Here is a 57,671-nt window from a genome sequence, read left to right as displayed (position 1 = left end):
TCCGAAGGAGGGCGTTCGGATAACCGATATGTGCAGAATGCAAGTGTCTACCGGTACTACCTATCCATTCAGCCAAGACGAACAATTGAGATGTTAATGCACTTTTACCTGACGCTTGCAGCAAATCACGCTCATCGTATCGATGTTGCAGAGCATTGGCTCAAGAGCCACCCAAAAGCTGAATGACGCAGATGTTGTCAGCTAAATTACGATGTGCAGCCGCGTCGCGGTGGACAATCGTAATCCTGATGCAGCGAGGCAACTCGACAGGCATCTTCGGCTGCTCGGTCCTCTCACGGCAACGCGCTCGACTGGCCGCTTGGGAAGTCTTCGCCGGGAGGGTCGGCCGCCGGCTCACGACCTAGCCTGCCTGCTGCGACCGGGCGTCGCAGAGGGCGAAGAGCCGCCCGACGGTGCGGCGTTCCAACCGCAGCGACGGCGCGAAAGCGGTCAATCGAGCAACCTGTGATGCGGTTGGCTGATGCTTGCCGTGAACGCGCAGGCATGCCGGCGTGCCCGAGGCCCCGGTCGGCATCAGCCGCAATCTCGGCTTCTACAACAGCCGACGGCCACATTTGTCGCTTGACGGGAAAACACCCGATCAAGTTACTTCAACCAACCGATGCCTGAAGCGGCAGCGGCATAACAAGCGCGGAACACCACTTGGAAAACACCCTTACCCTGTTTAGATAACCGAGCCACCTCTTACGTCAGGGCAGACTGATTGACTGCTACACTTGAGACGCTAATATATCCATAACTCCAAAGGGCTTAGGTTCCTGCGCGTTCGATAGGTGGGGTATGAACGAGAGGTCACGCGTCGACAAAACAAGCGCAGAAGACAAGTCAATCGGATTCGACTACCAGTATTACTATTTTCTGAATGAGCTCCTGAACCTGAAGAGCGGCCAAACTGCGGGCTACGAAGTTCTGGATGATGTTTACATCGAGCGTGCGGACGGAAAAAAATTGCTCGTCCAATTGAAGCATACCGTCCAGAAAAATGCGCAAGGAAATCCTATAAACCTTACCACGCTCGACCCTGATCTCTGGAAATCGATTTCTAACTGGTGCAAACTGATTGTCGATCCGGCAGACGGACGGACTGCCGTGGCTGATCAACTGGCATTTCTAAAGACTACCTCATTTTTTCTCGCATCCAACAAGTCCGAAAACGCCCGGAACTCTTTCTTGTCTTCGATTGATGAGTTCTGGAATGGCTCCAAACAGCACGCGGATTTCATAGCGGATATCCAGGCGCTTAAGGTCGAGACCAAAGATGAGACCATCCAAGGATATATTGACGGGCTCCTGAGCCTTGACCCTTGTGTATCGGAGGCGTTCCTTCGAAATTTATCGTTCGGACTGGGCCTCGATGAGATCATCACTAGGTGCAAAGACTCGATTTTGGAAAAGCAAATCCACCCTACCAGGGTCGATGACGTGTTTCAGGCCGTGGACTCCAAAATCCGGGCGAACTCATTTGCGAAAGTGAAAGCGGGAGAAAAAATCAGCTTTAGCTTTGAGCAATTCAATCGAGAATGCCGGCGAGATTTCGACAAGGCGAGAAGTGCGGGATTTTTGATTAGAGATCTTACTCCAGCCCTTCCTGGAAATCTTTCAGACCAGACTTTCATCAAGCAGCTCGTGGACATCGAAGATATTACGACAGATGACGTCGAAACTCTAACAAAATTCACCACCATGCGATTGAATTTCCGGGATAATATCGAGAAGTGGATTCAAGACGGTGATATTACTCAGTCTGATGTCGATGCCCTTGAGCAAGAGGCCGACACTTACTGGGACAACTCTTTTCTCGCCGGTTACCCTGGCCGCAGACCACCACCGGATGGGCCGGCGGCAGTGGCTGCGGCGCGGGGTATCGTTCAAGAGCTACGCAAAGTTAAACTGCCCCTCGCCTCGCAGGATCTGCCCATCAGAATGAGCAACGGCGGCTTCTATGAACTGTCCGATCGGCCCGTCATGGGTTGGCTGCACAACTGGAAAGATCTGTATAATTGAAACTGAGCAGCTTCTATAACAACCTAGGCATTGATGCTTTCGCGATCTCAGCCGTTTTGGAAAAGGCAGAATTTCTAACTTTCCCGCGCTTGATGTTGATCCTGCCGATTGTGGCGCATCGCGATATGGTGAGACAGCTCGCAAATGCCCGTTTCCGGATCGTCAGTTTTGAGCAGTACTTCATCGAGAAAACTCAATATTTTTATAATTTTGCCGAACGCTATCGTGCCTGTCTGGCACCCACCGTCAATGCACTTCAGCTGTTGAACGAAATTGGCTCCCTTGAATTTCGTTCAGACGGCGCTGCCATTGTCGCGCCGATGCCGATCACCGCGGCCATGGGCAGCCGGGCCAATCGGATTCATTGCGCCTCGTCCAATATCGCCGCGATCATCTCCGGCAGCGTCGACGTTTTCTACCTCAATACGAGGATCGAACTGTGAAATTCCATGTCGAAAGCCTTCATCTCTGGCTGGCCAGTGGTAAAATCCGGACACTGTCGTTCCTTCCTAACAAGGTGAACGTGATCACGGGCGCCAGCCACACGGGTAAGACCGCAATCCTTGATATCTTCGATTACTGCTTCTTCGCCAGCCGACACCGCATTTCGGAAAGCATCATCAACGAAAACACCCTTTGGTATGGCCTGAAAATACACGTGAACGACAAGGTCTATACACTGGCAAGAAGGGCACCAAGCGGCCAAGAAGTCTCGAGTGACTATTATTTCTCGTCCATCGGCGAGATCCCCGACGACGCCCCAGAGGCAAACATTCGGGAACCGGCTCTGAAGGTGCAGCTCGGCGCCGATTTCGGTATCGATCAGGATGTCAGGATCCCATTCGGCGGGCGGTATCTGCAGGCAGGTTCGCGTATATCGCTTCGCTACTTCCTGCTGTTCAACACGATCTCACAGGACATTATCACTCACAGCGAGCAGTTTTTCGACAAGCAGGATCAGCCCCGCTCCCGTGAGGCGTTGCCGCGCATATTCGACATTGCAGTGGGGATCGACACTGTCGAAAACATCCTCAAACGCGATAAGCGCGCGCAGCTCGAGAAGCGCTTGGCGCGCCTGCAGAAGCAATCGGCAAAAACAGACGAAAATCGCGAGGCGTTCTACGGCGAGCTTGCCGAGACGACCGCCCGGGCAATGTCCTACGGACTCATATCCGACAGTTCGGACGCCGAGCAAGCGGTGGCGACTTTGCAGCGGATGGTTTTTGAAAGAGAGACAGGTTCGGAAATATTTGTCTTGGGGAGACACGAGGAGATATCTGCCGAAATCTATCGGGTTTCTCGAAAGATTAACGGACTTCGCAAATTCTTGGGCGAATACAGCACACATAAAAGTATTCTATCCGAAACCGCCGACAGCCTAAAGCCGGTCGCCTATCTCCGGGACAACTACACTGATACTGTTCGTACTTCCGTCTTTTTCGAAATCCTCGAGCGACTGGGAGAGGGTTTGATGGCGATCAACAAAGAAATATCCAAGAAAACCCCTCTGGACAGCAATATCGGGGAATTAATCAAAGAACTGGAAGCTCGACGCAGGCAGTTGCAAAGCGAACTTCAAGCGCTGCCTTCGAGCAGCTCGGTTTTCGAAAGTGAAAAAGAACGATATATTTTCATTGGCGAGGTGAAGGCCAAGCTTGAATCGCTCACAGGATCGGATCAAGATAATTCACGCAACTTTGAAGCCGATATTGCAAATCTCGAGAGGCAAATAGGCGAAATCACGGTCCTGTCAGCGGAGGAGCGCCAGAAGCATTTCACAAGCGTTCTCGACGAGACAATCTAAGAATATATCGCCTTATTCAGCGTGGCTCTTGGAAATTACGGCGAGTATCGCGCTTCTTTCGACTACAAGGAAAAGAAGCTTCATTTACGAAAGCCAAAGACGACGTTCATAGAAAACGTTGGCAGCAGCTCAAATCACATGTTCCTCCACCTGTTTCTTTTCCTGGGATTGCATGAGGTCATTATGGCGAACGGAGGTCGGCATGTGGCACCATTTCTCATCATCGATCAATTTTCCAGGCCATACTGGGGAGATGACGAGAACGGCGGCGCGAAGAGTGAGCAACCCGATGAGGAGGATCGGGACGTTAACGAAAGCGACGTCGCTAAGGTCCATTCTGCCCTCAAACTGCTCGACCATTTCATTTCCCAAACGAACAGCGCGGGCAAGGTATTTCAAATCATCCTGTTCGAGCACATCAAACCGAAATACTGGGAAAATCTTGAAAATTTCCATCTCGTCGAGATATTCCGGGACGGCAATGCCCTAATTCAAGGCGCGCAAGCACGCTAGCAATGTCTTCTCATACAGCATCATGGCGTATCGTGGTCAGGCGGTTCTCCAACTCGTCCGGTTACCGCTTCCTCACGTGATGGCGACGATATCGCGCCGGGTGCCGCGAGCGTCCGCTCTGTTCCGTATCGCTACCACCTTGGCAGGGTGTTCGCTGCGGAGCAAGACGTATGGCACCTTCCGGGAATGCGGCAACGCAGCATATGTCGAGGTCGACCGGCGGTGACGGGTCGGCGCCCGGCCAGGGTGTCAATTTCTGCGCAGTCGCGAGAAGCCGGCACTGGTGCGCACCGCCTGAGTGCTCACGAACAACGGAAAGGAGCGCAATCAGAGGTTGTTCTGCTTGCAACCCCGCACCGCGAAAGGCGATCACGACTTCGACCGCTTCTGCCCGACCTCTGCATTGAGCATCGCCGGGCGCCGCCGTTGCGCCCGCAGACCAACGGCACGGCCGAGCGTTTCAACGGCCACATCGAGTACATGGTGCAGAGCCACCACTTCACAAGCGGCGAAGATCTGGAACAGGTCCTCCTGCGTAACGTCGATCTCGACAACCTGGCAGCGGCCGCAATCAGCCCAGAAGGACCGAAATCCCATCGACGCCCTCAAGGAGATTTCACGGCCGCCGCTATTGCATGAGAGGCATCTGGTCGTGCAGTCTTGAATCCGCAGCCATCTTGATCCAGCTCTTCTTCCGGTTCCGTGTTGAGCACCGCACAGCTCCTGCGCCCCCTTCCGGTTCACCGGGAAACATTCCACTCCTTCGTATCGCGCCTCGCCGCGACGAACGGCGTCAGTGCCGCTGACTTCTGCGTCGACATGGGATTCTCGCTGAAGCGTGCGATCGACCTCGATCAGCATGCCTTGGAGCGCATCGGCGAGCTTGGCGGCCTTCCTCTTGATGTCCTGGCGGACATGCTCAGTTGGACCGGTGAGCGCGTCGGCAACGTGCGCATGAGGTTCCGGAACGAGATTTTCGTTTCGCGAGCCCTCCGAAACCCGGTGGTGCGGGGCTGCCCCGTATGCCTGAGGGAGGATGCCGCGGCGCACGACGGGGCGCCGATCGAGGCAATGGCGATGAGAGGGGACTGGCAGTTACGCGAAGTCAGCGTCTGTCTCCTACACCGCCATCCACTCGTCCCAACGTGGGATGCAGCCTTGGTCACCGAGCGGTTCGACATCGGATCCCGGCTCGCCGAAATCGAGGAGCGTATTCTGTCGTGCGAGGCCGAGCAGGCTCGCGTGGAACTGTCGCCTTACGATGTGTGGCTTGATGGCCGTCTGGAGGACGCGCGGGACGGGACCTGGCTTGCCGGTCACTCTCTCTATGCAGCGACGGCCTTCATTCGGCTGCTCGGGACAGAGATGCTGCGCCTCGGCATTCACGAGATGCCCGAAAGTTGTGATCCACTCCGAATGGCACAGGCCGCTGGCTTCGACGTCGTTCGGCGTGGCGAGCCGGCGATCCGCGAGACTCTCGCCGATCTGGCGGCCCTCGCCGGTGGGGCAAGTGATACGCCACGCAAGGCGTTCGGCAATCTTTTCGCCAAACTGGATCGTGACTACTCGGCGGAGGCCGCGTTCGAGCCCTTCCGTGCGATCGTCCGAGGTGTGATCCTCGACACTTGGCCTCTGGCGGCCGGCGAGATGCTGTTCGGGGAACCCTTGCCGGAACGCCGCCTGCACTCCTTGCGGACGGCCGCATCCGAAACCGGCGTCACTGCGGCTCTGCTGGGACAGTTCCTGACGGAGACCGGGGCCCTCCAGCCAAAGGATGACCGCCCCGACAACCGGAAGACCTTCGACGCCCGTCGGTATGCGGACATCTTGGGCGAGATCCCGACCTTGGTCGGACCGCTCGAGATGCAAAAGGCCATGGGAGCAACCCGGAACGAGCTGAAATCGCTGGAGGAAGATGGGATACTGATGCCCCGGACGAGGATCCCGGCGATCAAGTCTCCGTGGCGGACCGCTGATGGAACGGACTTGGTCGACGAGTTGAACGCCAAAGCGGTGGCAGTCAGCGCCGAGGACGATGCGTGGGAGAGCCTTCAGTGGTCGCAGCGTCGGACCGGAGTGCGTGTTGGCGCACTTATCGCCGCGATCCGGGAAGCAAGGCTTGAGGTCGGGCGCCGGGCTGGAACCGATGGCTACAGCGGGCTTGTGGTGCGCAAGACCGCGGTCGACTCGCTGGCGGAGCCTCCGTCACGGATGGCGGATGAGGGGCTTCTTCCCGCGGCGGCCTTCGGCCGAAGCGTGGGGATTCGGGACGGCGGCAAATTTCTCGCATTCTTAGCGGCCGGTCACACGCCCGCACGCGTCGTGCGAAATCCGAAGACAGGAGTCCTGCGGCCCTACATGACCGATGCCGACATCGCCGCATTCCACCTACGCTTCACAACCACGACCACGCTGGAGGTCGAGCTTGGAGAGCACAGGAACACGATCCTGGCACGCCTGACCTCCAACGGGATCGCGCCATACCGGCCAGACGGGCAGGACTACGGCCCGATCTACCTCCGCGATGACATCAAGCGCGCGCTGCCCCGCCTGAGGCAGAACCCTTCATCGGCACTTCCACCTTGATGCATGTGAGGCCGAGTCGGAGGTGACGGCCGCTTGAGGGCCCGCGCCTCAAGGCTGGGACAATGAACGGCACGCTTGACCTCCTAGATCCGGCCACACTGGTGCCTGATCGCTGCCGGGCCGTTCAAAATACCGATTTTTGTCGAAAAGTCGGCGTTTGGATGTCGAACGTCATCTTCAATAAAATCATATATTTGGCGACCCCGCCGCGACTCGAACGCGGAACCTGCGGTTTAGAAGACCGCTGCACTATCCAGTTGTGCTACGGGGCCGCGAAAGCGGTTCAGAAAACGGCTCGGTCCGAACAGCTATACGCGTTTCCTGTTACGTTTCAATACCCTGTCGCCACTTGACAGGATGCTTGGACGGCGCCTCCGTTTTTCTGTTGTGCTACGGGGCCTTGTCGCCTGTGTAAAGGTTGGAAATCAGGTCTCAACTGAGACCTCGCCGCTTGTCCGACTGGCTACTTTTCTCTTTTCGGCCTTGAAACTTACGGTCTGGATGGACACCGAACCCTCACTTGTGCCGCCAGGCAGCGCCGTCTTCGCGTAGCTTGCGGCTGCCTTGCATGCGAGTCGGTCACGTCCGTCCTGGTGTTCAGTTCCGGCATCTGGTGGATGGGGTTGCCGCAATCACTCGGTGTCGGGAAGGCCCGAGGCCTCATCCTTGTGACCGCGGAAGCCCATCGCCACCACAAACTTTTCCGAACTGTCGGCGCGGCTGGCCGGGGGCTTCACATTGGCGACCTTGGTGAAATTGCGCTTCAGGATCGCCTGAAGCTCGTTCTCGGCACCACCCGCAAGCACCTTGGCCACGAAGGTGCCGCCGTCTTCCAGCACGTCGAAGGCGAAACTTGCCGCCGCCTCGCACAGCGCGATGATGCGCAGGTGGTCGGTCCCCTTGTGCCCCGAGGCCGCGGCGGCCATGTCGCTCATCACCACATCGGCGCGCCCGCCCAGCCAGCCTTTCACCTTTTCGTCGGCATCGTCCGACAGGAAGTCAAGCTGGTGGATCTCGGCGCCCGCAATCGGTTCCACCTCTTGCAGGTCCACGCCCAGAACGGTGCCTTGCGGCTTGTTCTTCTTTTCCCCCAGCGCATTCACCCGCTCGACCGCGACCTGACACCAGCCGCCGGGCGCACAGCCCAGATCGACCACACGGCAGCCGGGCTTCAGGAACCCGAACTTGTCGTCCAGTTCTATGATCTTGTAGGCCGCCCTGCCCCGGAAGCCTTCCTTCTTGGCGCGGACCACATAGGGATCGTTCAACTGCCGTTCGAGCCACAGCGTCGAGGACAGCTTGCGCCCCTTCGCGGTCTTGACACGAACGCGCAATTCGCGCTGCCCGCGCCCCGAGGTGTTCTTTGTGGTCATTTGTAGGGTCCGTCTTCCAGAACGCCGTCGGCGCTCATCTGTGCATATAAAAGCCCCTCGCGCAGGCCACGGTCGGCGACCGACAGCCGGTCGGTCGGCCAGATCCGCATCAGCGCCTGAAGGATCGCAGCCCCCGACATGATCAGGGAATGACGCTCTCGCCCGATGCGGGGATCGGTGCGCCGGCCTTCGGGGCCAAGCGCCAGATAATCCCGGATCACCGTGTCGATCTGGTCCGAGGTCATGTGCAGCCCATCGACCTTGGTCCGGTCATAGCGGCGCAGGCCCAGGAACGAGGCCGCCACCGTGGTGATCGTGCCCGAGGTGCCGATGATCTGAAACCCCTCGCGCGGGTTTTCGGCGTTGTAGGGCGAGAAACTGGCGAGGTTTTCCTCGAAGTACCAGCTCATCAGCGCGAAACGGGCGGCATCGTCGTCCACATCCACGAACTGGTCCTTCAGCGTGGCGACGCCCAGCGGAACCGAGATCCAGTCCACCACCCGCGCTTCGGGACCGATGCCCTTGGGCGTGAACCCGGCATGAAGCCGCATGATCGCGCGGGGCCGCTCGTCCTGCGGCACCGCCGACAGGTCGATCCAGACCAGTTCGGTCGAGCCGCCGCCGATATCCACCACCAGCAACTGTTCGGTCCGCTTTGAGACCAGCGGCGCGCAAGAGATCACTGCCAGCCGGGCCTCTTCCTCGGGGGCGATGATTTCCAGCGCAAGGCCGGTCTCGCGCCGGATCTGGCGGATGAAATCGCGGGCGTTCTTGGCGCGGCGGCAGGCTTCGGTTGCGACCAGACGCATCCGGCGCACCTGATGCTTCTCGATCTTCTTGTGACAGATCCGCAGCGCCTGAATCGTGCGCCCCATCGAGGCACGCGAAAGCCGGCCTGATACTTCAAGCCCGACGCCAAGCTGGACGGTCTTGGAAAACGAATCCACGACCTGAAACTGACTGCCCCTGGGTTGGGCAATCAGCATGCGGCAACTGTTCGTGCCGAGGTCCAGCGCCGCGTAAAGCTGCCCCCGGTCATTCGATGGGGTGACGGATGGTTCTACCGGAAGGCGTACCGCAAGATCGCTGCGCTCCGGGATCGCGTCCGCACCCCTGGGACGCTCGGGCGTCATCTCGCCCTCCATTCATGGTTGCTGTCAGAGTATGCGCGCAGGCCCCCCTTCGCAAGGTCGGATCGTCGCAGCGACCTTCGGTTCCGGCTCATCATCTGCATGAGGATTTTTCAGCTTCGCATGCCTCCCGCCTGCCCGTCTTTCCGGCTATGCAGGACCGGCCAGGGCAGCCGCGGTGACCGGCGTCGCTCTGTGCGCGCACCATGTCGAAATCCGACGCCGATCGCGACTTTGCGACACGTATGAGGAGACGAGGAAGGGGAATCAGCGATGACCGAAGTGACGATCGTCTATTGGCGCGACATACCGGCCCAGGTGATCGTGGGCCGCGGCCGGAAGGGGGCAAAGGCCCCCCTGCCCGAGCGGTTCGAACAGGCCATTGACCGCTGCGCCATGAAGATCGGCGCCCGGGATTCCGATGCCTATCTTGCCGAATGGCGCAAGGTTGCACACGAGGCCGAAGGCGATGATGCCCAGGCCCTCGCCCGCGCGACCGCCCTGCGTCTGGATACCGAATACGATGCCGCGCGCCTGAAGGCGCTGATCGACAACGATGGCCGGGCCTGACCTGCCCCGCCGCCTGAAGGAGGCCGCCATGGCGCTTTTCAAACTCCGCCGCGAGGCGGCCGCCCCCACAGTCGCCGCGCCGGTCGAGGCGCTGCTGAAGGGCTATTCCATCGAGGTGATGCCGCGCACCGCCGAAAAGGTCGCGGATTTCCGCGACCTCTTGCCCCGCGGCACCCGGGTCTACATCGCCCATATCGACGGCACGCCCATCGACGAGATGGTGGCCACCGCCCGGCGGCTGAACGCCGAGGGCTTTCCGGTGATGCCGCATTTCCCCGCGCGCATCATCAAGGACCGCGCGACCCTCGCCGACTGGATCGCCCGCTATCGCGGCGAAGCCGATGTGAAGCAGGGCCTGATTCTGGCCGGCGGCCTGCGCGCGCCGCAGGGCGACTTCCAGTCCTCGATGCAGCTTCTGGAAACCGGGCTGTTCGACGGGTTCGACAGGCTGCATGTGGCAGGCCACCCGGAAGGATCGAAAGACATCGATCCCGACGGCTCGGACCGGATGGTGATGGAGGCGCTGCGCTGGAAGCAGGCGTTCTCGGAGCGGACCGACGCGAAAATGGCCATCGCCACCCAGTTCTGCTTCGAGCCCGACCCGGTGATCGCCTGGGCCGAGCGTCTGGCCGCCGAAGGCATCGCGCTGCCCATTCATATCGGCATCGCGGGGCCGGCCAAACTTCAGACCATGATCAAGTTCGCGGTGGCCTGCGGGGTGGGTCCGTCGATGCGCGTGCTGCAAAAGCGCGCGACCGATGTGACCAAACTGCTGCTGCCCTACGAGCCCACCGACTTTGTGAACGGCATCGCCGCACACAAGGCAAAGAACCACCTGTTCGGCATTGACTCTGTTCACTTCTTCCCGCTCGGCGGCATCAAGGCCAATGCCGAATGGGTGACAGCGAACGGCGGCCGTTCCGGTATCCCGGCAAATCTTGAGGCAAAGGTTGAAGCATGACCCGTACTGTCATTGAATCCAAAACGAAAACCGTCGTCATCGGCTTCGACGAACCCTTCTGTGTGATCGGGGAACGCATCAACCCCACCGGCCGCAAGAAACTGGCTGCGGAACTGGAACAGGGCGATTTCTCGACCGTCGAAAGGGATGCGCTGGAACAGGTCGCCTGCGGGGCGATGGTGCTGGATGTGAACTCGGGCGCGGTTTTTACCAACAAGATGGCCGAAGACCCGCGCTATGCCGACAACAACTTCGTCGAACCGCCGCTGATGAAGGATCTGATCGCCCGGATTCAGGCGATCACCGACACGCCGCTGTGCATCGACAGCTCGGTTCCCGGCGCGCTGGAGGCGGGGCTTCAGACCTGCGAGGGCCGGCCGCTGCTGAACTCGGTGACGGGCGAGGAAGAGCGGATGGAACTGGTTCTGCCGCTGGTCAAGAAATACAACGTGCCGGTGGTGGCGATCTCGAACGACGACACCGGGATCAGCCCCGACCCCGACGTGCGCTTTGCCGTGGCGAAGACGATCGTCGAGCGTGCGGCCGATTTCGGCATCCCGGCCCATGATATCGTGGTCGATCCGCTGGTGATGCCGGTCGGCGCCATGGCAAGCGCGGGCCAGCAGGTGTTCGCGCTGGTGCGGCGGCTGCGGGATGAACTGGGCGTGAACACCACCTGCGGCGCGTCGAACGTGTCCTTCGGCCTGCCGAACCGGCATGGTGTGAACGCGGCCTTCCTGCCGATGGCGATCGGCGCCGGCATGACCTCGGCGATCATGAACCCGGTGCGCTCGGTCGAGATGGAGGCGATCCGCGCCGCCAACATGCTGATGAACCACGACCCGAACGGCGCCGAATGGATCCGCTTCTCGCGCATCCTTGACGCGGTCAAGGAAGGCGCCAGCTTCCCCGAAGCCTGCGCCGCACAGGCCGCCGCGGGTGGCCGCGGCCGCCGCCGCGCCCGCGGCTGATCCTTGCGGGGGCCGCGGGTTGCGGCCCCCTTTCACCGTCGCTGCCGGGCGCCAAGGCGCCCTTTTTTGCTATGCAGGAGTCCGCCATGTCCGATCCGCTGGTGATCTTCACGCCCTCGGGCAAGCGCGGCCGCTTTGCCGTGGGCACTCCGGTGCTGACGGCGGCGCGGCAACTGGGGGTGGATCTGGATTCGGTCTGCGGCGGGCGGGGGATCTGCTCGAAATGCCAGATCCAGCCCGGCTATGGCGACTTTGCCAAGCATGGCGTGACGGTGGCGGCCGACGCGCTGTCCGAATGGAACGCGGTCGAGGAACGCTACAAGTCGAAGCGCGGCATGATTGACGGGCGTCGTCTGGGCTGTCAGGCGAAGATCATGGGCAATGTCGTGATCGACGTGCCGCCCGAAAGTCAGGTCCACAAGCAGGTGATCCGCAAATCCGCGACCGAGCGCGAGATCGCGATGGACCCCGCCACCCGCACCGTTCTGGTCGAGGTGGCCGAGCCTGACATGCACGAGCCCTCGGGCGATTTCGAACGGCTTCAAGCCGCGCTGCGCGACCAGTGGGGGATCGAGGGCGTGACGGCCGATCTGGCGATCCTGCGCCGGCTTCAGCCCGCGCTGCGCAAGGGCGGCTGGAAGGTGACCGTGGCGCTGCACAAGGGCAACCACGATGACCGGACCCGCATCCTTGACCTTTGGTCGGGGTTCTTCGACGGCGGGCTTTACGGGCTGGCCATCGACCTTGGCTCGACCACCATCGCCGCGCATCTGTGCGACCTGCGCGATGGCCGGGTGCTGGCGTCCAGCGGCGTGATGAACCCGCAGATCCGCTTTGGCGAGGATCTGATGAGCCGGGTCAGCTATGCGATGATGAACCCCGGCGGCGATATCGAGATGACGGCCGCGGTGCGGCAGGCCATCGACACGCTGGCAACCCGGATCGCGGCCGAAACGGGGGTGGAACCGGGCGCGATTTACGAACTGGCGATCGTCTGCAATCCGGTGATGCACCATCTGCTGCTGGGAATCGATCCGGTGGAACTGGGTCAGGCGCCCTTTGCGCTGGCGACGGGGGGCAGTCTTTCGCTGGACGCGCGCGATCTGGATCTGGGCGCGGTCAACCGGGCAGCGCGGGTCTATGTGCTGCCCTGCATCGCCGGCCATGTCGGCGCAGACTGTGCGGCGGTGGCGCTGTCGGAAGAACCGCAGAAGTCGACCGACATGGTCCTGATCGTCGATGTCGGCACCAACGCCGAGATCCTTCTGGGTAATCAGGATCGCGTTCTGGCCTGTTCCTCGCCCACCGGCCCCGCGTTCGAGGGCGCGCAGATCTCATCCGGCCAACGCGCAGCCCCCGGCGCGATCGAGCGGGTCGAGATCGATCCCGCCACGAAAGAGCCGCGCTTCCGGGTGATCGGCTGTGACCTGTGGTCGGACGATCCGGGCTTTGCCGCGGCGGCGGGCCCGATCACCGGCATCTGCGGATCGGGCATCATCGAGGCGGTGGCCGAGATGCGCATGGCGGGGCTTCTGGACCCGCGCGGCCTGATCGGCTCGGCCGAGCAGACCGGCACCCCGCGCTGCGAGCCGGACGGGCGGACCCATTCCTATCTGCTGCACGACGCCAGCGCCGCGGGCGGGCCGCGGATACTGGTGACGCAGGGCGATATCCGGGCGATTCAGCTGGCGAAATCGGCGCTTTATGCCGGGGCGCGGCTGTTGATGGACGAAATCGGCATCGACAAGGTTGACCGGGTGGTGCTGGCCGGGGCGTTCGGCGCCCATATCAGCGCGAAACACGCAATGGTTCTGGGAATGATCCCCGACGTGCCGCTGGACCGGGTGATCTCGGCCGGCAACGCCGCGGGCACGGGCGCGCGGATCGCGCTGGCCTCGGTCGCGGCGCGCGACGGCGTCGAGGATCTGGTGCGCCAGATCCACAAGATCGAGACCGCCATCGAGCCGCGCTTTCAAGAGCATTTCGTGAATGCCAACGCGATCCCCCACGCGGTGGACCCGTTCCCCGAATTGTCCCGCGTGGTCACACTGCCCGTCGTCAACTTCAACACCGGCGGCAGCGCCGACCGCCGCCGCCGTCGCGGCTGATCCGGCGCGCCCGGACCCTGCACATATGGCCGCCTATCTCCGGGCCAAACGGATGTGGTGGCACGGCAGCATGGTCCGGGCGAATTTCACGACGCGGGCAATGGCCTTTCGCGGCAATCCGCGCGCGGCAGGTCTGGCACTTCCGCCGGGCGTGCTGCCGCCGCGAACATAAGGTCCGTTCGCGCAGTCCCCCGTCAGGCATTGACAATACCACCCCGGGCCGCTTCGCAAACAGTGGCGCGATGAACAGACGCCTGCGTTCACCAAAAGCGCCGCGACGGGCTGCGGATGGGCATCAGGACCACCTGCCCGCCTGTGACAGGCAACATGCACGACAGCCCGCCTCAAAGGGCGAAAGTCAGCAAGGATTTCCAGAGATCAGCCAGCAGCGGCGTTATGGAGCGGGTGAAGGGAGCCGATAGGCTGTTGCACCCTGTATCAGGCAGTTGCATTTTGCCTGTAAAACAAGGGATTTTTGGCGACCGCTTGTATTTTCCAGTTGCGTCTATACGCATCCAGTAGCATCAGTTTTGGCCAGCGGCGTGGCTGGCGGGAAAATGGATCTGCTGCCGTTCTTCGGCTCCCTCGCCGCCGGCGAGGCCGATGGGAGGCGGTTTGGCAAGCGGACGCGGGTTCTATTCCGGTTCCGATCCATACTGCGGATTGCTGATTGGAGGCTACAGGAATGCCGAAACGGGCGAAAGAGCTCGGGGCGCTCGACATCAAGAGGGCGGCGCACCCCGGCACGCATGAGCGCAACGTGTGGGTGCAGGCGGGAGGGGTGGCCGGGCTCCTGTTGCAGATCACACCGAACGGGTCGAAGTCATGGATCCTCCGCACGATGGTCGCAGGTAGCCGGCGGGCCATCGGCCTCGGGGCCTATCCTGAGGTCAGCCTGGCCGACGCGCGCGACCGGGCGCGGGAGGCGAAGCGGAAGATCGCCGAAGGGATTGACCCGATCGAGGAGCGGAAGGAGGCGCGGGCCGCTCTGGCGGCCGCGCGGCGCAAGACGTTGACCTTCGCCGACGCCGCTGACAGGTGGATCAAGGCGAAGCTGTCTGACCGGCCTGAGAAGTCGCAGAAGGCGGTGCGCTCGACCCTGACGGCCTATGCCTTCCCGGAGATCGGCGACCTGACAGTGCAGGAGGTGGCGCCGCACGACGTGGTGCGAGCCCTGAACACGATCTGGACGACGAAGCCCGACACGGCGCAGAAGATGCGCGGCTATCTCGAGGCGATCTTCGCGTGGGCCACGGTCTCGAAGCACCGGACGGGCGACAACCCGGCCCGGTGGGCAGGAAACCTGAAGGAGCTCATGCCATCGCCATCCGCGGTCGCGAAGGGCCGCGCCGGCAACTTCCCCGCCGTCCCATTGAATCGCCTGTCCGACTGGTGGGAGGAGCTCGGCCAGCGCGACGGCATGGGGGCCACGGCCCTGCGCTTCGCCGCCCTGACGGCGGCGCGCTCGGGCGAGGTCCGCGGCGCGACATGGCAGGAGATCGACTTGGGCGCGGGCCTGTGGGTGATCCAGGCCGACCGGATGAAGATGGGGCGCGAGCATCGGGTGCCGCTCTCGGGTGACGCAGTGGCGATCCTGAAGGCGGTGCCGCGGATGCTGGGCAGCGACCTCGTCTTCCCCAGCACACGGGGCGGGATGATCTCTGACATGAGCATCTCGGCCGTGATGCGGCGGATGCAGGAGGACGCGGAGGCAGAGGCCAAGGCGGCCGGCCTGCCGGTGGACAAGGCCGGGTGGCGCGACGCCCGGACCGGCCGCCCCGCGGTGCCCCACGGCCTGCGCAGCTCGTTCCGCGACTGGACGGCCGAGCTGGGCTATGACCGCGACATGTCCGAGATTGCCCTCGCCCACCTCGTGGGGTCCGAGGTCGAGCGGGCCTACCGCCGCACCGACATGATCGAGCGCAGGCGGGCGATGATGGATCACTGGGCGCGGTTCCTGCGCGGCGAGGCGACCGGCCGGGTGATCGAGCTGGTGCGCACCGCGTGATCGCGCATTGACGAAACGCGGGACATTTCCGATATTGGGAATGCCCGCGAACGCTCCCTGCGTGGGATTGATTACTGCTGATTGGTGAGGTGGCGACACGCCATGGGGTGCATCAATCAACCCTCCCGAGCGGGAGGGGCAGTGGGGGAACCCCATGCAGTATCAATCAGCGCCCACGGGCGCACTCTCTAGCGACGATCTGCTCAAGTGGCTCGACCAAGTCGCCGATGACCGGGATCTTGCGCCCGTCACGTCGCGCATTGCCACGAGGCTTGCCACGAAGCTCACCGGCGGCGAATCGCGTGTGGAGCTTGTCCTCGACCAGGTCGCCGATGACCTGAAGATCGGGAAGACGACCGCTCATCGCGCACTTGCAGCCCTTCGGGACCGCGGACATGTGGTTGCCGCGCCGTGCCGCGGCAACGTCCTCGCCTATCGGCCCGTCCTTCGGCAGGAGGCGTGAAATGGGCCGAATTGAAAACCCCGGCGCGCTGGCGGGCGCGGCCGGGGCGAATGGGAAGTCGAGCAAGCGCGATGATGCCGCAGGGTGCGGCCGCGTGCAAGGGGGCGCATTCTTCCCCGCAAGCGCCCTCGCCTCGCTGTCCGTCCCCGAACGGCAATGGCTGGTCCGCGATCTGGTGCCGAGCCGGAACGTGACCCTGCTCTATGGTGACGGCGGCACCGGGAAGTCGCTGCTGTCAACCGCTTCGGCGCACCCGTTGGGCAAATCGCTGGAAAGTTTCCAACTAAGCTGTTGGAAAATATCGTTTCTTTACGAATTGCCGCGATGTGCTACCGTCTCCGCACTCACCGAACCCATGCTGATTGGAGACAGACCATGCAGATCGAAACCATCCCCGCCCCTGCCGCCCTCGCCGCCGCCGTGCATGGCATCATCCTGCACGACATGCTCGACGCGCTCGGGCAGCACCCGGACCTGCCTATGGAATTGGACGCCGTGAGGGACGCGCTCCTGGGCGCAGGCTTCGGCCAGCGGTCGGTGGATGCGCTGGCAGAGCGGGCAATGCAGGAAGAGGCCGCGCTCCGGGCGCTCTGCGCCGTGGTCGAGCAAGGGGCCGGACGGGCCTGATCCACAACCGCGAGGACGGGTGGCCGGATGGCGGCCACCTGTCGCACCCCGTGTCAGGACGGCGCATCAAGCATCCTTTTCGTTGGCCAGCGCATTAGGCAGCGGCATTCCGGCGCCATTTTATTTTAGCGCAAAATCAATAGCTTACGGGATGGGGTGGAGCGGGTGAAGGGAATCGAACCCTCGTCTGGAGCTTGGGAAGCTCTCGCTCTACCATTGAGCTACACCCGCACCGCGCCTGAATAGCCGCGGCGGCAGGCAAACGCAAGGCCTTCATGTTGCAGGGCAAGTTCGGCGAGCATATGGCTGTTTCGGCGTAAATGACTGTTGAAAAACCAAAATTTTCGAAGCCGGTCGTCAAGGCCAGACCCTGATCTGACGCAGCCCCGATCCCGGGCACACCGCCGACACCGGATGCGCCTTCGGTCCCGTGTCGAATCTGCGACCACGGGACGGCCGGAATTCTGATCAAGCGGAACCCGCGGATCACTCGTGTCCGAGGCATGAGGGTCGGGCGCTTGCGGTGGGCGCGGCCCGCGATCATGTGACCGCACAGAAACACTGGCTACGCGCGGCGATATCCGAAAATAGCCGAGAATGCCTGAGATCCGCCAACAAACGGCCATTGAACAAATGGTGACGACAGGGCGTTGGCTCGTCTCCCAACGACCGGCCAGTGACAGGAAAATACCGTGGACGCCCGGATCGAGGGCAAAGAGGCCGCTGGAACCTTGTGGCGTTGCTGCGTCTTTACAACAACGTACACGATCAGCTGCTTGATCCCACGGTCTGATGGTGCGCTTCTTTCTCCGGAATGGAAGGATGCACTATGGGACAGGTTCGTCACGGCAGCGCCATGACCACGTTCGCCGTCAGAGCCGCAATTCGGTGATCTCAAACGTCGCCCGCGCACCCGAGCCGGGAACGCGGCAGTAAGGAGGATCGGAAAACGGATCGTTTTCCCGACGCCTCCAAGACGGTGGCGCAAGCGGACGACGGTCGAGATATGAAGACCGGGCCGACGGACCCACGTTCCACTGTGCTGACGCAGACCAAGGAGGCGACGGTCGTGGCCTTCCGGCGCCACACGCTCCTGGCACTGGACGACAGCCTTTATGCGCTTCAGTCGCAGGCCCCACGCCTGACGCGATCAGCGATTCATCTCTTCTTCATCGAAATCCCCTCGTTCATCCTGCCGAGAAATTTCCACGTCCGCGTCCCATCAACCATGGGACGGATTACCGGTGCGCCGACCAACACCGCAAGCCTGACGGCGGTGCCGTTTCCCACTGCCGGCTGGGGGCTGGTGCTGGGGCTGGCGGGACTTGCGGCGCTGCGCAGACGGGCCAGCGGGGGCCGACCCGTCTGACCGGCGACCGACCGGGCACAGGGTCAGGGCGCGGGATCGATTTCAAGCCTGACCGCGGCATACCATTCGGCGGCGGCGCGGATCTCTGCGTCGCTCAGTTCGGCGGCAATGGGCGACATGATCTCATGCACCCGCCGGCCGGTGCGGAATGCCTTCAGTTGGGTGTCGATATAGATCGCATTCTCGCCGGCAAGATTGGGCGCATCCTTCAGCACCGCCACCCCGTCGGCGCCGTGGCAGAGCGCGCAGGCCGCGGGTGCATCCTCGGGGCGCACCCCCGCAGGCAGCGCGACACGGAACGTCTGTGCCGCAAACCATGCGGAAAGATCGGCGATCTGCCGGTCGGACAACGGCGCGGCCACCACCGACATGATCTCGTGCACGCGCGTCCCGTCGCGGAAGGCGGTCAACTGGTGGCGGATATAGGACGGATGCTCGCCGCCGATATGGGGCGCGATCGGAATGCGCGCATAGCCGTTCAGCCCGTGGCAGGTCCGGCACAGCCCTGTCGCAGCCTTGCCGGCCGCGGGATCGCCCGCCTGATCGGCGTGAAGGCCGGCCGGGGCGACAAGCGCCCCGGCCAGACCCAGGATCAGGGCGGCCCGTCTCATTCCGGCTGATACCAGATGCGGTAGATCGCCCCCACCAGATCGTCCGACACCAGGATCGACCCGTCGCGCAGTTGCGCCACATCGACGGGACGGCCAAGATATTCGCCATTCTCGTCGATCCAGCCTTCAGCGAAGGGCTTGGCGGTGGCGGTGCCATCCTCGGCCACCGTGGTCACCATAACCCGCGCCCCCACCGGCGTGGTCCGGTTCCAGGAGCCATGCTGCGCCGAGAAGATCGCACCGCGATATTCCTGCGGGAACATGCTGCCGGTATAGAACATCATGCCCAGATCGGCGGCATGGGCATCCATCTCGACCACCGGCATCACCGCATCGGCGGGCGGTTCTTCGTCCTTGTATTCGTTGGTGCGGATGCTGCCACCGCCATACCATGGGAAGCCGAAGTTCTGGCCCGGCGCGGTCGCGCGGTTCACCTCGCCCGGGGGAATGTCGTCGCCCATCCCGTCCACCTGATTGTCGGTGAACCAGACCTCGCCGCTGTCGGGATGGATATCCATCCCGACCGAGTTGCGGATGCCGCGGGCAAAAACCTCGCGCCCGGTGCCGTCGGTCTTCATGCGGATGATGCCGCCGATGCCCCATTCGTCGTAAAGCTCGCGCTTTTCGGGCGCAGGCACGTTGAAGGGCTGGCCGAGCGTGATGTAGATCATCCCGTCCGGTCCAATGTCACAGACCCGCGCGGTGTGGTTGAAGCTTTCCTCGTCCACCGGGATCAGATCGCCCTGTTTCACAAGGTTGAAGGCCGCCACATCCGCGGATTCATAGAAGAACTCGGCCGCGGGAAACAGCAGGACGCGGTTCTGCTCGGCGATATACAGAAAGCCGTCCTTCGAGAAGCACGGCCCGTTCGGGATGGTGAAGCGCAGCGATGGCGCGAAATCCTTTACCTCGTCGGCCACCCGGTCCTTGTTGCGGTCGGTGACGGCCCAGACCTTGTCCTTGCGCGTGCCGACGAAGGTGACGATGCCCTGCGGCCCCACAGCCATGTGACGCGCATCGGGCACCACCGCATAAAGGCCGATACGGAAGCCGGGTGGCAGTTTGATCCGTTCAAGCGTGCGCTTGATGCCATCGGCGAACTCGCCGTGCTGCTCGATGAAGGTGAAGTCGGTCGTTCCGGTGGACTGGAAGTTGGAGAGTTTCTCGAGGTTGTCGGGAACGTCGGTATTCTGCGCTTGGGCCAGTCCCGCGGTCAGGGAAAGTGCCGCGAGGGACGTCGTCAGTCGCTTCATGTCTTCCTCCCATGGTGAACCGTCACGGCAGGGCGGACCGCGCCGGCCAACGGGCCTGCGGTGAAGATCCGGTCTGTCCTGCGAAAGGCGGGCGGCCTCCCAACCGCCCGCATGGTCAGATTAACTGACCGCTTTGGCCAAGTGTCAACCGCCTTGAGGTCGGAAAAGACGCATAAAAAGCCAACGGCCCGCCCCTTCAGGGCGGGCCGTTGGTCGGTATCACGATCCTGCGGCCGAGCAATGTGCCCCGGCCGGGGCAAGGCCAGAGCCAAGCGCCAGCAGCGGCGGCGCGCGGTAAGGGTTCGGCGGCTTGCTGATGGTCGCATCCAGCGCCAGAACGCCCGCGATCCCCAGCACGACCAGAAGGGCTATCGGACGCCGGGTCATGGCCTGGCCTCCAACCCAAGGGCGGGGCGCAGCCGGATGCCCAGCCACGACCCAGCAAAGGCCGCCAAGAACCAGACCCAGCCATGCAGGCTGCCGGTCGAGATGCCGCTGAAGAAGGCGCCGACGTTGCAGCCAAACGCCAGACGCGAGGAATACCCCAGCAGCAGGCCCGCGACCACCACCGCGACCCAGGCCTGCACCGGCAGACGGGGCAGACCCGCACCCAGACCGCCACGCCACAGGCTGACCAGCAGCGCGCCCGCGATGATGCCGAAGTTGGTCAAAGAGGTGACGTCGGTCAGCAGGCTTGCGGCCAGCCTTTCGGCATTGGCCGGCGCCGCCCAGAAAGCATTGGCCGACAGGTCGGCCCCCAGCGCCGCAGCGCCCTTGGCCGCCCACAGCCCAAGGCCATAGACCACGCCCCAGGGTTGCCCCGCCACCACCAGATTAAGCAGCGCCAGCCCCGCGATCACCCCCGCGGCCAGCCACAGCCGGCGCGGAAGCCGGCTGCCCCCGGGCACGCCAAGACGGATCGCCAGCCCCGCCACCACGGCAAGCCCGGCCAACGTGATGGCCAACCCCGACACGCCCTCGACCGCCACGACCGGCGCAAGGCCCAGCCCGTTCCACCAGCCCAGATGCAAAGAGCCTGCGAAACTGCCGATGGCAAAGAACGGCAGCGCCAATGCCCCGACCACATTGCCGCTGCCGGCATTGACCAGCGTGCCAGAGCCACACCCCAGCACCAGCTGCATCGCCACACCAAAGACGAAGGCCCCGCCGACCATCGCCCAGCCCACCGGCGCATGGGCGGGCGACAGCTCTTGCGGATGGCTGGCCAGCAGCGGCATGGCCACCGCCGCCACCAGCCCGATGGCCAGAAGCTGCGCCAGCAGCCCCGCGGGTTCCCGCCGCAGGATCATCGCGCGCCACGGGCCGGCAAAGCCGAAGCGCAAGCCTTCCAGTGCCACGCCAAAGCCCAGGCCAATGGCCAGCAGCAGCCCATAGCGGCCCCCCGCCAGCACCGCCACCGCCAGCACTGCCAGCACAGCCAGCGCCACCGGCAGCACCCGCCCCCCGAAGATCGAGCCCGCGGGCGCGCCCGCAAGCGTTGTGCCGCTCATGTCAGAACACGCCCTTGATCTGGTGCCAGAGGTTCGACAGCGCGCCGGGGACATTCTCCATCGGCAGATCGGCGTTCGACCAGCCCACCATCGATTCGGGGTAAAGCTTCACATTCTCGACCCCGGCCAGTTCGCTCAGCGCAAACCAGTTGGTCGCGGCCCAGTGGCCGGTGTTGCAGAACGAGACCAGCTGCTCGCCGCCGGTATAGCCCGCTTGCGCGGCCAGACTTTGGGCGCGGCCCGCGTCGATCAGCGCCGGATTGTCGCCAAACCAGCGGTCATGGGTGAAATACTGTGACTGCGGCAGCGTGCCCGGGCGGGCCGCGGCGGGGGCGGCCTTCTTGCCTTCCCAGAACTCTTGCGGGCGGGCGTCGATCAGTTTGGCCGAGGCGCGGCCCTCGACCACATCCAGCACATCCTCACGCGTGGCAAGCCAGTCGTCCGCGAAGGTCACGGTGATGTCGCTGGGTGCCGGCGTAACGGGGGTGGTGTCCAACGGCAGGGCGGCCTGTTCCCACGCGCGCATGCCGCCGTTGATGATGGCCAACTGGCTGACACCGCTGGATTTCAGCGTCCAGTAGACGCGGGCTGCGGCGCCGAAGTCGGTGGCGTCGGTGCCGGCGTGAACGACGACCGTCGGGCGGTCCTGGGTGACACCCAGACCGCGCAGAACCTCGGTCAGGCGGTCGGCGGGCACCAGCGAACCGGGGCTTTCCTTCGGGCCGCGGAACAGGCCATAGGGCGCGGGCACAGCGCCGGGGATATGGCCTGCGGTGTAGGGATCGGGCGCCCCCTCTTCGGCCACGCGGATGTCGAGGAACAGCGGGGCAAGCGTGGCGGCGGCCTCGGCGGCCTGTTGCGGCGTCAGCAGCGGCCCGAAGCCTTGCTGTGCGACCGCCGGGGCCTGAAGGGCAAGCACGGCGGCGGCGGCAAGCGGGATCATACGCATCATGAAAGGTGTCCTTGGTCGATACGGGTCGCGCCTGACATTTGCGATTGCCGGGGGGTTTTCAAGGGCATTCATTCCGGCAGGGCGCCACGGGATAGCCCACCCCTGCGACGATGTTCCATGTGGGCGGCGATCGCGGAACATTCTTCCCGGTATCGGACAAGACGGCGGACAAGGGCGCGGGAAAGCGGCCCTTGGGTGGACCGGAAAAATTTCGTGACACAGGCGGAACGGGAGGGACACGCACAAGCGGGCAAGCGGCGATTCGTCCTGCGATCGGGGTGGTTCCGGCCCGATCCGCGACTTTTCTTGCAGCGGCGGCTCGGCTAAGGGGGGATATCGAGTTCAGGAGGGACAGCAATGACCGAGATCACCCGCATCGAATGCGGCCAGCGCATGAGCGCGGCCGTCACGGCCAATGGCATGGTCTGGCTGGCCGGCCAGGTCGGGCACCCCGGCGACAGCGTCGCGGATCAGACCCGCACCTGTCTGGCGGAAGTGGACCGGCTGCTGGCGCTGGCCGGGACCGACAAAACCCGCATCGTCTCGGCGCAGATCTGGCTGGCCGATATCACCGACTTTGCCGAGATGAACGCGGTCTGGGATCAATGGGTGCCGGCGGGCCACTGCCCTGCCCGCGCCACCGGCGAGGCCCGGCTGGCGGCGCCGGACTACCGGGTGGAAGTGATCGTCACCGCGGTGTTGTAAGGCCGACGGGGCCGGCAGGGGCACTGTCGGCCCGCCAGGCGCGGGGGGCTGTCTGCCCCCCGATCTCCGGCCCTTGGCCGGAGCCCCCCGAGGATATTTGAGCCAGAATGAAAGCCCGGGTCAGGAGCGGAACCAGGCGACGAGCTGGCGGGTGGAGCTGTCCTTGATGGCGGCGGAGTCGTCGCCGGACAGCAGGGGTTGCAGCGCAAGCGCCAGTTCCTTGCCGAGTTCGACGCCCCACTGATCGTAGGAATTGATTCCGAGGATCACGCCTTCGACGAAGACGCGGTGTTCGTAAAGCGCCACGATCCGGCCCAGCATGTCGGGGGTCAGTTTCGGATAGGCGAGTGTGGTCGAGGGGCGGTTGCCGGGGAAGGTGCGGTGGCGGGCCTGGCGGTCGAGGTCCGAGCCGGTGAGGCCCTTGGCCGCCATCAGGGCGCGGGCTTCGGGCAGGCTGCGGCCGCGCAGCAGCGCCTCGGACTGGGCGAGGCAGTTGGCGACCAGCAGAAGGTGTTGGTGGGCGAGGTCAGGTTCATGGCCTTCGCGGGCGATCAGGAACTCGCAGGGGACGGTGCGGGTGCCCTGATGGATCAACTGGTAGAAGGCGTGCTGGCCATTGGTGCCGGGTTCGCCCCAGACCACGGGGCCGGAGTCGAGTGTGAGGTCATGGCCGTCCATTGCCACGCGCTTGCCGTTCGATTCCATCTCGAGTTGCTGGAGATAGGCGGGCAGGCGCGCGAGGCGCTGGTCATAGGGCAGCACGGCGCGGGTGGCGTGGCCGCAGATCTGGTTGTGCCAGATCCCGACCAGCGCCAGCAGCACGGGCAGGTTCTCGCGCAGGGGGGCGGTGCGGAAGTGGCGGTCCATCGCCGCGCCGCCGGCAAGGAAGGCGTCGAAGTGGTCCGGGCCGATGGCGAGCATCAGCGACAGGCCGATCGGACCCCACATCGAATAGCGTCCGCCGACCCAGTCTTCGAAGCCGAAGACGCGGGCGGGGTCGATGCCGAAGGCCGCAGTGCGATCGGCCGCGGTCGAGACGGCGGCGAATTGCGCGGCCGGGGTGGCGACCGACTGTGCCATCCAGCGCCGGACGGTTTCGGCGTTGGTCATGGTCTCGATGGTGGTGAAGGTCTTGGACGCCACGATCACCAGCGTCGTCGCCGGGTTCAGCCCCTTCAGCGTGTCGGTGGCATGGGCGCCGTCGACGTTCGAGATGAAATGGCAGCGCGGGCCGCAGGCATAAGGCGCCAGCGCCAGGCAGGCCATCGCCGGGCCAAGGTCCGAGCCGCCGATGCCAATGTTGACCACATCGGTGATAGGCCCGCCCTGCCCCGTGAACCGCCCTTCATGCACGTCGCGCACGAAGGCCTGCATCCGGGCGTGGGTTTCACGCAGCGCCGGCGTCACGTCGAGGCCATCGACGAACACCGGCCGGTCCATGGCGCGCAATGCGGTGTGCAGCACGGCGCGGCCCTCGGTTTCGTTGATCCGGGCGCCGGTGAACATCGCCTCGCGCCGGGCCGCCACCCCGGCCGCCGCCGCAAGGTCGATCAGAAGATCGCGCGCGGTGCCGTCGATATTGGTCTTGGACCAGTCGAACAGCATGTCATCGAACCGGGCCGAGAAGCTTTCCGCCCGCCGCGGATCCGCGAAAAGATCGAGGATCGCGCGGTGTTCGACCGCCTGCTGATGCGCCTTCAGCGCCTGCCAGATCTGCTTCATCCGTTCCTATTCCGCCCAGTGGACCGTTGCATTCGCAAGCAGAGCCTTGATCGGGGCTTCCCTCGGCGTCAACCCTTGCGCCCGTTCCAGCGCCGCGCGCTTTGCCGCGCCGGTGATCAGCACATGGATCGCCAGCGCCCCCTTCAGCGCGGGGGCGGTCAGGGTGATCCGCGGCTCGTCTGCGGCCTCGGCGCGCAGGGCCATCAGCAGCGGCGCGTCCTCGGCCAGCGCCTCGTCCAGCCGGTCGGCGCCGGGAAAGAGCGAGGCGGTATGCATGTCTTCGCCCATGCCCAGAAGCAGGACCGAAATCGGCAGATGCGGCGCAATGGCGGCGGCCAGATCCGCCAGCGCCGCGTCGGGCGTGCCTGCGTCGGAATAAAGCGGCAGATAGGTCGCCGCCGCCGCCGGCCCCGTCAGCAGCCGCTCGCGCAGAAGCCGGGTGTTCGACCGCGGGCTGTCTTCGGGCACCCAGCGTTCATCGTTCAGAAACACCGTCACCTTCGACCAGTCCAGATCCACCCCCGACAGGGTGTCAAACATCGGCCCCGGAGTGGTGCCGCCGGGCAGGCACAGGCTGGCACGGCCCTCGCGGCGCAGAAAATCGGCCAGCTCGCCGGCGATGGTATCGGCCAGCGACAGCATCAGGAACTCTCGGTCGGGATATTCGACAAACTGCATGACCTCTCCCTTCGTCGGCCGTCAGCGGATCTCGCGCCAGCGCCGGCCATCGCGGTGCATCAGCATCAGCGCGTCTTCCGGCCCCGAGGTTCCCGGCTCATAGCCCTTGGGCCGGTCGCCGCGCCGTTCCCAGGCATCGATGATCGGATCGACCCAGGCCCAGGCGGCCTCGACCTCGTCGCCGCGCATGAACAGGGTCTGGTTGCCGCGGATCACATCCATGATCAACCGCTCATAGGCGTCGGGGATATCGCGGCCTTCCTCGCCCAGCGCCTCGGCGAAGGACATGTCCAGCGGCACCTGCGTCAGCCGCATCCCCCCCGGTCCCGGCTCTTTGATCATCACCTTCAGGTTGATGCCCTCGTCGGGTTGCAGCCGGATCACCAGCACATTCTCGCGCCAGTCCTCGGCATCGTCAAAGATCGAATGAGGCGGCTCGCGGAAGGTGATCGCGATTTCCGACGTCCGCGCCCGAAGCCGCTTGCCGGTGCGCAGATAGAACGGCGTGCCCTTCCATCGCCAGTTCGAGATATGCAGCTTCATCGCGATATAGCTTTCGGTCCGGCTGTGGGGATTGCCGGAATGGGCGACATAGCCCTCTTGCCCGCCGCCGGCCAGATACTGGCCGCGCACGATGTCTTCGGGGCGCACCGGGTCCAGCGCGCGGATCACCTTCAGCTTTTCGTCGCGCACGGCGTTGGGGTCAAAGTGGTAGGGCGGCTCCATCGCGATCAGGCACAGAAGCTGCATCATGTGGTTCTGCACCATGTCGCGCATCGCGCCCGAGGTGTCATAATAGGCCCCGCGCCCGCCCACGCCCACCGTTTCGGCCACGGTGATCTGCACATGGTCGATGTATTGCGCCTTCCACAGCGGTTCGAACAGGATATTGGCAAAGCGCACCGCCATCAGGTTCTGGACGGTTTCCTTGCCCAGATAATGATCGATCCGGTAGATCTGTTCTTCCGCGAAGTGCTGCGCCAGAACCCGGTTCAGCGCCCGGGCCGAGGCCAGATCGCGCCCGAACGGCTTTTCCACCACGATCCGGCTTTGCGGTTCGGCGATGGCGTGATCGTGCAGCCGTTCCGCCAAGGCCCCGAACAGCGCCGGCGCCACCGAGAAATAGAACGCCCGCACCACATCCGGGCGCATCATCTCTTTCAGTTGCGCCCAGCCGGCAGTGCCGGTCGCGTCGATGGCGACGTAATGGATGCGCGACAGGAACGCCTCGATCACCTGCGGGTCGCGTTTGTCGGCGGCGACGAATTCCGCAATCGCGGCGCGGACCTGTTCGCGATAGCCCGCGTCGTCCATGTCGCTGCGGGCAGCGGCGATGATGCGGCTGTCGGCCGGCATCTGCCCGCCCAGATAGCGGCGATACAGCCCGGGCAGGATCTTGCGCCGGGCCAGATCGCCCGTGCCGCCAAAGATGACCAGATCGAAGATGTCCACCGGGATGACTCGCGAAACCATGGCTCCCCCGCTCGTGTTAGCGCTAACGGGCGTTCTAGCGGCTGAGATCGCCCAAGTCTAGCTTGCTCGGGGCTGTGGTCAAACCCTTGCGCGGGGGTGGGGCGAATTTGCGGCGGCGGGCGGGATCGGGGGGGCGGCGGCACGGCGGCAGGGACGGGGCGGGAATCGGGCGGAACTGGGGCGGCGAATGTCGGGCGCAAAAGGATGTATAAGACGCTAAAGATCCGATAAATCACGAAAATACAATCACAGGTGGCATATCTCATCGTTCCAGACGATGCGGAGCGCCACATTTTCGACGAAATTGATCGTCGAGCCGGACAGCAACGCCGGTTCTGGAAAGACCACCCTGCCGGCATCCTCCCGGCCTGTTCACAAGGAATATATTCATGTTCAAGTTCCTCTCCTCCAAGCTCCGCTCGTTCCGTCGCGACGAAGAAGGCGTGACGCTGGTTGAATATGGCATTGCCATCATCCTCGCCGTTGTTGTCGGCGGCGCTGCGCTCACGACGCTCGGCACTTCGGTGTCGACCCAAATGGGTCAAGCGACGACCATTCTCGACAACAACTAACCGGCCCTAGTTCGACGCCGGGCTTTACCTTTTGAGTTCGGCGCCGTTCCCAAGGTAATTTTTTGGAGCACCTCAATGGCCATGCGTTCCGTTCTCGTCGCCATGCTCGGCGTTGCCATTGCCGGGGGCTCGGCCATCGGGGCGCGGCAGTATCTGCTGGCGACGCCGGCGCTGTCCTTGAACCAGCCCGGCGAGGTGACCGAGATGGTTCAGGTCGTGGTGGCCACCCGTGACATTCCGTTCGGCACCGCGATTCAGCCCCAGATGCTGAAGGCGATCGCCTGGCCCAAGGCGGCGCTGCCGCCCGGGGCGGTGACCAATGCCGCGCAACTGCTGCCGAAACAGGGCGGCGAGCCGCGCCGCGCCACCCGGCAGATCTCGGCCGGGGAAATCGTTCTGGCCTCGAAGATCTCGGGCTTTGGTGACAAGGTGACGGTGGTGCAGAACCTGTCGCCCGGCACCCGCGCCATGTCGATCAAGGTCGATGCGGTGACCGCCGTGGCCGGGCTGCTGACCCCCGGCGACCGGGTCGACATCATGCTGACCCAAGGCCGCGGTGACGATATGCGCGCCGTGACCATCCTTCAGAACATCCGCATCGTCGGCGTCGATCAGAAGACCGACGAAAACCGCGAACAGGCCGATGTGGCCAAGACCGTGACGGTCGAGGTGACGCCCGAACAGGGGCAGGCGCTGGCCCTTGCGCAAAAGGCGGGCACCCTTAGCCTGACGCTGCGCACGCTGGACGCGGGCGAGGACAAGCCGCTGGCCGCGATGAGCCTTGCCGACATCCTGCAATCGCAGACCGCGCCCGACGAAGGCGAGGCCCCGGCCGCCAAGGCGACGATCAAGGTCCGCCGTGCCGCCGGCGCGGTCGAAACCGTCGAGATCAACTGACCGCCGTCGGCGGACTGCAATCGTTCAGACCGCAATCCTTAGATCGGGGGGTGCCCCATGACCTGTCGCAGAACCCTTCGCGATGACGACGAAGGGGCCATCCTCGTTTTGTGGGCCGTGGCGCTTGCCGTGATGCTGGGCCTTGTGGCGCTGTCGTTCGATACCGGGCGCATGGCCTCGACCCAGTCCGAGTTGCAGGGCTTTGCCGATCAGGTGGCGCTGGCCGCCGCGGGTGAGCTGGATGGCCACAGCGACGCCATCACCCGCGCGACCGATGCCGCGAACCGGCTGATCACCGACAGCCAGACCTATGCCACGGGCGGGCGCGATCTGGGCGGCGAGAAGCTGGGCGATCAGGTGCAGGATTTCACCCTGACCTTCTACAGCGCGCTGCCTGCCGACGACAGCTCGGCGCTTACCGCCGTGACCACGGACCCCGCCGACGCGATCTATGTCCGGGTGACGGTGCCCGCGCGCCGCGTGCCCTTCACCTTCGCCGCCGCCTTTAATGCCCTGACCGGCACACAGCCCGCCCGCGACACCGTGGGCGCCACCGCCGTCGCGGGCTTCACGCAATACGCCTGCGACATCACGCCGATGTTCTTTTGCCTGCCCAGCCCCACCTTCCGCGCCGATGCGCATATCGGCCACATGGTGCAACTGCGTGCCGGCGGCGGCGGGGGCGCCTGGGCGCCGGGCAACTTCGGCTTTCTGGACCCCGACCTTTTTGCCGACAAAAGCGCGACCTGCGCCGGTTTGAATGGCAGCAAGCTGGATCAGTGCCTGCTGGGCGCCGAAGGGGCCATCACCCAATGCGTGAACCAGCGCGGTGTGGACACCGTGCCGGGCCAGCGCAACGGGATCGAGAACGCGATCCTGAACATCCGGTTCGACATCTTCGCAGGCAGCGTGAAAAACCTGAGCAACAAGGCCGAATATTCGGCCGCGCCCAATGTCATCATCGGCTACAAACGCAAGAACAAGGGATCTTGCGGCAAGCTGGAACCCGGCACCGGACAGCCCGGCGACACGCTGGGGCTGCCGCGCGACACCTGCTTTGAAAACGGCACCTGCGGACAGTCGGGCGATGGCGAGCGGTTCGGCGATGGCGACTGGTCGAAGGGCCGTGCGGACTATGTGGCCCTGAACTACGGCACCGACCCCCATCCCGGCGCCAAGACCCGCTACAAGTATTATCTGGCCGAGATCGCTTCGGCGGGTGGCCCCTCGTCCACAACCGCAATCCTGCCGAAAACCAGCCAGGAAACCGGCCGCCCGATCTGCGCCAAGAAGCAATCCTCGGACCCGGACCGTCGCGTGCTGACCGTGGCCGGCGTCGATTGCGGGAATATCGCGTTCGACATCCACGGCCGCGCGACGGGCGTGCCGGTCAAAGAGTTCTTCCGCCTGTTCCTGACCGAGCCGGTCGGCCTGAAAGGCGCGAACGGGATCGAGGACGATTATGTGTATGACACCAACAACTTCGATATCTTCGCCGAGATCGTCGGCTCGGCGCAGGCGCGGGGCGGTTCGGGCGGCATGATGCACGATGTCGTGCAGCTGTATCGGTGACGCCATGGCCAGGGCCTTTTCCCGCATGATCCGCCGATTTTCCGCCGCACAGGATGGCGTGGCGCTGGTCGAATTCGCGCTGGTGCTGCCGATGATGCTGGTGGTGTTTGCCGTGATGATCGAAGGCAGCCGGATGTTCATCAGCTATCAGGCCGCGATCAGCGGCGTGCGCGATGCCGCGCGCTATCTGGCGCGGGTGGCGCCGGCCAATATCTGCGACACCGGCGGCAATCTGGCGGGCTATACCGCGCAGTTGCAGACCATCGTCGGCAAGGATCGCGGCGGCAAGGGTGTGCTGCCGGGGGATGTGACGCTGATTTCGGTCACGCCCAGCCATGTCTGCGACGACGAGGGGCTGCGCGGCGGCAAGGTCGCGGTGGCGACGGTCTCGGCCCGGGTCACCATCGACTTTCCCTTCGGGGGCATCTTCACGCTGATCGGCGCCGAGCAGGCCGCGGTCACGACCACGATCACCGACCGCGCAAGGATCTTCGGAACATGAGTCCGCGGCCCATTCCCCTTGCCCGGATCGGGCGCCCTGCCCTTGCCCGCTTTGGCCGGGCCGAGGATGGCACAACGCTGGTGGAACTGGCGATCGTGTTGCCGCTGTTCCTGCTGATCTTTCTGGGGCTGATCGATTTCGGCCGGATGGGCGCTGAATATGTGATGGCACAAAAGGCGATGGAGCGTGCGGCCCGGATAGCCGCCGTCCGCCCGCCGGCCTGTGTGGGCGTGCCCCAGTTCTACACCCGCGGAACCGATCCCAGCCACGCTTACGGCACCGGCTGCCGCGTTGCGGCCGGGGTGTGTCGGACCGAGCCGACCTACCAATGCACGGCCGCAAACCGGACCGCGACGTCGGATGAAATCTGGGTGCTGCTTTCCCCGATCCTGCCCAGCGAGGCGACGCGGGAAAACCTGCGGTTCCGATATGAGTATGACGCGAACCTTGGCTTTCTGGGCGGGCCCTATGTGCCGATGGTGACCGTTCAACTTGAAGACCTGAGCTTCCGGTTTGTCACGCCGCTGGCCGCGCTGGCCACGCTGGCGGGGGCCGGCAACTCGGACCTGCCGATGACGGTGCCGATGCCGAACATGAGCGTTTCGCTTCCGGCCGAAGACCTCGCGCAGGGCAACAACGGATAGGATCGGCGGCGCACGGCGTCGCATCGAAGGAGCTGAGCATGAACAGATCGATCCTTGTGATCTCGCCGGACCGGCAGCTTCTCGACAGCGTCGAGTCGATGCTGGTGGATCAACCGGGTCTGCGGGTGGACACCCGACCCGCGCGGCTGACCGAGATGAACGGCCAGGCGGTGAAGCTGGCCACCGACTATGACATGATCCTGTTCCAGACCTCGGGCGGGGATGCGGCGGAACTGAAGGCTGCCGCGGACCTGGCGACGGGCCGACGCAGCGGGACGATGCTGGTGGCGCTGGCGGATGCGGGCCTGTCGATCACGGACGCCCATGCGCTGACGCGGGCGGGGATCGATCAGGTGCTGCCGGTCTCGATCCTGGCCGAAGAACTGCCCGAAAGCGTCGAGCGTCTGCGCCAGAAGCGCGGCGGCGGTGATGGTGGGCGGCCGGGCCGGATCGTTGCGGTGGCGCCTGCGCGTGGCGGCGTGGGGGCGACGACGGTCGCGGTGAATCTGGCCGACCAGATCATTGCCCGCACCGCGCGCGGTCAGAACAAGCCGCGGGTGGCGCTGTTGGATCTGGATCTTCAGTTCGGCACCGTGGGATCTTACCTCGATCTGCCGGAACAAGAGATCCTGCTGCGGATCGCGGCCGACGGCACGATCCCAGACGCGACCTTCCTGCGTCAGTCGATGGCGGTGCTGCCCAGCGGGCTGTCGGTGCTGGCGGCGCCGACGAAATTCGCCCCGCTGGAAGCGTTGCGGTCGGAACAGATCGCGGGGCTTCTGGATGCGCTGACCGCGACCCACGATTATGTCGTGGTGGACCTGCCCCGCGCGCTGGTGTCCTGGATCGAGCCGGTGGTGCGCCGTGCCGACGAGATGATGATCGTGACCGATGTCGCGGTATCCTCGGTCCGGCACTGCCGGCGGCTGATCGACTTTTTCACCGCCGACAATATCGCCCTGCCGGTTCAGGTCGTCATCAACCACGAATCCAAACCCTTCTTCGCTTCGGCCCTGCACCGCGAGGCGGCGCGTGTGCTGGAACGTCCGCTGGAGCACTGGCTGCCGCACGATCCCAAGGCCGCCCACAATGCCGCCGACCGCGGCCAGCCGCTGTCGGCGGTGGCCGCGCGGTCCAGCCTTGCCAAGGCGATCGGCCGTCTGGCCTCCGATACGCTCACCCGTTTTCCTGCCGCCATCCGGACCAAGGAGGCCCACTAAGTGTTCACCCAGTTCACCCGGTCACAAAAGCCGTCGAATGGCGCGGTCGTGGAACTTGCAAAGGCTGCGGCAACCGTAACCGCGCCCGAACCCTCGCCGCAGGAAGCCGAGCTGGTCGCCCGGCTGGAACTGAAAAGCGAGTTGCATGACGTTTTGCTGGAGCGGCTGAACCTGTCGGTGATCGACAAGGTCCAGCCCGAGGAACTGCGCCGCGAAGTGGCGACGCTGGTCAGTCAGGTGCTGTCGGAACGCGGCCGGCCGATGCGGGCCGAGGATTTCAAGCAACTCATCGACGAGTTGCTGGACGAAGTGCTGGGCTTCGGCCCGCTGGAACCGCTGCTGGCCGATCCCACGGTGAACGACATTCTGGTGAACACCCACCGCTCGGTCTATGTCGAACGGGCGGGCGTGCTGGAAAAGACCCGCGTGCGGTTCCGCGACGAAAAGCACCTTCTGCGCATCATCGACAAGATCGTGTCGCGCGTCGGTCGCCGGGTGGACGAGTCGACCCCCTGGGTCGATGCCCGGCTGGAAGACGGCAGCCGCGTCAATGCCATCATCCGGCCCTGTGCGATCGACGGGCCGTCGATGTCGATCCGGAAATTCGCCCGCCATCCGCTGACCATGGATCGTCTGGTCGAGGTCGGCGCCATGCCTGCCGCCGCCGCGGCCTTTCTGCGCGGCGTGGTCGAGGCGCGGCTGAACGTGCTGATCTCGGGCGGGACCGGCTCTGGCAAGACCACGATGCTGAACGCGATGTCATCCTATATCGGCAAGCGCGAACGCGTCGTCACCATCGAGGATGCGGCCGAACTTCAGCTTCAGCAGGAACATGTGGTGCGGCTGGAAACCCGGCCGCCGGGTCCGTCGGGCACCGGCGCGGTCACCCAGCGCGATCTGGTCAGGAACGCGCTGCGGATGCGGCCCGACCGCATCATCGTCGGCGAGGTCCGTGGCGCCGAAACCTTCGACATGCTTCAGGCGATGAACACCGGCCATGACGGATCGATGACCACGGTTCACGCCAACACCGCCCGCGACGCGCTGGGCCGGATCGAGCAGATGGTGACGATGATCGGGCTGGATTTCCCGGTTTCCGCGATCCGGTCGCAGATGGCTTCGGGGTTGCATCTGGTGGTGCAGTTGAACCGCCTTAGCGATGGCAGCCGCCGGGTGATGAGCATCTCTGAAATCACCGGGATGGAGGGCGAGGTCATCACCATGCAGGACATCTTCGTGTTCCGTCGCACCGGCGTTTCGGCCACCGGCGCGGTGCTGGGCGAGTTCCGCGCCACTGGCATCCGGCCGCGCTGCCTGCCGCAGCTTCAGGCCGCTGGCATCGACCTGCGGCAGATGAACTTCACCTCGGACGGGGGCTGACATGCCGTTTCAGGGCACTGAAATCGAGGCACTGGGCTATGCCGGGATCTTTCTGGGCGTTCTGCTGGCGTTTGAAGGACTGCGGCAGGTTCTGGGCCGCAAGGAAACGCTGAACGAGGTGCGCAACCGCCGGATGCGGATGATCGGCCGCGGGGCCACCGCGTCGGATGTGTTGCAGATCCTGAAGCCGCGCCATGACCGCTGGGCGCTGGAGCGGATGCCGCTGATCGGCACCCTGCCGCAGGCGCTGCGTCAGGCGGGGGTGGCGATCCGGCCGCAGACCTTCGTTGCGGCCTGCTTTCTGGGCGCGGCCTGCATGGCCATCGTCGCCTCGGCGGTGGTGCCGCCTGCGGTCGGGGCGGGCGTGGCCGCGCTGCTGTGCATCGTGCTGCCGTTTTTCGCTGTGCACAAGATCAAGACCCGCCGGATGGATGCGCTGGTGGCGCAACTGCCCGACGCGCTGGATCTGATGGCGCGCGGCCTGCGGGTGGGCCATCCGCTGAACACCACCATGGCCTCGGTCGCACGCGACATGGCCGACCCGATCGCGTCCGAGTTCGGGGTGATGGTGGATCAGGTGGCCTTTGGCGACGATCTGGTGGATGCCTTTGCCGATTTTGCCGACCGCACCGGGGTCGAGGACGTGCGCTACATGTCGGTTGCCGTGGCGATCCAGCACGGCACCGGCGGCGATCTGGCCCGTGTGCTGGCCACGCTGGGCAAGGTGATCCGCGACCGGATCTCGATGCGCAAGCGCATCCAGGCGATCTCGGCCGAGGGGCGGCTGACGTCGGTGTTTCTTTCGTCGCTGCCCCTGTTCATTCTGGGCGCGACCTCGATCACCTCGCCCACCTACTACGCCGAGGTGTCGGGCGATCCGCTGTTCCGCCCGTTTGCCATCATCGTCTGCCTGCTGTTCGCCGTGAACTTCGTGGTGATGCGGCGGATGGTGAACTTCCGTATCTGACCCGAAGGAGAAGGCGATGCTTGCGACCCTTACCCAGCTTGTCGAGGCCAACCTTGCGACCATCGCCGCCATTGCGGTGGGTCTGGGATCGCTGCTTGCCGTCGCGGGGCTGGCAAGCGTCCTGAAGCCCGATCCCGCCCTGCGCCGGATGGCGCGGCAGGCGCCCAGGCGGGAAAGCATTGCCGATGCGGGCCTGTTGCGCGGCACCGCCGATGTGACGCCCACCGGCATGATGAAGGCGCTGGTGCCCACCGACAAGAAAGAGCGGATGCAGGTTCAGCGGCAACTCGCCATGGCCGGCATGACCGGCGAACATGCGCTGCGGAACTACTACCTGTCGCGCATCCTGCTGGGGATCGTGCTGCCGCTGGGGGTGATGGCGGTGATCTGGGGGTCGCGCGCGGGGGTGCTGGATCTGCCCACGGGGCTGGAACAGAAGATCGCGGGCCTGTCGCAACTGGCGCTGATCCAGATCATGGCCGTTCTGGTGGCGGTGGGCTTCTTCGGACCGGCCTACTGGTTGTCGGCGCGGGCCGGCAAGCGCCACCGTGCCATCGAAGAGGCATTCCCGAACGCGCTCGATCTTATCCAGATCTCGGTCGAGGCCGGTATGGGCTTCGATGCGGCGATGATCCGCGTCGGCAACGAACTGGCCGCAACGGCGCCCGAACTGTCGGAAGAGTTCCTGACCGCCCAACGCGAGATCCAGGCCGGTCGGACCCGCGACCGTGCGCTGGCCCAGATGGCCACCCGCACCGGCGTGGACGAAGTGGCCTCGTTTGCCAATGTGGTGCTTCAGTCGATGCAGTTCGGCACCTCCATGTCGGATGCACTGACGGTCTATGCCCGCGAGATGCGGCTTGCCCGCGAATTGCGGGCGCAGGAAATCGCCAACCGTCTGCCGGTGAAGATGTCGGCGGCGCTGGCCAGCCTGCTGCTGCCGGCGCTTTTGCTGCTGACGCTGGGGCCGGTGGTGATCCGCTATATCCGATACTTTGAGCAGTGATTCCCGATCGCCGCGCAGAGCGTGCAGGCGAAGACAACTTTTGATTGTTCTCATTTCAGTTAACTTACAACCCCTGACTGAAAATATTGCCCTTTCTTGAACCTTCGGGGGCCAAAGATTGACATCAATCCGCCCCGAAGGAATTGTCGTTTCAGGTGGGGCGAAGGATTATTTGGAGATAACTGGATAGTCTTTGGTATTGGTTTTCCCGTCGGCGCGTATTGTCACGCCGATGTTTTTGGCGGGGAATTTTGTATGACGAAACATTGGGAGGCTACCCCTTCAGGGCAGCGACCCGAGTCCGTTCATGTCGCCGTCATGGACGCCCTTGCGGAATGGTGCGAGGCGCTTCAGGGATGACAGACGCTTTCGGACGCCCTTGGTCACCTGATCCGTGCCGTGGGGGCGGAATGTGGAATGGTGGTGCGGACACTGGCCGGCAGCGGCGCCCGCCCGACCCGCGTTGCGGTCCATGACGAACGGCAGGGCGATCCGGTGCGGCCCTTGATCGCCAGCTATGCCGATGGCCATTTCGGCCCGTCGCTGCAACAGCCGCGGCCGGCAAGTCTTTGGCTGGGCTCTGTCGATGCCAGCCTGACTGACGCCACCCGCAACCCTGCGCTTGGCGAATGGCAGGCGGCGCGGCGGATGCGCGAATTCGCGGTTCTGGTGCTGGCTGCCGGTCAAGGCCAGCGCGATCACGTCGAGCTGCACTTCCGCGACGAGATCAGCCCACAGGTTCATGCCGCGCTGTCGGCGGTGCTGCCGGTGATGGTGCGCAGCTGGGGCAAACGGCAGGTCGGAATTGTCACCCGCACGATCACCAGCCATCGCACCCGGGCCGAGATCACCGCCGACCTGCCGATCCTGAGCGAGGCGAACCCGATGCAACTAAGCCGGGCCGAGTTCCGGGTCTGCCTGCTGCTCAGCCGCGGCCTGTCGGTCGAGGGGGTGTCATCGGAACTGGGGCTGGCGAAAACCACCGTCCGGTCGCATCTGCGCAGCATCTATGCCAAGACCGGCACCAGTTCTTTGGCCGAACTGGTGTTCCGGCTGATGGAAACCCGCCCGGCACCGCGGCACCCGCAGTTGCGGACCGCCTGAGATGGAGGCGACCTCGCTTGTGCCGTTGATGCTGCTGGCGCCGATCCTTCTGGCGGTGGCGGCGTCAGACCTGCGTCACATGAAGATCCCGAATGCGCTCAGCCTTGGGACGGTGGCGCTGTTTCTGGCCTGTCTGCCGTGGTTCCCGGCCGAGGATCTGCTGCTTCGGGTGGTGATCGCGGCGGCGGTGCTGGCGCTGGGGTTCGGCGCCTTCTGCCTGCGGCTGATCGGCGGCGGCGACGTGAAGATCCTGTCGGCGCTGCTGCTGTTCGTGCCGGTTCCGACGATGGCGATCTTTGCCAATGTCTTTGCGGCGGCGATGCTGCTGGGGATCGCGCTGATCCTGCTGGTGCGGCTGCTGCCGGTGGCACAGCGCAGCGGCTGGCCCTCGATGCAGCGCAGCCGGCGGTTCCCGATGGGGATTTCGATCGCGATGGCGGGGCTGGCACATCCGTTCGTGGCGCCGCTGGCGCAGGGTCTGCTGTAGGTGATCCGGGGGGCATCTCGCCCCCCGGTTCCGGTTCAGGCCGCGGCGACCGCGCGCTTTGTCAGCACCGCGATCAGGTTGGCGCGATAGGCCGGCGTGCCGTGCAGGTCACCGATCAGACCATCGGCATCGACGACAAGCCCCTGAAGCGCCTCGGGGCGGAAGTCGGCCGTCAGCGCATCTTCGGCGTCAGTCCAGCGGAACACGCCATCCTCGCCCGCGCCGGTGACCGCCACCCGCACCCCGTCGGCGTATTTGGCAACGAACACCCCCACCAGCGCGAACCGCGAGGCGGGCTGTTCGAACTTCATGTAGCAGGCGCGTTCGGGGATCGGGAAATGGACGGTGGTGATGATCTCGCCCTCGTCCAGCGCGGTGGTGAACAGGCCCTGAAAGTAGTCGTCGGCCGCGATCTCGCGCCGGTCGGTGACGATGGTCGCCCCCGAGGCCAGCGCCGCCGCCGGATAGCAGGCGGCGGGGTCGTTGTTGGCAAGGCTTCCGCCAATGGTCCCGCGTGAGCGCACGGCCGGGTCACCGATCTGGCCCGCCAGCGCCGCCAGCGCCGGATACCGCGCCGCGGCCTCGCGCGCCACAACCGCGTGCGGCGTGGCCCCACCCACCGCCAGCCCGCGGTCGCCATGGCAGACGCCACGCATCTCGGGGATGTCCAGCAGGCTGACCAACCGATCAGGCGCCGCCAGCCGCTGCTTCATCGACGGCAGCAGCGTCTGCCCCCCCGACAGCGCCTGCGCGCCCTCGGCCGCCAATGCCGCCACCGCTTCGGCCACCGAGGCGGGTTTCACCAGTTCGAAATCGTGCATCCTCGCCTCCTCAGCCGTGGATCGCATGCCAGACGCGCGACGGCGTCAGCGGCATGTCGATATGCGTCACCTGCCCGTGACCGCCGCGCCGCAGCGCATCGATCACCGCATTGACCACCGCCGGCGGCGTGCCGATGGCGCCGGCCTCGCCGCAGCCCTTGGCGCCCAGCGGGTTGTGGGTGCAGGGGGTCACGCAGGAATGGTCCACATCGATGTTCGGAAGATCATCCGCCCGCGGCATGGCGTAATCCATGTAAGAGCCGGTCAGAAGCTGGCCATCCTCGTTATAGACCACGCCTTCCAGCAGCGCCTGCCCGATGCCTTGGGCCACCCCGCCATGCACCTGACCCGCCACGATCATCGGGTTGATGACATTGCCGAAATCGTCGGCGCAGGTGAAGCGGACGATGTCCACGGCGCCGGTTTCGGGGTCCACCTCGACCTCGCAGCCATAGGCACCCGCCGGGTAGGTGAAGTTCGCGGGATCGTAGAAGGCGGTTTCCTCCAGCCCCGGCTCCAGCGTTTCCAGCGGGTAGTTGTGCGGCACATAGGCCGAAAAGGCGATCTCGGCGAAGCTTTTCTGCTTGTCGGTGCCGGCGACCGAAAAGCTGCCGTCGTTGAACTCGATGTCGCCTTCGGCCGCTTCCAGCATGTGGGCGGCGATCTTCTTGCCCTTGTCGATGATCTTGTCGGCCGCCTTCATCATCGCCGAGCCGCAAACCGCAAGGCTGCGCGAGCCATAGGTGCCCATCCCGAACGGGATCTTCGAGGTGTCGCCGTGGACGATCTCGACCGAGGCGGCCGGCACGCCCAGCTTTTCCGAGATCAGCTGTGCGAACACCGTCTCGTGCCCCTGCCCGTGGCTGTGCGCGCCCACCAGAACCGAGATGTTGCCGGTGGCATTGACCCGGATCGTCGCGGCATCGAACAGCCCCACCCGGCAGCCCAGCACCCCCACAAGGTTTGACGGCGCAATGCCGCAAGCCTCGATCCAGGTCGACAGGCCAAAGCCGCGCAGCTTGCCCTTGGCGGCGCTTTCGGCCGCCCGCGCCTCGAACCCCGCGATGTCGGACAGTTCTCGCAGCTTGTCCATCGTGGCGTGGTAGTTGCCGGTGTCATACACAAGGCCAACCGGCGTCTGATAGGGGAACTGATCGGGGTTGATGAAGTTGCGGCGACGGATCTCCCATTTGTCGATGCCAAGCTCGTCCGCCGCCTTGTCAATCACCCGTTCCAGCGAATAGGTGGCCTCGGGCCGGCCCGCGCCGCGATAGGCGTCGACCGGCACGGTGTTCGTCATCACCGCCTTCACGTTCACATAGACATGCGGGGTCTTGTAGGGCCCCGCCATCAGCGTGCCATGCAGGAAGGTCGGCGTGCAGGTGGCAAAGTTCGACAGATACGCCCCCATATTGGCCAGCGTCTCGGTCCGCAGGGCCAGAAAGTTGCCCTCGGTGTCGGTCGCCAGCTGGATCTTCGTCACATGGTCGCGGCCATGCGCGTCCGACAGGAACGCCTCGGATCGGTCGCAGACCCATTTCACCGGCCGGTCCAGCCGCTTTGAGGCCGCCAGCACCGCCGCTTCCTCTCCGTAGTGATAGATCTTCGAGCCGAAGCCACCGCCCACGTCGGGCGCGATCACCGTCAGCTTGTTTTCCGGGATGCCCATGACAAAGGCCGAGATCAGAAGCCGCGTCAGATGCGGGTTCTGCGAGGTGGTGTAAAGCTTGTAATCGCCCGTCCCGCTGTCGAAATCACCGATCGAGGCGCGCGGCTCCATCGCATTGGGCGACAGGCGGTTGTTCACCAGTTCCAGCGTGGTGACATGGGGCGCGGCGTCGAAAGCGGCCTCGACGGCGGCGCGGTTTTCCTCGATCCAGCCCCAGTCGAACACCACGTTGTCGGCGCATTCGTCATGGACGCGGTTGGTGGTGTCGGCCACGGCGGCGGCCATGTCGACGATGGCGGGCAGTTCCTCGATCTCGGCCACGATCGCTTCGCAGGCGTCCTTGGCCTGCGCATAGGTCTCGGCCACCACCAGCGCATAGGCGTCGCCCACATGGCGCACCTTGCCATGGGCCAGAACCGGGCGCTTGGGTTCCTTCATCGTGGCGCCGTCGCGGCTTTGCACCAGCCAGCCGGTCGGGTTGCCGCCGACTTCGGTGAAATCGGCCCCCGTCATCACCGCAAGCACGCCGGGCATCGCCTCGGCGGCGCTGGTGTCAATGGACCGGATCCGCCCATGCGCCACGTCCGAGCGCAGGAAACAGGCGAAGGCCTGTCCGCGCAGGTTGATGTCGGCGGTGTAGCGGCCCTTTCCGGTCAGGAACCGGATATCCTCGCGGCGCAAGGTGCTTGCGCCGATGCCTCCGTCCTTGGGCATGAAAAACCTCCCCTTCCTGTGTCTGGCCCGCTTATTCGGCAGCGAGCTTCTGGCTGGTCGCGCCCGAGGCGGACATCACCGCCTTGACGATGTTGTGATAGCCGGTGCAGCGGCAGATATTGCCCTTCAGATGATGGCGAACCTCGTCCTCGGTCGGATGCGGGTTCTCGGCCAGCAGCGCGGCCGAGGCCATCACCATGCCGGGCGTGCAAAAGCCGCATTGCAGCCCGTGGTTGTCCTGAAACGCCTGCTGGATCACCGACAGCGAACCGTCGGGATTGGCCATGCCTTCGATGGTGGTGACGGTTTTGCCCGCCACGTCCTGCGCCAGAACCGTGCAGCTTTTCACCGGCTGGCCATCGACATGGACCGTGCAGGCGCCGCATTGCGTGGTGTCGCAGCCGACATGGGTGCCGGTCAGCCCCAGCCCCTCGCGCAGAAAGCTGGACAGCAGCGTGCGCCCTTCCGTTTCGGCAGACATCGCCTTGCCGTTCACGGTCATCGTGACTTTCATGAATACCCTCCCTGGTCCCTGTTCCGGCTCAGCGCACGATCATGCGCTTGAACCAGCCCTTCTTTGCGGGCGCCTCGCCCTCGGCGCCGACGGCCACCGCCTCGGGTTCCTCGCCTTCGGCCGGGCCTTCGACCGCGGACTGGAAGCGTTCGAAGAACTGATCCGCCATCTTGCGCGAAAAGCCGTCGATGATCCGGCTGCCCAGTTGCGCCAGCTTGCCGCCCACATGCATGTCGACATCATAAGACAGCAGCGTGCCGCCTTCGGCCGCAGCCATCGCAACCTTGGCCGAGCCCCGCGCAAAGCCGGCAGCGCCCCCCTTGCCCTCGCCCGAGATGGTCAGCCCCTGCCCCGGCACGATGTCCGACAGCGTCACATGGCCGGTAAAGCGCGCCTTCACCGGGCCCACCTTCTGGACCACCGTCGCCTCGTATCCGTCATCGGGATTGCCCGACAGGCTTTCGCATCCCGGGATGCAGACGCGCAGCACCTCGGGGTCTAGGATCGCCGCCCAGACGGTTGCGGGATCGGCGTCGATAGTTCTCTGATCGGCAAGTTGCATGAGTTTCCCCCTCGTTGGCCGAAGCTTAGGGCGAAATGCGGCGGTGCGGCTATATGACCTTGGTCGCAGTGTCGCGGGCGGCGCCTAAAGCGCGCCCAGAAACTGCTCAAGCACGCGGGCGTCGATCGGCTTCTGGATCAGGCGGATGCCCTCATCGGCGCATTGGGCGGCCACTTCGGGGCGGCGGGCGGCGGTGACGATGCAGGCGGGCACAGGCCCATGCCGACCGCGCAGGGCGCGGATGAACTCGACCCCGGTCATGCCTGCGCCAAGCTGTTGATCGACAAGAAAGAAATCGGGCAGAATGCCGATTTCCTCGATCAGATCCAACGCCTCCTCGCCCGAGGGGGCATCCAGCACGCTGACGCCCCACTTTTCCAGCAACAGCCCCATGGCCTGCCGCAGATCGTCGTCATTCTCGACCAGAAAGGCGATCTTGTCCTGCACCGCCACCTTGGCCTGCGCGCGGACTGCGGGCGTGCCCGCCGCGGGCAGGATGGCAGGGCTTTCCGCACGCGGCACCTGCACCATGAAACAGGTGCCGCGCCCGATTTCCGACCGCAGACCCAGAGGATGCCCCAGCAGCCCGCAGGCCCGCTCGACAATGGCAAGGCCAAGACCCATCCCTTCCGATGCCGAGGCGGGCGCGTTCAGGCGGTGAAACTCTTTGAAAATCTCTTCCTGATCGGCTTCGGCAATGCCGGGCCCGGTATCCCAGACCTCCAGCCGGACCACCCCACGCCGGCGCCGTGCCCCTACCAGCACCCGGCCCCGCACGGTATAGCGGATCGCATTGCCGATCAGATTTTGCAGGATGCGCCGCAGATAGGTCGGATCAGAGGCCACCAGAACGCCCGAGGGCACCACGACAAGCCGCAGCCCCTTGGCCGCCGCCATCGGCGCGAATTCGTCGCGCAACTGCGCCATCAGCCGATCCAGCCGCACCGGCTGCACCGAGACCGCCGCCCGCCCCGATTCCAGCTTTGAGATATCCAGCAGCGCACCCAGAATCCCTTCGACCGAATCCAGCGCGTTCTGCGCCTTGGCCAGTGCCTCGCGGCTGGCGGGCGCCACCGCCTCGTCGCCAATGCTGGCGATGAACAGCTTGGCCGCCGAAAGGGGCTGCAACAGGTCGTGGCTGGCCGCCGCCACAAAGCGCGAGCGCGAGGCATTGGCCCGTTCGGCATGGGCCAGCGCATCTTCCAGTTCCAGTGTGCGCGCCATGACCCTCGCCTCCAGCGTCTCGTTCGCGCGGGACAGCGCCTCGATTGCCGCGCGTTCGGCGGTGACGTCGGTAAAGCTCATCACGAAGCCACGGTCGGGCATTTCCTGCGCGAAGCCGTCAAGGATCACATCCGCGCCGCGGCGCATCTCGAACGACAGCGGCGCGCGGTCATGGCGGGCTTGAACCCAAAGCTCAAGCGTTTCGGCATCCATGCCCTCGCCAAAGGCGATCTCATGGGCAAAGCGTTCCATCAGATAGCCGAAACTGACGCCCATCCGAAACCGGTTCATCGGGATCGCCAGCAGCGTGCCCAACCGCTGGTTCCAGCCCACCAGCCGGCCTTCGGCATCGAAGATGCAGACGCCCTGATTGATGTGATCCAGCGTGGCGCGGATCACGCGGGCCTGATCGTCCAGCATCTTGCCGCGTTCCAGCCGTTCCAGCCGGATCAGGTCGGTGACATCGGTCTGAAGGATCACCGTGCCGCCATCGGCGGTGCGGTGTTCCGACACCTGCAACCAGCGGTCCCAGATCAGCCGGACGTTGAAGATCACATGCCGGTCGTAATGGCGGCGCTTGCGGCGGATTGCCCAATCCTCGGGGGTTTCGGCCTCGGGCAGCGCCAGATAGCGCGAGCGGCTGACCCGGTCGATATAGGTGCCAAAGGTCAGGCCGGGTTTCAGATCGTCCTGCACATCCAGCATGTGCATCCCGAAGCGCGAATTGCACAGCACCAGCACATCGTCGGCATCGAACAGGGCAAAACCTTCCTGCACCGTCTCGATGGCATTGGCGAGGTTCTGGCGCGCTTCCTCGGCGGCGCGGGTGGCTTCGGCGAGACGCTCGTTCGAATGGTTCAACAGATTCAGCGTGCGTTCCAGATCGGCGGTGCGTTCGCGCACCTGATCTTCCAGCATCGCGGCGCGCTGGAACTGGGCATAGGCCGCGCCGCCATCGTCGGTCGTGCGTTCCACCCGCGCCATCAGCGCGCTGACGATTTCCAGCAGCTTGTCGCGCTGCCGTTCCGGCGGGTCCGCGGGGTCGATCAGCGCCAGCGTCATGGCGCCTCGGGGGGATAGATCGCGACGCCGGTCATGGTCTGGTTGACATGCATCCCGTTCAACTGCTCGCCATAGGTGGAAAAGCCCACCACCCGATGCTGGCGCAGCAGGCCCGACACGGCACCGATGCTTTGGCGGTCCGTCGCCTCCATCCGGCGCAACACGCAATCGCAGGCAAGGATCGCCGCCGGCGCCCGGTCACGTCCAAGGTCAGACAGCTCGCCAGTCAGATGCCGGACCAGATCCTGCGGTTCGGCCAATGTCAGAACCAGACCCTCGTCGATGGCGGAAAAGAAGATCAGATCGCCATTCGGCGCCACCTCTCGGATCGCGCGGACATGGTGCTTGCCCCCCACCCGCACCACCACCGGATGGGCGGCAAAGGTGAAACTGTCCAACTGGCCCGGATCCTTGCCCAGCAACCGGGCATATTCGCGCGCCGCAGGCTCGGCGTTGATGCGTCGGACGATGCGGCGGGCGGGATCGGCCTTGGTCACCACCATGCGGCGGTCGGTGGCCCGGAAATGGTCCAGATTGAACACCCGCACCGGGCAATCGGTGCGCACCAGCGCCAGCACGGCGGCATCGCGCAGAACCTCGGCGCCATGCAGGATGAAGGTTTCGCGGAACCGCACCCCGTCGGCCGCCGATCCGCCGAACAGCGGCACCGGCCCCAGCCCCGCAGCCAGCGCCGAGACCAGCTCATCCTCGCGGATCGACAGGCCGTCGACCATCAGAAAGGCAAATTCGTGCCCCCAGTCCGGCCGGCTGCGCGCCAGTGCCGCGCGTTCGCGGATCAGCCGGCCGATCAGCGCCTCGCGGTCCAGCCGGGCCAGATCCGCGATCAGCACCGGCGCCACCGCGAAGTGATCGGCCGTCAGGGCCACGGCCACCACCTCGCCCTCGGTATAGCCTTCGGCGCTGATCTCGCCTGCGGTGGTGCAGCCGATCACCGGCAACCCGGGAAAGGCCGCGCCCAAGGCGTCAGCCAGCGCGTGGATGTCAGCGGCGGGCGAAACAAACAGGATCACCAGCGCGAACGGCCCCGCACCCAAGCACGCCGCCAACCGCGCCGCCAGATCGGACGCATCGGCCGGCGCGTGGGCGCTGGCCAGTATGGTGCGCGCAGCCGCGTTGCGATCCTGACGCATGGTCATCGCCATCCCCCCCCCCCTGCGCGGAACCCTAATCGAGCGTCCGCGCAGCTGGCAAGCCATCCCGCATCAGCCGTTTTCGGGCATCAGGCTGGCAAAGCTGGCCTCTTGCACCATCAGCACCGCCTGAGTGCGGCTTTGCACGCCCAGCTTGCGCATGATGGCGGTGACATGGGCCTTTACCGTCGTTTCCGCGATCGTCAGATCATAGGCGATCTGCTTGTTCAGTCGCCCCTCGCAGATCAGTTGCAGGATCTTGGCCTGCTGCCGGGTCAGCAGCGCAAGGCGGGCGATCGCCTCTTCGCGCTGGCTGGCGGGGGCGGCGGGATCGGTCTGGGGGGTGAAGCCCTCGGGGGTGAAGCCGCGCCCCTCGCGCACGGCCTCGAAGGCGGCACGGAACACCTCGCGCCGGGAATGTTTCGGCACGAAGCCCGCCGCCCCCGCCTTGATCGCAGCCCCGATCACCCGGTTGTCGGCCAGCGAGGATACCACCACCACCGGCACCGCCCCCGCGCTGGCCTTCAGCCGGATCAACCCATCCAGCCCGTTCACATCCGGCAGGTTCAGATCCAGCACCAGCACATCGAAGGCCGGTTGCAGATCCAGCCGCGCCAGCGCCGTTTCCAGCCGGTCGGCGGTCTCGATGTAAGTGATCCCCGCCACCGCCTTCAGCGTCATGGACAGCGCGTCGCAAAACAGCGGATGGTCGTCGATGATCAGCGCAGAGTGCAGCGGGCGGGAAGCGTCGGTCATGGCAAGCCTTCTCGTCTTTTCACGAAGCTAACACCGCCCCCCGCCCCGGCAACCCGGCCAAAGGTCGGATCAGGTCACAACGTCGGGCTCGGTTCGGCCGGTATGGCGGGCAATTCCCGCGATCTCATGCGCGGCGGCGATCACCGGCGCCAGCGCCTGCTGCGGATCAAGGTCCAGCCCCTCGGGCCCCGGGGCGTAGCGTTCCAGATAAAGCCGCAGGGTCGCGCCCTCGGTTCCGGTGCCCGACAGGCGCAGGACGATCCGGCTGCCGTCCTGAAACAGGATGCGGATGCCCTGACGGCGACTGACCGAGCCATCGACCGGATCAAGATATTCGAAATCGTCGGCCTCGGCCACCCGCAGGTGGCCGTTGAAGGCCAGCCCGCCAAGGCCCGCGAGTTTTCCGCGCAACTCGTCCATCATCGCGTCGGCGGCGGCGCTGTCGATCGCTTCGAAATCGTGGCGGGAATAGTAGTTGCGGCCGAACTTCCGCCAATGGTCTTCCAGAATGTCGCGCACGCCCTCGGCCCGGACGGCCAGAATGTTCAGCCACAGCAGCACCGCCCACAGCCCGTCCTTTTCGCGCACATGGTCGGACCCGGTGCCGAAGCTTTCCTCGCCGCAGATCGTGGCGCGGCCGGCGTCCAGCAGATTACCGAAGAACTTCCAGCCGGTAGGGGTCTCGAACTCTTCGATCCCCAGCGCCTGCGCCACCCGATCCGCCGCGGCCGAGGTGGGCATCGACCGCGCCACCCCTTTCAGCCCCGCGGCATAGCCCGGCGCCAGATGCGCATTGGCCGCCAGCACCGCCAGACTGTCCGAAGGCGAGACATAGATCCCGCGCCCCACCACCATGTTGCGGTCGCCGTCCCCGTCCGAGGCAGCGCCGAAATCAGGCGCCAAGGGGGCGAACATCTCATCCATCAGCGCCTTGGCCCATGTCGGATTGGGGTCGGGATGCATCCCGCCAAAGTCTGGCAGAGGCGTGCCGTTGACCACCGTTCTCTGCCCCGCGCCAAGGCGGTTTTCCAGAATCTCGGTCGCGTAAGGCCCTGTAATCGCGCACATCGCATCGAAGCGCATCCGGAAACCGCTGGCAAACAGGGCCCGGATCGCCGCAAAGTCGAAAAGCTTTTCCATCAGCGCGGCGTAATCGGCCACCGGGTCCACCACCTCGACCGTCATCGCGCCCATTTGCGTGGTGCCGATCACCGACAGGTCGACATCCTGCGCCTCAAGCATGCGGTAAGCGGAAATGTTTTTCGTAGCCAGAAAGATCGCTTCGGTCACCGCTTCGGGCGCGGGTCCGCCGTTGGGCATGTTGAACTTGACGCCGAAATCCTCGGTCGGGCCGCCGGGGTTGTGGCTGGCCGACATGATGATCCCGCCATCGGTGCCGCGCAGCCGGATCAGATGCGAGGCGGCCGGCGTCGACAGCAGCGCGCCCTGCCCCACGATCACCCGCGCCGCGCCATTGGCCGCGGCCATGCGCAGGATCACCTGCGCCGCGCGGTCGTTGAAATAGCGCCCGTCCCCGCCCAGCACGAAACACTTGCCCTCGGCCCCGCCGATGGCATCAAAGATCGCCTGCACGAAGTTTTCCAGATAATGCCGCTGCATGAAGACCGGGGTCTTCTTGCGCAGCCCCGATGTGCCGGGCTTCTGGTCGGCAAAGGGGGTGGTCGATACGGTGGTGACGGTCATCCTGTTTCTCCGGTTGGCGCCGGCACAAAGACCAGCACGGATTGCGCCGGGGCTTCAAGCCCCCCGCGAAAGGGTTCGGGCGCGGCGTCAGGCCGCGTGGTGTCCAGCACCAGCAGCCAGTCGCGGGCGGTCTCGGGCAGCACCAGCCGCACCGCCTCGCCGGCGTTCAGCACGATGAAGACGGGGCTTTCGCCGCTATCGGGCCGGTCGGCATCGCCGCGGATCTCAAGCCCGATGCAGCGGAACCGCGGCGAGTGCCAGTCATGCGGTCCGGGCGATTGCCCGTCGGGCCGGCGCCAGATCACATCGGCCAGCCCGTCCGAAGGCCGCGGCCGACCATGCAGGAACCCTTTCTGCCGCAGCACCGGCAGGCTTTTGCGCAAAGCAGACAGCCGCGCGACAAAGGCCGCCAGCGCCTGATCCGCGGCGGGCCAGTCGACCCAGCCGATCGGATTGTCCTGACAATAGGCGTTGTTGTTGCCGCCCTGCCCGTTGCCGATCTCGTCCCCCGCCAACAGCATCGGCGTGCCCTGCGAGACAAACAGCGTCGCCAGCAGGTTGCGCCGCCGCAAGGCGCGTGCGGCAAGGATCGCGGGGGCGTCGGTCGCGCCTTCGACGCCCATGTTGTCGGAATGGTTGTCGTCGTGGCCGTCGCGATTGCCCTCGCCATTGGCCTCGTTGTGCTTGCGGGCGTGGCTGACCAGATCCAGCAGGGTAAAGCCGTCATGCGCGGTCAGAAGGTTCACCGAACTGGTGGCCGGACGCGAGCCATGGTCGAACCGCTCGGCCGAGCCCAGCAGCCTGCGCGCCAGCTCCGCCGTCACCCCGGCGTCACCCCGCCAGAACCGGCGCACATCGTCGCGGAAGCGGTCGTTCCATTCCAGAAACGGATGCGGAAAGCCGCCCAGCCGATAGCCGCCCGGCCCCAGATCCCAGGGTTCCGCAATCAGCTTGACCCGCGCCAGCACCGGATCCTGCCGGATCGCGTCAAGGAACGCGGCCGAGGCGTCGAACCCCTCGCCATCGCGCCCCAGAACCGAGGCCAGATCGAAGCGGAAGCCATCGACATGCATCACCTCGACCCAGTAGCGCAAGCTGTCCATCACCATCCGCAGCACCATCGGATGGCCCAGATCCAGCGTGTTGCCGGTTCCGGTGTGGTTGGCGTAGCGCCGCCCACCCTCGGTCAGGCGGTAATAGCTGCGGTTGTCGATGCCGCGGAAGGACAGCGTCGGGCCAAGCTCGTCCCCCTCGCCGGAATGGTTGTAGACCACATCCAGGATCACCTCGATCCCGGCGGCATGAAAGCGGCGCACCATCGCCGCGAATTCCCAAAGTGCGCCCTTTGACAGAAAGCGCGGCTCTGGCGCGAAAAAGCCGATGGTCTGATAACCCCAGTAATTCGTCAGGCCCCGGTTGACCAGAAAACGGTCATCCAGAAACGCCTGAACCGGCAAAAGCTCCACCGCCGTCACGCCCAGCTTTGTCAGATGCTCGATCACCGGGTCCGAGGCGAGACCCAGGAACGTGCCGCGCAGCCCATCCTCGACCCCCGGATGCCGCATGGTCAGCCCGCGCACATGCGCCTCGTAGATCAGCGTCTCGGTCAGCGGATGGTCGGGCGGCGCATCCGGCCCCCAGGCAAAGGTCTCGCCCACCACGACCGATTTCGGCACCGCAAAGGCACTGTCACGGCTGTCGAACGACAGATCCGCGCGCGAACTGCCCACCCGATAGCCCATCACCGCATCCGACCAGCGCAGCCGCCCCTCGATCCTGCGGGCATAGGGGTCAAGCAGCAGCTTGTTCGGATTGAAGCGATGCCCCTCTTCGGGACGATAGGGGCCATGCACCCGGTAGCCGTAAAGCTGGCCCGGCAACGCCCCGTTCAGCCGCAGATGCCAGATGTCGCCATCCCTCTCGGTCATCGGCAGGCGTTGCACCTCATGCCGCCCATCGGCCGAGAACAGGCAAAGCTCCACCCGTTCGGCATGGGCCGAGAACAGCGCGAAATTCACCCCCTCGCCGTCGAAACTCGCGCCCAGCGGCCAAGGCCGGCCGGGCACGGGGGCGATGCCGGCAAGCCCGCAGGCCACAGCGGCTGTCACGCCAGCAGTTCCCGGTAAAGCGCGGCATAGCGCGCGGCCGAGGTCTCCCAGCCCACCGGATGCTTCATCGCGTTCCTCTGCACCTTCTCCCAGGCAGCAGGATCGGCGTGAAGATGCAAAAGCCGCCGCAACGCTTCGGCAAAGGCCGGCGGCTCGGCCGGATGAAAGGTGATGCCGGTGGCGCAACCCGCCGCCATCGCCGCCGGATTGGCATTGATGATCGTGTCGGCCAACCCCCCGGTCAACGCCACCACCGGAACCGTGCCATAACGCAAGCCATACATCTGCGTCAGTCCGCACGGCTCGAACCGCGATGGCACCAACACCGCATCGCCGCCGGCAAACATCAGATGTGACAACCCCTCGTCATAGCCGATCCGCACACCCACCCGGCCGGGAAAGCGAACCTCCAGCTCGCGCATCGCATCCTCCAAGGGGGCGTCCCCGGTGCCCAGCACCGCAAGACCGCCCCCCTGCGCGATGAAATCGGGCAAGACCTGCGGGATCAGATCGATCCCCTTCTGATAGGTCAAACGGCTGACCAGAATCGCCAGCGGCCCGGGAACATGCAGCTTGAACGCGCCCTCCAGAACCGCCCGACTGTCAGCCTTGCGCTTCAACGTGCGGGCCGAGAACGGTCGCTCCTCGGCCTCGGGCGACCAGATGTCGGTATCCACCCCGTTCAGAATGCCGGTGACACTGGGCGCCCGCGCCGCGATGACCCCCTGTAACCCCATCCCGAACTCGGGCCGCATCAGCTCGCAGGCATAGGTCGGCGAAACGGTGGTGATATGATCCGCCGTCACCAACCCCGCCTTCAGAGACGACAATCCGCCGTAATATTCCAGCGCCGCGGGATGAAACTCATCCATGGGCAAACGCAACTCGGACAGCAGCGCCGCCGGCGCCCAGCCCTGAAAGGCGATGTTGTGCACCGTCAGAACCGAGCGTACCCCGACATTGCCGCCATAGGCCAGATAGGCCGGCGCAAACCCCGCCTGCCAGTCATGCGCATGAAGAATGTCGGGCCGCCAGCCATCCGCCAACCCCTCGCGCGCGATCCGCGCCGCCACCCAGGACAGCGCTGCAAACCGCTGCGCATTGTCACCCCAATCGCCCCAGGGCCCGGCATAAGGCCCGCCCTCGCGGTCATAAAGATGCGGCGCATCCAGCAGCAGAATCCGCCGCCCGGCGACCTCGCCCGCCATCACCCGGCCCGGCCCCCCGAACAAGGCCTCCTCCACCAGAACCTGCTCCATCCCCTCCAGCCGCCAACATAGCGACCGATAACAGGGCATCAGAACCCGCATCTCCCAGCCCTCGGCGGCCAGCGCCCCGGGAAGCGCACCGACCACATCGGCCAGCCCCCCCGTCTTCAACAGCGGCACACATTCCGAGGCCACCGACAACACCCGCCCCCGTGCAGCGTCCATCCCAAGACTGTCCTTCATTCTGGCCCAAATATCCCGCGGGGGTGCGGGGGCGCGAAGCCCCCGCTCCTCGGCGTCAACCCAGCGCCCGCGCCCGGGCGTCCAGCATGTCCTGCGTCACCAGCACGATCCCGGCGTCCGATCGGCGGAACCAGCGCGCATCCTCGTCAGGCTCGCGCCCGATCACCAGCCCGTCGGGGATGAACACCCCCCGGTCCAGCACACAGTTGCGCAGATCCGAATTTCGCCCCACCGTCACCTGCGGCAAGGCCACCACATGCGACAGCATCGAATAACTGTGCGTCCGGCAGCCGGTGAACAGCAGCGAATTGCGGATCTCGCTGCCCGAGACGATGCAATCCCCCGACACCAGTGACGAGACCGCCATGCCCCGCCGGCCGTCATTGTCATGTACGAATTTCGCCGGCGGCACGATCTGCGAATAGGTCCAGATCGGCCATTCGCGGTCATAAAGATCCAGTTTCGGCACGAAATCGGTCAGGTCGATATTGGCCTGCCAGAATGCGTCAATCGTGCCCACATCGCGCCAGTAGGGTTCGGTCTCCAGCCCGCTCATCACGCAACTGTCGGCAAAGCGATGTGCCATCGCCTTGCCGTTCTTCACGATCGCGGGAATGAGGTCATGGCCGAAATCGTGGCTGGAATTGGGATCTTCGGCGTCGCGGATCAGCAGGTCGCGCAGGAAGGCCCAGTCGAAGACATAAATCCCCATCGAGGCCAGCGAATTGCCCTCATCCCCCGGAATGCCCGGCGGATCGGCGGGCTTTTCCAGAAAGTCGGTGATGCGCAGGTTTTCGTCGACATGCATGACGCCAAAGGCCGTGGCCTCGGCGCGCGGCACCGTCAGACAGCCGATGGTGACATCGGCGCAGGTCTCGACATGCTGGCGCAGCATGATCTCGTAATCCATCTTGTAGACGTGATCGCCCGCAAGAATGATGACATATTTGATGTCATAGCTGTCGACGATATCGATGTTCTGCGTCACCGCATCGGCGGTGCCGAGATACCATTTGTGTTCATCCACCCGCTGGCTGGCCGGCAGGATGTCGAGATATTCGTTGCGCTCTTCGCGGAAGAAGTTCCAGCCGCGCTGGATATGGCGGATCAGGCTGTGGGCCTTGTATTGCGTGGCAATCGCCATCTTGCGGATGCCGGAATTCAGCGCATTCGACAGCGCGAAATCGATGATCCGGCTTTTGCCGCCGAAATAGACCGCGGGCTTGGCGCGGGTGTTGGTCAGTTCCTTCAGCCGGCTGCCCCGTCCCCCTGCCAGAACGAAGGCCATGGCCTGATTGGTCAGCCTCATGGGGGCTCTCTTGTTCATTCCATCCTCCCGTTGCGGCGGGTTTTTCCCGCCTGACAGTCCCGCTCGATCCGGGCGGACTCGGGGGTCCGAGAGTCAGCCCTGCCTGAAGATCACCGTAGACAGCGGCGGCAGCGTGACAAGGGCCGATTGCTGTTGTCCGTGCCAGCCGGTGGCGTCCGTAACGACGCAGCCACCGTTGCCAAGGTTCCAGCCGCCATAGATTTCGGCATCGGTGTTCAGCACCTCGTCCCAGCGCCCCGGCGCGGGAAAACCCAGCCGCATCTGACGCGCGACGGGGGTGAAGTTCATCGCCGCCACCACCATCGGCTCGTCCACCCGCCCGCGGCGCACGAACGCATAGACCGAGTGATCGGCGTCATTCGCTTCCAGCCAGATGAAGCCTTCCGGCCGTGCGTCATTGCGATGCAGCGCCGGCGTCGTGCGGTAAAGGTGGTTCAGATCGCGCACCAGCGTCTGAACGCCGCGGTGCAGCGGATGGTCCAGCAGGTGCCAGTCAAGGCTGGCGTCATGGGTCCATTCGCGACCTTGCGCAAACTCGCAGCCCATGAACATGAGCTTCTTGCCCGGATGCGTCCACATATATCCGTAATAGGCCCGCAGATTGGCAAATTTCTCCGCGCCCTCGCCCGGCATCTTGCCCAGCATCGAGCCCTTGCCATGCACCACCTCGTCATGGCTGATCGGCAGGATATAGTTTTCCGACCATGCGTAATGCAGGCTGAAAGTCATCTGATGGTGATGATGGCGTCGGTAGACCGGGTCTTTCGCCATGTAATCAAGGCTGTCGTTCATCCAGCCCATGTTCCACTTGAAGCCGAAGCCAAGCCCGCCCTGATGCACCGGGCGCGACACGCCCGGAAAGGCGGTGCTTTCCTCGGCCACCGTCATCACGCCCGGGCTTTCGGCATAGGCGGTGGCATTGACACGGCGCAAAAGCTCGATCGCCTCGTAATTCTCGCGACCGCCATCCTTGTTGGGCACCCATTCGCCATCCTTGCGCGAATAGTCGCGATACAGCATCGAGGCCACCGCATCCACCCGCAGCCCGTCGATATGGTATTCCTCAAGCCAGTAAAGCGCGTTCGAGGTCAGGTAATTCGCAACCTCGACCCGGCCATAGTTGTAGATCAGGGTGTTCCAGTCCTGATGGAACCCCTCGCGCGGGTCGGCGTGTTCGTAAAGCGCCGTGCCGTCGAACCGGCCAAGTCCGTGCGGATCGGTGGGAAAATGCCCCGGCACCCAGTCGATCAGCACGCCAAGGCCGCGGCGATGCGCGGCATCCACCAGCGCGCGGAACTCGGCCGGGGTGCCGTGGCGGATGGTCGGCGCGAACATTCCCACCGGCTGATAGCCCCACGATCCGTCGAACGGATGTTCGGAAACCGGCATCAGCTCGATATGGGTGAAGCCCATCCAGCAGGCGTAATCGACCAGCTGTTCGGCGGCCTCAAGCCAGGACAGCATCCGCCCGCCTTCAGCCCGGCGCCAGCTTCCCAGATGCACCTCATAGATCGAGACCGGCGCCTCGATCGACTGCCGCGCCGCGCGGGTGGCCATCCAGTCACCGTCGGCCCATTCCGCCCCCGAAATGTCGCGCACGACCGAGGCCGTCCGCGGCGGATGTTCCGAGCCGAAACCGACCGGATCGGCCTTCAGCGGCAGGATCTGCCCGCCCGGGCCGCGGATCTCGTATTTGTAGGCCGCCCCCTCGGCCACGCCGGGCAGAAAGATTTCCCACACGCCGGTCGCGCCCCGTCGGCGCATCGGGTGCCGGCGGCCGTCCCAGATGTTGAAATCCCCCACCACCGAGACCCGTTCGGCATTGGGCGCCCAGACCGCGAACCGCGTGCCGGCCACACCTTCATGGATGACCGGACGGGCGCCCAGCACCTGCCAGAGCCGGCGGTGGGTGCCCTCGCCCAGCAGATATTCGTCGATCTCGCCCAGAACGGGACCAAAGCGGTAGGGGTCGTCGAACTCCCACACCACGCCATGACCTTCGGCGCGCAAGCGGTAGGGCTCGCGCGCGGTCATCCGGGCGGCGAACAGGCCCGGACAATCCGGCACGGGGGTGGCCGGAACCTCGGCTCCGGCCAGAACCGTCAACCGATCGGCGCCCGGCACGAAGGCGGTCAGCACGAAGCCCCGCCCCCGCCCGTGCAGCCCCAGAACCGAGAAGGGATCGCCATGCGCCCCCGTGATGATGGCCTGTGCGACACGGGGATCGACAAGCGTTTCCGGGGCCTTGGACATGATACCTCTAGCGTTGCAGGGCCGACTCGACGCCCCAGATATCCTGCATGTAACCACGGATCGTCCGGTCCGACGAGAAGAAGCCGGAGCGCGCGGTGTTCAGCGCCGCCATCCGCTGCCACCGGCTGCGGTCGTGGTAGGCGGTGTCGACCTCGGCCTGCGCGGCGCGGAACGCCTCGAAATCGGACGCCACAAGGAAATAGTCGTGGTGCCAGACCCGGTGCACAAGGCCATGGTAACGATCGGGCTGGTCGGGGCTGAACTGGCCCTCGGCGATGGCCTGCAACACATCCTTCATCGCCCGGCTGTCCTCGATCGCCTTGCGGGCATGGTCGGGATCTTCGCGCCGCTTCATCACCTCTTCGGCGGTCAGGCCGAACAGGAAAAAGTTGTCCGCCCCCACTTCGTGCAGGATCTCGACATTGGCGCCGTCGAGCGTGCCGATGGTCGGCGCGCCGTTCATCATGAACTTCATGTTGCCGGTGCCCGAGGCTTCCTTGCCCGCGGTCGAGATCTGTTCCGACAGATCCGCCGCCGGCACCAGACGCTCGGCCATCGAGACGTTGTAGTTCGCGGGATAGACCACCTTCAGCAGATCGCCCACCACCGGGTCAGAGTTGATGACCGCGCCGACATCGTTGATGAGATGGATGATTTCCTTGGCCACCGCATAGCCCGGTGCCGACTTGCCGCCGAAGATCTTGACCCGCGGCACCCAGCCGGCGCCCGGATTGGCCCGGATCGCCTGCCAGCGCGCGATGGTTTCCAGGATGTTCAGAAGCTGACGCTTGTATTCGTGGATGCGCTTCACCTGCACGTCGAACAGCGCATCGGGGCTGACCTTCAGCCCGCAGTCCGCCGTGATCCAGTTTGCAAGCTGCACCTTGTTCTGCCGCTTAGCCGCGTCGAAGGCGCCAAGGAAGGCCGCATCCGTCACATGCGCCTCAAGCCCTTTCAGCCGGTCAAGGTCGTCCTCCCAACCCTCGCCGATGGTGTCGGTGATCAGCGCCGACAACGGCGCATTCGCCATCCGCAGCCAGCGCCGCGGGGTGACGCCGTTGGTCTGGTTGATGATCCGGCCGGGATGAAGCCGGTTCAGTTCGGGAAACAGGTTCTTCTTGACCAGATCGGTATGCAGCGCCGAGACGCCGTTGACCTTGTGCGCCATGATGAAGGCCAACTCGCCCATCCGCACCTCGTGATGTTTCACGATGCCGACATAATGCGGCCGCGCCGGGTAGCTGCGGCGGTGCCAGCCGTCGATGCGTTCCACGATCTGCATGTGGCGCGGCAGCACGTTGCCGAAGGTGAAGGTGGCCCAGCGTTCCAGCGCCTCGGGCAGAAGGGTGTGGTTGGTATAGCCAAGGCAGGCCTGCGCGATCGGCAGCGCCTCGTCGAAGGGCAGGCCGTTCTCGTCGATCAGAAGCCGGATCAGCTCTGGCCCGGCAATCGCGGGATGGGTGTCGTTCATCTGGATCGCGACATGGTTCGGCAGCGCACGCAGGTCGTGCTTGCCCGCCTTGAAGCGGCGCAGGATGTCCTGAAGCGCGGCCGATGTCAGGAAGAATTCCTGTTTCAGACGCAACTCCTTGCCCTGATAGGTGGTGTCGTCGGGGTAAAGCACGCGCGAAAGCGTGCGCGCCAGCGTCTCGGGTTCGGCCGCGGCGGTGTAATCGCCCCGGTTGAAGCGTTCCAGATCGAACAGCGTCGTGGGCTTGGCCCCCCACAGCCGCAGCGTGTTGGCCCAGCGGCCCTGCCAGCCCACCACCGGCGTGTCATGCGCCGTGGCCTGAACCGTCTCGGCCGGCACCCAGTGGTCGCGGCCGTCGCGGGTTTCGACATGGCCCTTGAAGCCCACGGTATAGGCGGCCTCGGGGCGGTCGAACTCCCACGGGTTGCGCAGGGTCAGCCAGTCTTCCGGGGTTTCCACCTGCTGGCCGCCTTCGAACCGCTGGCGGAACAGGCCATGTTCATAGCGGATGCCATAGCCATAGGCCGGGCAGCCCAGCGTCGCCATCGATTCCATGAAACAGGCCGCCAACCGGCCAAGCCCGCCATTGCCCAGTGCGGCGTCGGGTTCGTTGCCGACGATCGCCTTGAAATCCTGTCCAAGTTCGGCCATCGCGCGCTCGGCCATGTCATGCAGGCCAAGGTTGATCGTGGCGTCTTCAAGGATGCGCCCGATCAGGAATTCCATCGACAGGTAATAGACCCGCTTGCGGCCCTCGTCCCATGTCCGGCGGGTCGAGGCGAACCACGGCTCCATGATCCGGTCGCGGATCGCGTAAGACAGCGCCATGCGCCAGTCATACAGGCTGGCATGTGCCGCGTCCTTGCCCAGCGTGAAGGTCAGGTGGCGCAGCACATCGGTCTTCAGGACGTTCGGGGTCAGGCTTTGGTCGTTCAAGGGCGGGTGTCCGTTTCAAGGGTCCGGCACGGGCGCCGGACGGCATCGGTCGGTGGTGATTTGACCTGCGCTCCGCCGCCGGTCAAGCGGGCAGGATCGCACTGTGCCCGCCGCGGAACGGGGTCACAAGGTTGCGGGCTGACGTCGGTCCATTCGTTCGACATATGCATTCCGCGCTGCT

General features: G+C 64.9%; 49 protein-coding genes, 2 tRNA genes and 1 pseudogene. 27 read left to right on the top strand and 25 right to left on the bottom strand.

Features of this window, described 5'->3' with window-relative positions:
• Positions 1-801: 801 nt before the first annotated feature.
• From CRO07_RS09335 to CRO07_RS09315, 6 genes are all read left to right on the top strand, one after another.
• On the top strand, positions 802-2,025 hold the full coding sequence (locus CRO07_RS09335) for a hypothetical protein (protein WP_097030420.1): 1,224 nt from the start codon (positions 802-804) through the stop codon (positions 2,023-2,025).
• Positions 2,022-2,468, top strand: a complete 447-nt coding sequence (locus CRO07_RS09330) for a three component ABC system middle component (protein ID WP_097030419.1) — start codon at positions 2,022-2,024, stop codon at positions 2,466-2,468. The genes CRO07_RS09335 and CRO07_RS09330 overlap by 4 nt, the downstream gene beginning before the upstream one ends.
• On the top strand, positions 2,465-3,829 hold the full coding sequence (locus CRO07_RS09325; RefSeq protein WP_204839998.1) for a hypothetical protein: 1,365 nt from the start codon (positions 2,465-2,467) through the stop codon (positions 3,827-3,829). The genes CRO07_RS09330 and CRO07_RS09325 overlap by 4 nt, the downstream gene beginning before the upstream one ends.
• A gap of 21 nt (positions 3,830-3,850) precedes the next feature.
• Positions 3,851-4,342 (top strand): DUF3732 domain-containing protein, encoded by a 492-nt coding sequence (locus CRO07_RS18895; RefSeq protein ID WP_204839997.1) that lies wholly within the window; start codon positions 3,851-3,853, stop codon positions 4,340-4,342.
• A 426-nt stretch (positions 4,343-4,768) separates the two neighbouring features.
• Complete coding sequence (locus CRO07_RS18890) at positions 4,769-4,981, top strand: hypothetical protein (RefSeq protein ID WP_204839996.1); 213 nt, start codon at positions 4,769-4,771, stop codon at positions 4,979-4,981.
• 66 nt (positions 4,982-5,047) lie between these two features.
• The gene (locus tag CRO07_RS09315; RefSeq protein WP_176504532.1) at positions 5,048-6,928 is read left to right on the top strand and encodes a TniQ family protein; all 1,881 of its coding nucleotides are present in this window, start codon (positions 5,048-5,050) and stop codon (positions 6,926-6,928) included.
• Between the two features lie 195 nt (positions 6,929-7,123).
• On the opposite strand, the gene CRO07_RS09310 is transcribed toward CRO07_RS09315, so the two are convergent.
• From CRO07_RS09310 to CRO07_RS09300, 3 genes are all read right to left on the bottom strand, one after another.
• A tRNA-Arg gene (locus tag CRO07_RS09310) sits at positions 7,124-7,200 on the bottom strand.
• Between the two features lie 360 nt (positions 7,201-7,560).
• Positions 7,561-8,301 carry an RlmE family RNA methyltransferase gene (locus CRO07_RS09305; RefSeq protein ID WP_097030416.1) on the bottom strand — a complete coding sequence of 247 codons (741 nt, stop codon included), beginning with the start codon at positions 8,299-8,301 and terminating at the stop codon, positions 7,561-7,563.
• Positions 8,298-9,434, bottom strand: a complete 1,137-nt coding sequence (locus CRO07_RS09300; protein ID WP_097030434.1) for a Ppx/GppA phosphatase family protein — start codon at positions 9,432-9,434, stop codon at positions 8,298-8,300. Before CRO07_RS09300 ends, CRO07_RS09305 begins: the two co-directional genes overlap by 4 nt.
• A gap of 270 nt (positions 9,435-9,704) precedes the next feature.
• On the opposite strand from CRO07_RS09300, the gene CRO07_RS09295 reads away from it, so the two are divergent.
• The 8 genes from CRO07_RS09295 to CRO07_RS19320 all read left to right on the top strand — a co-directional run bounded on the left by CRO07_RS09295 (position 9,705) and on the right by CRO07_RS19320 (position 17,139).
• Positions 9,705-10,001 (top strand): virulence factor, encoded by a 297-nt coding sequence (locus CRO07_RS09295; protein WP_097030415.1) that lies wholly within the window; start codon positions 9,705-9,707, stop codon positions 9,999-10,001.
• A gap of 28 nt (positions 10,002-10,029) precedes the next feature.
• Positions 10,030-10,962, top strand: a complete 933-nt coding sequence (locus CRO07_RS09290) for a methylenetetrahydrofolate reductase (RefSeq protein ID WP_097030433.1) — start codon at positions 10,030-10,032, stop codon at positions 10,960-10,962.
• Positions 10,959-11,933, top strand: a complete 975-nt coding sequence (locus CRO07_RS09285; protein WP_097030414.1) for a methyltetrahydrofolate cobalamin methyltransferase — start codon at positions 10,959-10,961, stop codon at positions 11,931-11,933. The genes CRO07_RS09290 and CRO07_RS09285 overlap by 4 nt, the downstream gene beginning before the upstream one ends.
• Before the next feature lie 86 nt (positions 11,934-12,019).
• Complete coding sequence (locus tag CRO07_RS09280) at positions 12,020-14,041, top strand: ASKHA domain-containing protein (protein ID WP_097030413.1); 2,022 nt, start codon at positions 12,020-12,022, stop codon at positions 14,039-14,041.
• Between the two features lie 685 nt (positions 14,042-14,726).
• Positions 14,727-16,049, top strand: coding sequence for a tyrosine-type recombinase/integrase (locus CRO07_RS09275; protein WP_097030412.1), 1,323 nt, complete (start codon positions 14,727-14,729; stop codon positions 16,047-16,049).
• 154 nt (positions 16,050-16,203) lie between these two features.
• A complete protein-coding gene (locus CRO07_RS09270; protein ID WP_097030411.1) occupies positions 16,204-16,512 on the top strand; it encodes a hypothetical protein in 309 nt (102 codons plus the stop codon).
• Entirely contained in the window at positions 16,445-17,011 is a 567-nt protein-coding gene (locus CRO07_RS18275) for an AAA family ATPase (protein WP_328589326.1), read from the top strand. Before CRO07_RS09270 ends, CRO07_RS18275 begins: the two co-directional genes overlap by 68 nt.
• Positions 17,008-17,139 carry a hypothetical protein gene (locus CRO07_RS19320; RefSeq protein ID WP_268876233.1) on the top strand — a complete coding sequence of 44 codons (132 nt, stop codon included), beginning with the start codon at positions 17,008-17,010 and terminating at the stop codon, positions 17,137-17,139. The genes CRO07_RS18275 and CRO07_RS19320 overlap by 4 nt, the downstream gene beginning before the upstream one ends.
• A gap of 157 nt (positions 17,140-17,296) precedes the next feature.
• Here CRO07_RS19320 and CRO07_RS09260 read toward each other — a convergent pair.
• Positions 17,297-17,370: transfer RNA gene (locus CRO07_RS09260), tRNA-Gly, on the bottom strand.
• Positions 17,371-18,154: 784 nt separating this feature from the next.
• On the opposite strand from CRO07_RS09260, the pseudogene CRO07_RS19475 reads away from it, so the two are divergent.
• Positions 18,155-18,301 (top strand): annotated as a pseudogene (locus CRO07_RS19475) (IS481 family transposase); the annotation flags it as partial.
• A gap of 230 nt (positions 18,302-18,531) precedes the next feature.
• On the opposite strand, the gene CRO07_RS09250 reads toward CRO07_RS19475, so the two are convergent.
• The 5 genes from CRO07_RS09250 to CRO07_RS09230 form a co-directional block, all read right to left on the bottom strand.
• Entirely contained in the window at positions 18,532-19,119 is a 588-nt protein-coding gene (locus tag CRO07_RS09250) for a c-type cytochrome (RefSeq protein ID WP_097030410.1), read from the bottom strand.
• The gene (locus CRO07_RS09245; RefSeq protein WP_097030409.1) at positions 19,116-20,372 is read right to left on the bottom strand and encodes a PQQ-dependent sugar dehydrogenase; all 1,257 of its coding nucleotides are present in this window, start codon (positions 20,370-20,372) and stop codon (positions 19,116-19,118) included. The genes CRO07_RS09250 and CRO07_RS09245 overlap by 4 nt, the downstream gene beginning before the upstream one ends.
• Positions 20,373-20,591: 219 nt before the next feature.
• Positions 20,592-20,759 (bottom strand): hypothetical protein, encoded by a 168-nt coding sequence (locus CRO07_RS09240; RefSeq protein ID WP_097030408.1) that lies wholly within the window; start codon positions 20,757-20,759, stop codon positions 20,592-20,594.
• Positions 20,756-21,883, bottom strand: a complete 1,128-nt coding sequence (locus tag CRO07_RS09235) for a YeeE/YedE family protein (protein ID WP_097030407.1) — start codon at positions 21,881-21,883, stop codon at positions 20,756-20,758. Before CRO07_RS09235 ends, CRO07_RS09240 begins: the two co-directional genes overlap by 4 nt.
• A 1-nt stretch (position 21,884) precedes the next feature.
• Positions 21,885-22,832, bottom strand: a complete 948-nt coding sequence (locus tag CRO07_RS09230) for a sulfurtransferase (RefSeq protein WP_097030432.1) — start codon at positions 22,830-22,832, stop codon at positions 21,885-21,887.
• Between the two features lie 360 nt (positions 22,833-23,192).
• Here CRO07_RS09230 and CRO07_RS09225 point away from each other — a divergent pair, with 360 nt between their 5' ends.
• Positions 23,193-23,540 (top strand): RidA family protein, encoded by a 348-nt coding sequence (locus CRO07_RS09225; RefSeq protein ID WP_097030406.1) that lies wholly within the window; start codon positions 23,193-23,195, stop codon positions 23,538-23,540.
• Between the two features lie 120 nt (positions 23,541-23,660).
• On the opposite strand, the gene pgi is transcribed toward CRO07_RS09225, so the two are convergent.
• Genes pgi through zwf form a run of 3 tightly spaced genes read right to left on the bottom strand, consistent with a single transcriptional unit; the run spans position 23,661 to position 27,413 of the window.
• Positions 23,661-25,262: a glucose-6-phosphate isomerase gene (gene pgi / locus CRO07_RS09220; RefSeq protein ID WP_097030405.1), complete on the bottom strand. Its 1,602-nt coding sequence runs from the start codon at positions 25,260-25,262 to the stop codon at positions 23,661-23,663.
• 6 nt (positions 25,263-25,268) lie between these two features.
• A complete protein-coding gene (gene pgl / locus CRO07_RS09215; protein WP_097030404.1) occupies positions 25,269-25,940 on the bottom strand; it encodes a 6-phosphogluconolactonase in 672 nt (223 codons plus the stop codon).
• A 21-nt stretch (positions 25,941-25,961) separates the two neighbouring features.
• Complete coding sequence (gene zwf / locus CRO07_RS09210) at positions 25,962-27,413, bottom strand: glucose-6-phosphate dehydrogenase (protein ID WP_097030403.1); 1,452 nt, start codon at positions 27,411-27,413, stop codon at positions 25,962-25,964.
• Between the two features lie 389 nt (positions 27,414-27,802).
• Here zwf and CRO07_RS09205 point away from each other — a divergent pair, with 389 nt between their 5' ends.
• The 11 genes from CRO07_RS09205 to CRO07_RS09155 all read left to right on the top strand — a co-directional run bounded on the left by CRO07_RS09205 (position 27,803) and on the right by CRO07_RS09155 (position 37,764).
• A complete protein-coding gene (locus CRO07_RS09205) occupies positions 27,803-27,985 on the top strand; it encodes a Flp family type IVb pilin (RefSeq protein ID WP_097030402.1) in 183 nt (60 codons plus the stop codon).
• Between the two features lie 75 nt (positions 27,986-28,060).
• The gene (cpaB, locus tag CRO07_RS09200; protein WP_097030401.1) at positions 28,061-28,882 is read left to right on the top strand and encodes a Flp pilus assembly protein CpaB; all 822 of its coding nucleotides are present in this window, start codon (positions 28,061-28,063) and stop codon (positions 28,880-28,882) included.
• 57 nt (positions 28,883-28,939) lie between these two features.
• A complete protein-coding gene (locus CRO07_RS09195) occupies positions 28,940-30,454 on the top strand; it encodes a pilus assembly protein TadG-related protein (RefSeq protein WP_097030400.1) in 1,515 nt (504 codons plus the stop codon).
• Positions 30,455-30,479: 25 nt separating this feature from the next.
• A complete protein-coding gene (locus tag CRO07_RS09190; RefSeq protein WP_235840962.1) occupies positions 30,480-30,956 on the top strand; it encodes a TadE/TadG family type IV pilus assembly protein in 477 nt (158 codons plus the stop codon).
• Positions 30,953-31,600 carry a TadE/TadG family type IV pilus assembly protein gene (locus CRO07_RS09185; RefSeq protein WP_097030398.1) on the top strand — a complete coding sequence of 216 codons (648 nt, stop codon included), beginning with the start codon at positions 30,953-30,955 and terminating at the stop codon, positions 31,598-31,600. Before CRO07_RS09190 ends, CRO07_RS09185 begins: the two co-directional genes overlap by 4 nt.
• A gap of 38 nt (positions 31,601-31,638) precedes the next feature.
• Positions 31,639-32,820, top strand: a complete 1,182-nt coding sequence (locus tag CRO07_RS09180) for an AAA family ATPase (protein ID WP_097030397.1) — start codon at positions 31,639-31,641, stop codon at positions 32,818-32,820.
• Complete coding sequence (locus tag CRO07_RS09175; RefSeq protein ID WP_097030396.1) at positions 32,821-34,200, top strand: CpaF family protein; 1,380 nt, start codon at positions 32,821-32,823, stop codon at positions 34,198-34,200.
• A 1-nt stretch (position 34,201) separates the two neighbouring features.
• On the top strand, positions 34,202-35,167 hold the full coding sequence (locus tag CRO07_RS09170; RefSeq protein WP_097030395.1) for a type II secretion system F family protein: 966 nt from the start codon (positions 34,202-34,204) through the stop codon (positions 35,165-35,167).
• A 16-nt stretch (positions 35,168-35,183) separates the two neighbouring features.
• Positions 35,184-36,173 (top strand): type II secretion system F family protein, encoded by a 990-nt coding sequence (locus CRO07_RS09165; RefSeq protein WP_097030394.1) that lies wholly within the window; start codon positions 35,184-35,186, stop codon positions 36,171-36,173.
• A gap of 417 nt (positions 36,174-36,590) precedes the next feature.
• Entirely contained in the window at positions 36,591-37,277 is a 687-nt protein-coding gene (locus CRO07_RS09160; protein ID WP_235840961.1) for a helix-turn-helix transcriptional regulator, read from the top strand.
• Between the two features lies 1 nt (position 37,278).
• Entirely contained in the window at positions 37,279-37,764 is a 486-nt protein-coding gene (locus CRO07_RS09155) for an A24 family peptidase (RefSeq protein ID WP_097030393.1), read from the top strand.
• Positions 37,765-37,799: 35 nt separating this feature from the next.
• Here the strand turns inward: CRO07_RS09155 and CRO07_RS09150 are convergent, their stop codons facing one another.
• The 13 genes from CRO07_RS09150 to CRO07_RS09090 form a co-directional block, all read right to left on the bottom strand.
• A complete protein-coding gene (locus CRO07_RS09150; protein ID WP_097030392.1) occupies positions 37,800-38,585 on the bottom strand; it encodes an FAD binding domain-containing protein in 786 nt (261 codons plus the stop codon).
• Between the two features lie 10 nt (positions 38,586-38,595).
• The gene (locus CRO07_RS09145; RefSeq protein ID WP_097030391.1) at positions 38,596-40,968 is read right to left on the bottom strand and encodes a xanthine dehydrogenase family protein molybdopterin-binding subunit; all 2,373 of its coding nucleotides are present in this window, start codon (positions 40,966-40,968) and stop codon (positions 38,596-38,598) included.
• A 31-nt stretch (positions 40,969-40,999) separates the two neighbouring features.
• Positions 41,000-41,482: a (2Fe-2S)-binding protein gene (locus CRO07_RS09140; RefSeq protein ID WP_097030390.1), complete on the bottom strand. Its 483-nt coding sequence runs from the start codon at positions 41,480-41,482 to the stop codon at positions 41,000-41,002.
• Positions 41,483-41,510: 28 nt separating this feature from the next.
• Positions 41,511-42,044: an SRPBCC family protein gene (locus tag CRO07_RS09135; RefSeq protein WP_097030389.1), complete on the bottom strand. Its 534-nt coding sequence runs from the start codon at positions 42,042-42,044 to the stop codon at positions 41,511-41,513.
• 84 nt (positions 42,045-42,128) lie between these two features.
• A complete protein-coding gene (locus tag CRO07_RS09130; protein ID WP_097030388.1) occupies positions 42,129-44,330 on the bottom strand; it encodes a hybrid sensor histidine kinase/response regulator in 2,202 nt (733 codons plus the stop codon).
• On the bottom strand, positions 44,327-45,493 hold the full coding sequence (locus tag CRO07_RS09125; protein WP_097030387.1) for an FIST N-terminal domain-containing protein: 1,167 nt from the start codon (positions 45,491-45,493) through the stop codon (positions 44,327-44,329). The genes CRO07_RS09130 and CRO07_RS09125 overlap by 4 nt, the downstream gene beginning before the upstream one ends.
• 60 nt (positions 45,494-45,553) lie before the next feature.
• Positions 45,554-46,237, bottom strand: a complete 684-nt coding sequence (locus CRO07_RS09120; RefSeq protein ID WP_097030386.1) for a response regulator transcription factor — start codon at positions 46,235-46,237, stop codon at positions 45,554-45,556.
• Positions 46,238-46,306: 69 nt separating this feature from the next.
• A complete protein-coding gene (locus tag CRO07_RS09115) occupies positions 46,307-47,941 on the bottom strand; it encodes an alpha-D-glucose phosphate-specific phosphoglucomutase (protein ID WP_097030385.1) in 1,635 nt (544 codons plus the stop codon).
• The gene (gene glgX, locus CRO07_RS09110; protein WP_097030384.1) at positions 47,938-50,049 is read right to left on the bottom strand and encodes a glycogen debranching protein GlgX; all 2,112 of its coding nucleotides are present in this window, start codon (positions 50,047-50,049) and stop codon (positions 47,938-47,940) included. The genes CRO07_RS09115 and glgX overlap by 4 nt, the downstream gene beginning before the upstream one ends.
• Positions 50,046-51,482 carry a glycogen synthase GlgA gene (glgA, locus tag CRO07_RS09105; protein ID WP_097030383.1) on the bottom strand — a complete coding sequence of 479 codons (1,437 nt, stop codon included), beginning with the start codon at positions 51,480-51,482 and terminating at the stop codon, positions 50,046-50,048. The genes glgX and glgA overlap by 4 nt, the downstream gene beginning before the upstream one ends.
• Positions 51,483-51,555: 73 nt before the next feature.
• Positions 51,556-52,827 (bottom strand): glucose-1-phosphate adenylyltransferase, encoded by a 1,272-nt coding sequence (gene glgC / locus CRO07_RS09100; RefSeq protein ID WP_097030382.1) that lies wholly within the window; start codon positions 52,825-52,827, stop codon positions 51,556-51,558.
• A gap of 75 nt (positions 52,828-52,902) precedes the next feature.
• Positions 52,903-55,083, bottom strand: coding sequence for a 1,4-alpha-glucan branching protein GlgB (glgB, locus tag CRO07_RS09095; protein WP_097030381.1), 2,181 nt, complete (start codon positions 55,081-55,083; stop codon positions 52,903-52,905).
• A 7-nt stretch (positions 55,084-55,090) separates the two neighbouring features.
• Positions 55,091-57,490, bottom strand: a complete 2,400-nt coding sequence (locus CRO07_RS09090) for a glycogen/starch/alpha-glucan phosphorylase (RefSeq protein WP_097030380.1) — start codon at positions 57,488-57,490, stop codon at positions 55,091-55,093.
• Positions 57,491-57,671 lie beyond the last annotated feature (181 nt).

The sequence above is a fragment of the Cereibacter ovatus genome (assembly GCF_900207575.1).
Classification (GTDB): domain Bacteria; phylum Pseudomonadota; class Alphaproteobacteria; order Rhodobacterales; family Rhodobacteraceae; genus Cereibacter_A; species Cereibacter_A ovatus.
The sequence above is the reverse complement of the archived record's forward strand: the minus strand, read 5'-3'. Positions and strand labels throughout refer to the sequence as shown.

Bases quoted from the DNA above. Each gene is read 5' to 3' on its own strand.
- CRO07_RS09185 (WP_097030398.1), top strand. From the start codon at position 30,953: ATGAGTCCGCGGCCCATTCCCCTTGCCCGGATCGGGCGCCCTGCCCTT.
- glgC (WP_097030382.1), bottom strand. From the start codon at position 52,827: ATGAACAAGAGAGCCCCCATGAGGCTGACCAATCAGGCCATGGCCTTC.
- pgl (WP_097030404.1), bottom strand. From the start codon at position 25,940: ATGCAGTTTGTCGAATATCCCGACCGAGAGTTCCTGATGCTGTCGCTG.
- glgB (WP_097030381.1), bottom strand. From the start codon at position 55,083: ATGTCCAAGGCCCCGGAAACGCTTGTCGATCCCCGTGTCGCACAGGCC.
- CRO07_RS09270 (WP_097030411.1), top strand. From the start codon at position 16,204: ATGCAGTATCAATCAGCGCCCACGGGCGCACTCTCTAGCGACGATCTG.
- CRO07_RS09240 (WP_097030408.1), bottom strand. From the start codon at position 20,759: ATGACCCGGCGTCCGATAGCCCTTCTGGTCGTGCTGGGGATCGCGGGC.
- CRO07_RS09285 (WP_097030414.1), top strand. From the start codon at position 10,959: ATGACCCGTACTGTCATTGAATCCAAAACGAAAACCGTCGTCATCGGC.
- CRO07_RS18275 (WP_328589326.1), top strand. From the start codon at position 16,445: ATGTGGTTGCCGCGCCGTGCCGCGGCAACGTCCTCGCCTATCGGCCCG.
- CRO07_RS09145 (WP_097030391.1), bottom strand. From the start codon at position 40,968: ATGCCCAAGGACGGAGGCATCGGCGCAAGCACCTTGCGCCGCGAGGAT.
- pgi (WP_097030405.1), bottom strand. From the start codon at position 25,262: ATGAAGCAGATCTGGCAGGCGCTGAAGGCGCATCAGCAGGCGGTCGAA.
- cpaB (WP_097030401.1), top strand. From the start codon at position 28,061: ATGGCCATGCGTTCCGTTCTCGTCGCCATGCTCGGCGTTGCCATTGCC.
- CRO07_RS09300 (WP_097030434.1), bottom strand. From the start codon at position 9,434: ATGACGCCCGAGCGTCCCAGGGGTGCGGACGCGATCCCGGAGCGCAGC.
- CRO07_RS09115 (WP_097030385.1), bottom strand. From the start codon at position 47,941: ATGACCGTCACCACCGTATCGACCACCCCCTTTGCCGACCAGAAGCCC.
- CRO07_RS09205 (WP_097030402.1), top strand. From the start codon at position 27,803: ATGTTCAAGTTCCTCTCCTCCAAGCTCCGCTCGTTCCGTCGCGACGAA.
- CRO07_RS09160 (WP_235840961.1), top strand. From the start codon at position 36,591: ATGGTGGTGCGGACACTGGCCGGCAGCGGCGCCCGCCCGACCCGCGTT.
- CRO07_RS09165 (WP_097030394.1), top strand. From the start codon at position 35,184: ATGCTTGCGACCCTTACCCAGCTTGTCGAGGCCAACCTTGCGACCATC.
- CRO07_RS09190 (WP_235840962.1), top strand. From the start codon at position 30,480: ATGATCCGCCGATTTTCCGCCGCACAGGATGGCGTGGCGCTGGTCGAA.
- CRO07_RS09290 (WP_097030433.1), top strand. From the start codon at position 10,030: ATGGCGCTTTTCAAACTCCGCCGCGAGGCGGCCGCCCCCACAGTCGCC.
- CRO07_RS09280 (WP_097030413.1), top strand. From the start codon at position 12,020: ATGTCCGATCCGCTGGTGATCTTCACGCCCTCGGGCAAGCGCGGCCGC.
- zwf (WP_097030403.1), bottom strand. From the start codon at position 27,413: ATGGTTTCGCGAGTCATCCCGGTGGACATCTTCGATCTGGTCATCTTT.
- CRO07_RS09130 (WP_097030388.1), bottom strand. From the start codon at position 44,330: ATGACGCTGGCGCTGATCGACCCCGCGGACCCGCCGGAACGGCAGCGC.
- CRO07_RS09335 (WP_097030420.1), top strand. From the start codon at position 802: ATGAACGAGAGGTCACGCGTCGACAAAACAAGCGCAGAAGACAAGTCA.
- CRO07_RS09180 (WP_097030397.1), top strand. From the start codon at position 31,639: ATGAACAGATCGATCCTTGTGATCTCGCCGGACCGGCAGCTTCTCGAC.
- CRO07_RS09140 (WP_097030390.1), bottom strand. From the start codon at position 41,482: ATGAAAGTCACGATGACCGTGAACGGCAAGGCGATGTCTGCCGAAACG.
- CRO07_RS09305 (WP_097030416.1), bottom strand. From the start codon at position 8,301: ATGACCACAAAGAACACCTCGGGGCGCGGGCAGCGCGAATTGCGCGTT.
- CRO07_RS09135 (WP_097030389.1), bottom strand. From the start codon at position 42,044: ATGCAACTTGCCGATCAGAGAACTATCGACGCCGATCCCGCAACCGTC.
- CRO07_RS09250 (WP_097030410.1), bottom strand. From the start codon at position 19,119: ATGAGACGGGCCGCCCTGATCCTGGGTCTGGCCGGGGCGCTTGTCGCC.
- CRO07_RS09170 (WP_097030395.1), top strand. From the start codon at position 34,202: ATGCCGTTTCAGGGCACTGAAATCGAGGCACTGGGCTATGCCGGGATC.
- glgA (WP_097030383.1), bottom strand. From the start codon at position 51,482: ATGGACGCTGCACGGGGGCGGGTGTTGTCGGTGGCCTCGGAATGTGTG.
- CRO07_RS09245 (WP_097030409.1), bottom strand. From the start codon at position 20,372: ATGAAGCGACTGACGACGTCCCTCGCGGCACTTTCCCTGACCGCGGGA.
- CRO07_RS09295 (WP_097030415.1), top strand. From the start codon at position 9,705: ATGACCGAAGTGACGATCGTCTATTGGCGCGACATACCGGCCCAGGTG.
- CRO07_RS09275 (WP_097030412.1), top strand. From the start codon at position 14,727: ATGCCGAAACGGGCGAAAGAGCTCGGGGCGCTCGACATCAAGAGGGCG.
- CRO07_RS09150 (WP_097030392.1), bottom strand. From the start codon at position 38,585: ATGCACGATTTCGAACTGGTGAAACCCGCCTCGGTGGCCGAAGCGGTG.
- CRO07_RS09225 (WP_097030406.1), top strand. From the start codon at position 23,193: ATGACCGAGATCACCCGCATCGAATGCGGCCAGCGCATGAGCGCGGCC.
- CRO07_RS09120 (WP_097030386.1), bottom strand. From the start codon at position 46,237: ATGACCGACGCTTCCCGCCCGCTGCACTCTGCGCTGATCATCGACGAC.
- CRO07_RS09125 (WP_097030387.1), bottom strand. From the start codon at position 45,493: ATGGCGATGACCATGCGTCAGGATCGCAACGCGGCTGCGCGCACCATA.
- CRO07_RS09235 (WP_097030407.1), bottom strand. From the start codon at position 21,883: ATGAGCGGCACAACGCTTGCGGGCGCGCCCGCGGGCTCGATCTTCGGG.
- CRO07_RS09230 (WP_097030432.1), bottom strand. From the start codon at position 22,832: ATGCGTATGATCCCGCTTGCCGCCGCCGCCGTGCTTGCCCTTCAGGCC.
- CRO07_RS09195 (WP_097030400.1), top strand. From the start codon at position 28,940: ATGACCTGTCGCAGAACCCTTCGCGATGACGACGAAGGGGCCATCCTC.
- CRO07_RS09155 (WP_097030393.1), top strand. From the start codon at position 37,279: ATGGAGGCGACCTCGCTTGTGCCGTTGATGCTGCTGGCGCCGATCCTT.